At 41.7% G+C, this 57,671-nt stretch carries 44 protein-coding genes and 1 pseudogene (2 of these 45 running past the window's edge); 28 read left to right on the top strand and 17 right to left on the bottom strand.

The window, feature by feature from the left end:
* A protein-coding gene (locus C2869_RS22305; protein WP_108605270.1) for a mannitol dehydrogenase family protein crosses the window boundary here: on the top strand, positions 1 to 11 show its end. The gene continues 1,462 nt to the left of window position 1, outside the view; only the last 11 of its 1,473 coding nucleotides appear in the window; its start codon lies off the left edge, out of view; its stop codon occupies positions 9 to 11.
* Between the two features lie 250 nt (positions 12 to 261).
* Here C2869_RS22305 and ltrA (C2869_RS22300) read toward each other — a convergent pair whose 3' ends face one another.
* Positions 262 to 1,497, bottom strand: a complete 1,236-nt coding sequence (gene ltrA / locus C2869_RS22300) for a group II intron reverse transcriptase/maturase (protein ID WP_108601131.1) — start codon at positions 1,495 to 1,497, stop codon at positions 262 to 264.
* An 844-nt stretch (positions 1,498 to 2,341) separates the two neighbouring features.
* Here ltrA (C2869_RS22300) and C2869_RS22295 point away from each other — a divergent pair.
* Both C2869_RS22295 and C2869_RS22290 read left to right on the top strand, forming a co-directional pair.
* Positions 2,342 to 3,343: a hypothetical protein gene (locus C2869_RS22295; RefSeq protein WP_108605269.1), complete on the top strand. Its 1,002-nt coding sequence runs from the start codon at positions 2,342 to 2,344 to the stop codon at positions 3,341 to 3,343.
* An 11-nt stretch (positions 3,344 to 3,354) separates the two neighbouring features.
* Entirely contained in the window at positions 3,355 to 3,879 is a 525-nt protein-coding gene (locus C2869_RS22290) for a hypothetical protein (protein WP_108605268.1), read from the top strand.
* A gap of 492 nt (positions 3,880 to 4,371) precedes the next feature.
* Here the strand turns inward: C2869_RS22290 and C2869_RS22285 are convergent, their stop codons facing one another.
* A complete protein-coding gene (locus C2869_RS22285) occupies positions 4,372 to 5,466 on the bottom strand; it encodes a transposase (protein ID WP_159084290.1) in 1,095 nt (364 codons plus the stop codon).
* 250 nt (positions 5,467 to 5,716) lie between these two features.
* On the bottom strand, positions 5,717 to 6,979 hold the full coding sequence (locus tag C2869_RS22280; protein ID WP_108601012.1) for a hypothetical protein: 1,263 nt from the start codon (positions 6,977 to 6,979) through the stop codon (positions 5,717 to 5,719).
* 401 nt (positions 6,980 to 7,380) lie between these two features.
* Between C2869_RS22280 and C2869_RS22275 the strand changes: the two genes are divergently transcribed.
* Positions 7,381 to 7,599 carry a hypothetical protein gene (locus C2869_RS22275; protein WP_108605266.1) on the top strand — a complete coding sequence of 73 codons (219 nt, stop codon included), beginning with the start codon at positions 7,381 to 7,383 and terminating at the stop codon, positions 7,597 to 7,599.
* Positions 7,589 to 7,930 carry a type II toxin-antitoxin system RelE/ParE family toxin gene (locus tag C2869_RS22270; protein WP_108605293.1) on the top strand — a complete coding sequence of 114 codons (342 nt, stop codon included), beginning with the start codon at positions 7,589 to 7,591 and terminating at the stop codon, positions 7,928 to 7,930. Before C2869_RS22275 ends, C2869_RS22270 begins: the two co-directional genes overlap by 11 nt.
* A gap of 194 nt (positions 7,931 to 8,124) precedes the next feature.
* On the opposite strand, the pseudogene C2869_RS22265 reads toward C2869_RS22270, so the two are convergent.
* Positions 8,125 to 8,334 (bottom strand): annotated as a pseudogene (locus C2869_RS22265) (hypothetical protein); the annotation flags it as partial.
* A gap of 241 nt (positions 8,335 to 8,575) precedes the next feature.
* On the opposite strand from C2869_RS22265, the gene C2869_RS22255 reads away from it, so the two are divergent.
* From C2869_RS22255 to C2869_RS22245, 4 genes are all read left to right on the top strand, one after another.
* Entirely contained in the window at positions 8,576 to 8,839 is a 264-nt protein-coding gene (locus C2869_RS22255) for a BrnA antitoxin family protein (RefSeq protein WP_108605264.1), read from the top strand.
* 24 nt (positions 8,840 to 8,863) lie between these two features.
* Positions 8,864 to 9,010, top strand: a complete 147-nt coding sequence (locus C2869_RS22540; protein WP_159084289.1) for a hypothetical protein — start codon at positions 8,864 to 8,866, stop codon at positions 9,008 to 9,010.
* Positions 9,011 to 9,432: 422 nt separating this feature from the next.
* On the top strand, positions 9,433 to 12,441 hold the full coding sequence (locus C2869_RS22250) for a TonB-dependent receptor (RefSeq protein WP_108605263.1): 3,009 nt from the start codon (positions 9,433 to 9,435) through the stop codon (positions 12,439 to 12,441).
* Positions 12,442 to 12,599: 158 nt separating this feature from the next.
* Entirely contained in the window at positions 12,600 to 13,598 is a 999-nt protein-coding gene (locus C2869_RS22245; RefSeq protein WP_108605262.1) for a family 43 glycosylhydrolase, read from the top strand.
* Between the two features lie 123 nt (positions 13,599 to 13,721).
* Here C2869_RS22245 and C2869_RS22240 read toward each other — a convergent pair whose 3' ends face one another.
* Together C2869_RS22240 and C2869_RS22235 are read right to left on the bottom strand one after the other, a co-directional pair.
* Complete coding sequence (locus C2869_RS22240) at positions 13,722 to 13,916, bottom strand: DUF4177 domain-containing protein (protein WP_108605261.1); 195 nt, start codon at positions 13,914 to 13,916, stop codon at positions 13,722 to 13,724.
* Between the two features lie 535 nt (positions 13,917 to 14,451).
* Positions 14,452 to 15,351, bottom strand: coding sequence for a hydrogen peroxide-inducible genes activator (locus C2869_RS22235; protein ID WP_108605260.1), 900 nt, complete (start codon positions 15,349 to 15,351; stop codon positions 14,452 to 14,454).
* 190 nt (positions 15,352 to 15,541) lie between these two features.
* Between C2869_RS22235 and ahpC the strand changes: the two genes are divergently transcribed.
* Both ahpC and ahpF read left to right on the top strand, forming a co-directional pair.
* Entirely contained in the window at positions 15,542 to 16,105 is a 564-nt protein-coding gene (ahpC, locus tag C2869_RS22230) for an alkyl hydroperoxide reductase subunit C (RefSeq protein ID WP_408011904.1), read from the top strand.
* Positions 16,106 to 16,329: 224 nt separating this feature from the next.
* On the top strand, positions 16,330 to 17,901 hold the full coding sequence (gene ahpF / locus C2869_RS22225) for an alkyl hydroperoxide reductase subunit F (protein WP_108605258.1): 1,572 nt from the start codon (positions 16,330 to 16,332) through the stop codon (positions 17,899 to 17,901).
* A gap of 304 nt (positions 17,902 to 18,205) precedes the next feature.
* Here ahpF and C2869_RS22220 read toward each other — a convergent pair whose 3' ends face one another.
* Positions 18,206 to 19,240, bottom strand: coding sequence for a LacI family DNA-binding transcriptional regulator (locus C2869_RS22220; RefSeq protein ID WP_108605257.1), 1,035 nt, complete (start codon positions 19,238 to 19,240; stop codon positions 18,206 to 18,208).
* A 245-nt stretch (positions 19,241 to 19,485) separates the two neighbouring features.
* Here C2869_RS22220 and C2869_RS22215 point away from each other — a divergent pair, with 245 nt between their 5' ends.
* The 6 genes from C2869_RS22215 to gnd all read left to right on the top strand — a co-directional run bounded on the left by C2869_RS22215 (position 19,486) and on the right by gnd (position 26,478).
* Entirely contained in the window at positions 19,486 to 21,255 is a 1,770-nt protein-coding gene (locus C2869_RS22215) for a gluconokinase, GntK/IdnK-type (protein ID WP_159084288.1), read from the top strand.
* A 49-nt stretch (positions 21,256 to 21,304) separates the two neighbouring features.
* Positions 21,305 to 22,117: an adenine nucleotide alpha-hydrolase family protein gene (locus C2869_RS22210; protein WP_108605255.1), complete on the top strand. Its 813-nt coding sequence runs from the start codon at positions 21,305 to 21,307 to the stop codon at positions 22,115 to 22,117.
* Positions 22,104 to 22,778 (top strand): nickel pincer cofactor biosynthesis protein LarB, encoded by a 675-nt coding sequence (gene larB / locus C2869_RS22205; protein ID WP_108605254.1) that lies wholly within the window; start codon positions 22,104 to 22,106, stop codon positions 22,776 to 22,778. The genes C2869_RS22210 and larB overlap by 14 nt, the downstream gene beginning before the upstream one ends.
* Before the next feature lie 14 nt (positions 22,779 to 22,792).
* Positions 22,793 to 23,476 (top strand): urease accessory protein UreH domain-containing protein, encoded by a 684-nt coding sequence (locus tag C2869_RS22200; protein WP_108605253.1) that lies wholly within the window; start codon positions 22,793 to 22,795, stop codon positions 23,474 to 23,476.
* Positions 23,477 to 23,542: 66 nt separating this feature from the next.
* Positions 23,543 to 24,790 carry a tagaturonate epimerase family protein gene (locus tag C2869_RS22195; RefSeq protein ID WP_108605252.1) on the top strand — a complete coding sequence of 416 codons (1,248 nt, stop codon included), beginning with the start codon at positions 23,543 to 23,545 and terminating at the stop codon, positions 24,788 to 24,790.
* 218 nt (positions 24,791 to 25,008) lie between these two features.
* Entirely contained in the window at positions 25,009 to 26,478 is a 1,470-nt protein-coding gene (gene gnd, locus C2869_RS22190; protein ID WP_108605251.1) for a decarboxylating NADP(+)-dependent phosphogluconate dehydrogenase, read from the top strand.
* Positions 26,479 to 26,781: 303 nt separating this feature from the next.
* On the opposite strand, the gene C2869_RS22185 is transcribed toward gnd, so the two are convergent.
* Entirely contained in the window at positions 26,782 to 27,030 is a 249-nt protein-coding gene (locus tag C2869_RS22185; protein WP_108605250.1) for a helix-turn-helix domain-containing protein, read from the bottom strand.
* Between the two features lie 109 nt (positions 27,031 to 27,139).
* Positions 27,140 to 27,991 carry a type 2 periplasmic-binding domain-containing protein gene (locus C2869_RS22180; protein WP_108605249.1) on the bottom strand — a complete coding sequence of 284 codons (852 nt, stop codon included), beginning with the start codon at positions 27,989 to 27,991 and terminating at the stop codon, positions 27,140 to 27,142.
* A gap of 237 nt (positions 27,992 to 28,228) precedes the next feature.
* On the opposite strand from C2869_RS22180, the gene uxaC reads away from it, so the two are divergent.
* Together uxaC and C2869_RS22170 are read left to right on the top strand one after the other, a co-directional pair.
* Positions 28,229 to 29,659 (top strand): glucuronate isomerase, encoded by a 1,431-nt coding sequence (gene uxaC / locus C2869_RS22175; protein ID WP_108605248.1) that lies wholly within the window; start codon positions 28,229 to 28,231, stop codon positions 29,657 to 29,659.
* A 250-nt stretch (positions 29,660 to 29,909) separates the two neighbouring features.
* On the top strand, positions 29,910 to 31,421 hold the full coding sequence (locus C2869_RS22170; RefSeq protein ID WP_108605247.1) for a Fic family protein: 1,512 nt from the start codon (positions 29,910 to 29,912) through the stop codon (positions 31,419 to 31,421).
* A 1-nt stretch (position 31,422) separates the two neighbouring features.
* Here C2869_RS22170 and C2869_RS22165 read toward each other — a convergent pair whose 3' ends face one another.
* The 3 genes from C2869_RS22165 to C2869_RS22155 all read right to left on the bottom strand — a co-directional run bounded on the left by C2869_RS22165 (position 31,423) and on the right by C2869_RS22155 (position 36,956).
* The gene (locus C2869_RS22165) at positions 31,423 to 31,974 is read right to left on the bottom strand and encodes a YgjV family protein (RefSeq protein WP_108605246.1); all 552 of its coding nucleotides are present in this window, start codon (positions 31,972 to 31,974) and stop codon (positions 31,423 to 31,425) included.
* A 594-nt stretch (positions 31,975 to 32,568) separates the two neighbouring features.
* On the bottom strand, positions 32,569 to 33,804 hold the full coding sequence (gene ltrA / locus C2869_RS22160; protein ID WP_108605245.1) for a group II intron reverse transcriptase/maturase: 1,236 nt from the start codon (positions 33,802 to 33,804) through the stop codon (positions 32,569 to 32,571).
* 827 nt (positions 33,805 to 34,631) lie between these two features.
* A complete protein-coding gene (locus C2869_RS22155) occupies positions 34,632 to 36,956 on the bottom strand; it encodes a glycoside hydrolase family 88 protein (RefSeq protein WP_228710855.1) in 2,325 nt (774 codons plus the stop codon).
* A 549-nt stretch (positions 36,957 to 37,505) separates the two neighbouring features.
* Here C2869_RS22155 and kduD point away from each other — a divergent pair.
* From kduD to C2869_RS22720, 9 genes are all read left to right on the top strand, one after another.
* Positions 37,506 to 38,270 (top strand): 2-dehydro-3-deoxy-D-gluconate 5-dehydrogenase KduD, encoded by a 765-nt coding sequence (gene kduD, locus C2869_RS22145; RefSeq protein WP_108605243.1) that lies wholly within the window; start codon positions 37,506 to 37,508, stop codon positions 38,268 to 38,270.
* Between the two features lie 25 nt (positions 38,271 to 38,295).
* Positions 38,296 to 39,138, top strand: coding sequence for a 5-dehydro-4-deoxy-D-glucuronate isomerase (gene kduI, locus C2869_RS22140; RefSeq protein ID WP_108605242.1), 843 nt, complete (start codon positions 38,296 to 38,298; stop codon positions 39,136 to 39,138).
* A 52-nt stretch (positions 39,139 to 39,190) separates the two neighbouring features.
* Complete coding sequence (locus C2869_RS22135) at positions 39,191 to 40,174, top strand: TRAP transporter substrate-binding protein (protein WP_199915707.1); 984 nt, start codon at positions 39,191 to 39,193, stop codon at positions 40,172 to 40,174.
* A 2-nt stretch (positions 40,175 to 40,176) separates the two neighbouring features.
* Positions 40,177 to 40,665 (top strand): TRAP transporter small permease, encoded by a 489-nt coding sequence (locus C2869_RS22130; protein WP_108605240.1) that lies wholly within the window; start codon positions 40,177 to 40,179, stop codon positions 40,663 to 40,665.
* An 8-nt stretch (positions 40,666 to 40,673) separates the two neighbouring features.
* On the top strand, positions 40,674 to 41,972 hold the full coding sequence (locus C2869_RS22125; protein ID WP_108605239.1) for a TRAP transporter large permease: 1,299 nt from the start codon (positions 40,674 to 40,676) through the stop codon (positions 41,970 to 41,972).
* Positions 41,973 to 42,041: 69 nt separating this feature from the next.
* A complete protein-coding gene (locus tag C2869_RS22120) occupies positions 42,042 to 43,472 on the top strand; it encodes a glycoside hydrolase family 28 protein (RefSeq protein ID WP_108605238.1) in 1,431 nt (476 codons plus the stop codon).
* Positions 43,473 to 43,820: 348 nt separating this feature from the next.
* Complete coding sequence (locus C2869_RS22115; RefSeq protein WP_159084287.1) at positions 43,821 to 46,274, top strand: pectinesterase family protein; 2,454 nt, start codon at positions 43,821 to 43,823, stop codon at positions 46,272 to 46,274.
* Between the two features lie 103 nt (positions 46,275 to 46,377).
* Entirely contained in the window at positions 46,378 to 47,286 is a 909-nt protein-coding gene (locus C2869_RS22110; protein ID WP_159084286.1) for a type 2 periplasmic-binding domain-containing protein, read from the top strand.
* 239 nt (positions 47,287 to 47,525) lie between these two features.
* Entirely contained in the window at positions 47,526 to 50,402 is a 2,877-nt protein-coding gene (locus C2869_RS22720; protein ID WP_199915706.1) for a CBM35 domain-containing protein, read from the top strand.
* 589 nt (positions 50,403 to 50,991) lie between these two features.
* Here the strand turns inward: C2869_RS22720 and C2869_RS22100 are convergent.
* The 5 genes from C2869_RS22100 to C2869_RS22080 form a co-directional block, all read right to left on the bottom strand.
* A complete protein-coding gene (locus C2869_RS22100; RefSeq protein ID WP_108605234.1) occupies positions 50,992 to 52,308 on the bottom strand; it encodes a type II toxin-antitoxin system HipA family toxin in 1,317 nt (438 codons plus the stop codon).
* Positions 52,302 to 52,550 carry a type II toxin-antitoxin system antitoxin HipB gene (gene hipB / locus C2869_RS22095; protein WP_108605233.1) on the bottom strand — a complete coding sequence of 83 codons (249 nt, stop codon included), beginning with the start codon at positions 52,548 to 52,550 and terminating at the stop codon, positions 52,302 to 52,304. The genes C2869_RS22100 and hipB overlap by 7 nt, the downstream gene beginning before the upstream one ends.
* Positions 52,551 to 52,969: 419 nt before the next feature.
* The gene (locus C2869_RS22090; RefSeq protein ID WP_108605232.1) at positions 52,970 to 53,983 is read right to left on the bottom strand and encodes an extracellular solute-binding protein; all 1,014 of its coding nucleotides are present in this window, start codon (positions 53,981 to 53,983) and stop codon (positions 52,970 to 52,972) included.
* Between the two features lie 12 nt (positions 53,984 to 53,995).
* Positions 53,996 to 56,260, bottom strand: coding sequence for a carbohydrate binding family 9 domain-containing protein (locus tag C2869_RS22085; protein WP_108605231.1), 2,265 nt, complete (start codon positions 56,258 to 56,260; stop codon positions 53,996 to 53,998).
* Between the two features lie 195 nt (positions 56,261 to 56,455).
* Positions 56,456 to 57,671: the 3' portion of a glycoside hydrolase family 88/105 protein gene (locus tag C2869_RS22080; RefSeq protein ID WP_108605230.1), read on the bottom strand. It continues 26 nt past the right edge of the window; 1,216 of the gene's 1,242 nt are visible here — the last part of the coding sequence; its start codon lies beyond the right edge, outside the window; its stop codon occupies positions 56,456 to 56,458.

Raw genomic sequence — 57,671 nt, 5'->3', positions numbered from 1 at the left:
CCCTTATTTAACCGTTAGTTTTACGGTATCCATTTCGCGTAGTTAATTTTACAAGCCTTTGTTTTATTAACTACGCTCGCTACTGCTGCGTTTACATGCCTGTCTCTTGTACACAAGTTTTATCAGTATTGTTTCATATCTTTGCAGAAGGTAATGAATCTACCGGTTTTTGGTCGAGTAGGCCGAGGGAGCTTCCCCCTCAGCCTCTCACAGATCCGTACGTGAACCTCTCAATTCATACGGCTCCTCTCGTTTCACCATTTACGGCCTGCAACCAAATTGCCAATGAGAAAATAGATACGGTTGTGTATTACACACCCTTTGCATCCATTTTCTTGCTCTTTGGTAACTGAATTTCAGCCGTTTGTATTTCTTCTTCGCCCATTTCAACAATTTAAGGTTTATCCAAGACATAAGTGGCCTTAATGCTGTTTTCCAAAACCGACTGAAGTAATTTATCCACCCGCTTATCATCGGATTAAGCTTATACGCCAACTCTTGTATCGTTAACCCCGTTTGCTTATGTAGCTTGAGCGCTTTAACTTTCTCTCTAATTTTCTGTTTCGCTTTAGGGCTAATAGCAGGTGTAAAGCCAACAAACATGCGACCCCACCGATTCCTTACTAACCTTGGCCTGAAACAGTAACTAAGAAAATCAAAGCTAATGACTTCATGTGCTTCTTGTCTACCTTCATCAAAGCAGTAAACCAGTTTAGTTTTCTCTGGATGACATTCTAGACAACAATCTAACATGCGTTGCTCAATAGCTTGCTTTAACGCCTTTGCTTCTTGCTCACTACGACAGTGAACCACTGCATCATCCGCATAGCGTGCAAATTGAACATGTGGATGTTCTCTTCGCAACCATTTGTCGAATGCGTAGTGTAAAAACAAATTGGCTAGCAATGGGCTTATCACGCCTCCTTGTGGTGTTCCTTTCGTTCGCTCTATTATCTGACCATCCGAGGTTTCCATTGGCGCTTTAAGCCAACGTTCGATATAGAGTAATACCCATGGGTTATTGGTATGTTTGCGTAACGCTTTGCCCAATAACACCCAGTCCAAGTTATCAAAGAAGCCTTTGATATCTAAATCAATCACCCAGTCGTATCGCCAACACCGCTGGCGCGTTATCGCTAATGCATCATGTGCACTGCGATTAGGTCTGTAACCATAAGAATCATTATCGAATACCGATTCTAATTCAGGCTCCAACTCCATCTTGACGACCATCTGTGCAACTCGGTCTGATACCGTGGGTATGCCTAGTACTCGAACGCCCTTATCCTTAGGGATTTCGACACGCTTCACCGTCGGTGGAAAATAGCTGCCCGATGACATTCGATTCCATATCTTGTACAGGTTCTTCTTCAAGTCCTGTTCAAAATCACTCATCGATTGCTCATCAATTCCTGCCGCTCCACCGTTGGCTCTTACACGTAACCAGGCTTCATAAACTGTCCATTTCGAAATACTAAATGGTTTTGCTGAATTCAATCATTCCTCCTGCTGCAGCAGTTGATGAAAGTTTCATTTAAAACGAGGCAATCCCTTCGCTAGATAACCATTACAGCTATCATCATCACTACTACGAATTGCTCCGCCCCAGTGCTTTGCATTCAGACTTGGCTCTCATGGGGTTTCCATTCGAGGATATCTGTTAACATCAAAACGACTGGTTCTTACGTTCCATATAAAACCCCGAGTTAAATTCACGTCAGCTCTTTGCCGGCTCCCGCTTAGTTGGTAATCAGGTTGCCTCTAAGCTCTTCCCAAACTCCACCCAGTAGCTTGGTTTCGGGATGCAACGGTTAAATATTTCGACACCTACGCTGTTCGTCTCTTTAACTCACACCTGACAAATCATTGTGTTTGCCTTTCCCTTATCGCTCACGACAGTGACTCTTAACCAATGCCGCATAAGGTGGTTTCCACCTGCACCTGAATGCCGATGGGATGGGCCAAACCATCATGTTTTATATAGTTGCGTTACCTTCCAGCCTTCCTTGTACTGTTGGTAACTCGTAACACACTGGGTGAGCATTTATGCTTGCAAACCATTCTGTCCAAAAGAGCAATGTTACAGAATTTTATTCCTGATATAGGGGCTTAGGTCTCGTCTGGATGTAAAACGGAACTGTGCTGAATATATGGCTGAATTCAAGAAACTTATAAAGTGGGTGTCTGGTTAATCTTTTATTTGATGATGACAAATATCTATTTAGTGAATAATATTTAGGCTAAAGATAGCGATCTACGATTAAAAAAATAGGATTACGATGCATCTGCAAACTATTGCACTGCGTTTGGCAATGCGTTGGGGAACTCTATCGTAGGCGAAATGTCGAAGGCGCCGACAAAAGAAACGGCAAATTCGGCTAAGAATTCACAAGCTGCGAAATCAGAACAAAAGTCCGCTAATCCTAGTTCCTTGAATGGCAAACCTTTATACGACAAAGATTTGATGGATGAGGTTGACACCTGGCTATTAGATAATGGTGTCTCTGCCGCAGAATTGAAAGATAGCAATGGGCGTGTTGCTCGCTACCATACATTCGCTAATGCAACCGCAAGTACTGGACTAGGAAATCTTGCTGGTGGTATGACTACAAGTGAGAAAGAACTTAGTTCTTTATACTCTTCAGTTGGTATTGATACAGCTGAAGAAAGAAGTTTTTGGGATACTATCCCACACGAAGACCCTTTAGAAGCTGTTGAACTAGAAATTAGCATAGGGATTAGCTTTGAGCTTCCTAAAATCTTTGGTAAAGAAATCGGTAGGTTTGATTTTGGATATGCGGCGTCAATTGCGTTTGACAACAGAGGAGAAGTATCATTTGCTCCTTCCGCTTTAGAATTCGGTACTGGGATGAGTAAGCCTGATTGGTCTGTTGACACGGCATTTAGTGTTTTGGAAGCTCCTGGGTTATCTGCAGAAGGTATTGCTTACGGTGAAGTTATAACTGGTGGGCCAAGTTTTGATTTATGGGAGCTAGGTCGTATTAAGATAGGGGAGAAGAAACCATCTGTTTACTTGACATTAGATTATGAGTTAGGTGCCGCGCTTACTGATGACGGAGCTAGACCTGTAAGAGGTTTTGAATTTGGTGGCGAAATTTCTCAAGGTGGTGGAAGAATAGATCTCCTAAATATCACCTATCAAAATAGTCAAAACCTTTATGGGGATAATACCCCTATAACTTCAAATTGGGGAATGCCGGGGCAAGTTTTATGGGCTTGGTATAGTGGTGTAGCGAAATCTGCAAACAAAGTTCTATATTCTGGAATGGATAATGCTCCTCAATATTTAACTGATTTGAATAAGCGGCTGAATGCTAAATAATTTATTATAAAATGACGATATTTGAATTTTCTCCTTTAGTTGAAAAGCTTTATGTATATCTGCTGCTATTAGTTTTAATAGGGGTTATATGCGCAAACCTGTGGATTATTATTGACAAATTACGTGGAAAATACCGAAAATTTGCAGCATTACCACTAATAGCTTTTATTGTATTGGCATTTGGTATACATGGTAAAATTTCTAGAATTGAAGCGCTACAAGAGAAGGTAGAGCAAGGGAGCTTATTAGAAGTTCATAGTCGGCTGGTTTCTATTAATTCAGAGCGTGTTAAAGGGTTGTTCCGCGACCCTCATAACTTAACTCCATTGTTTTTGGAAACTATACATTTTGATAACAAGACCCTTCTAAGGCCGAGTCCAAAGATCTACGCTGGAAACTATGGATGTTTAAAAGGGATATTGAAAAGCAAGTTAGAGCAACATGTAGGTAAGCAAGTGAAGATTCGGTATCTTGAAAATGATTTTGCGCGGCTCAAAATACCGTCGTTATGTATTGTATCTGTTGAAGTTCTATAGGTAATCAAATGCATATCAGCGTCAGCTGATATGCATTTAATCTGATTCGATAACCTAACTAATTCATCCTTCAAAACCATTCAATATCAACATAACTGACTTATGGTTAGTTATGTTGATTTAGTGCCACACCCTATGGACACGCATCCGCGTGTCTCAAAATAGCCTTAAACCCACGTTGTTAAAGGGCTGTGGGGTATGTGTCTTGTCTAAATTACGACACATAACAAAACCCTTAAAAAAAATTAACAACATAAAAAAAAATTAACAAGACACCCATAATAAAAATTAAACCAACGACCTGTATTGGATAGCTAACACATCGCCATTCAGCCAGCTTGCTTCATTTTTGTTTGATAATGGTTTTGAATAATCGCCCTAGTTTAGGGTTAGTTGTGGAATTTGCTTAAACCTGCACAAGTAAAAGTGCCACGAATAAACGCGTGATGGAATGGTGGGATTAGTTTTACGCTTCTTGGTATTCGGCGTTGTTTAAGGTGAGGTCAATGCCGCGGGAATGGCGTAATAGCGCTTGGCTTTACTCACACCTCGCTGGCGTTTTTTATGTAATGAACGTCCAAAACTGTGTAAGCGCGATTCAGCACCAATGGCTTGGCTAAAGTCTTGTTCTATTTGGTTGGAAAAGGCGAGCCAATTGTCTTCTGTGATATTGAGCGTGGTTAATATACTGGGATGTTCTGATGCTACTTTGCCGCGTTTATTGGGGTGTATTTGCCGACTCGTCCAATCAACCAATGCTAAGTAATTAATCAGTTCATGTTGAATGGCTTGTTTGTCGTTATCGATATGATTGTGACCGGCAAAGCGCTGCAAGGGGGCTAATGGGACTGATGCTAGCCTATCCTCTGGTAAAGTTTGAACTTTGTCGTTTTGCTGATTGTCGTTTAGGTCATTTTCGCTTGCTGTTGTTGGGTTGGTTTGTGGTTCAGGTTGTAAGCCCATGCGTTCTTGAATAGAAGTGTAATCAGAGGTTTCCAACGAATTGGTGATATTAGCGCGAATGGGGTTTAAATCCACGTAAGCCATACACGCCAGTAATGCTGTTTCATCTAACAAGGCTTGTGATTTAAACCGCCCTTCCCAAAATCGGCCTGTGCAGTTGTCTTCTTCATTGGCTAACCTTGCAACATATTCATTTAAAAAGCGCATAAACCAACTGATATCCATTAATCGTTGGCGATATTCTGTCACACATTGTTGAATAATCAGGTTATCAGACTGGCTAATGATAGTGCCTGATAGCCAGCGCTCTACAAAGGGTTTGGGTTTACACAGTAATGTCCATTGTTTTAATACGGTTTGGTCATCCCATGCTAAGGCTTTATCCCGGTTAACATGCAGTACTACATGGTAGTGGTTACTCATAACGGCATAGGCGGCAATATCAATGGCAAAGATATTGGCAAGTTGTTTGATGCGCTTGACTATCCAACCTTTACGATGGTCAAAGTTTTTAGTGGTGAATTTGTCATTACCACATAAAAACGCGCGGCGCACACAGCGTGATATGCAGTGGTAATATTGGGTTTCCTCTAAACAAATTTGCGAGCGTCGTGCGGTTGCCATTCTCTACCTGCTAAATCAACCAAATAACTGATGTTATATACAGTTAAATTTAATTGATTTTTGGGGTTTGTCAATAAGGGGACTTTATTTACAGCAATTATTGGTGAAGCTGTATATGCAAGCACTGATGGCCTTTTTACTGTTATTTTGCCAAGTTAAGCCATCTTAGATTGGTGGGACCCATTTAATCTCTATGCTTCGCGCAGGGGTGAACCTATGCTTCAGCATCCTTTATTCACAATTTCTCTACTTAAGGTCGATAATAAGCTTCCTCTGTAATTTCATGGTCTGTGAGTAGATGAGTCATTAAATCTGCCCATGAATCAAACAAAACATACCGGATTGTGACTCTGAAGTTTTCCCATAAAAAACGCTTTGAACCGTACTCTTGCCGACACTGTTGGTACGCTCCATCTGTCAATTCAAAGATTTGATGGTAGAAAAAGGCAAGCAAGGTCAGTAGGTACATGTTGTAACTTAAATTCTCGTGGCCATGACCGTAGTTATGTTCAACTTCATACCCTTGGTTTTTAAGGCTGTTGAAGCATTCGTTTTCTATTTTCCATCGACAGCGCCCTGCTTTCGCCAACGCAATCACATTGTCTTTATTTATCTCAATGTCACTGACCCAGCTACCAAGATATGTCTGTTTACCCTTTTTGATTTGCCGATATTCTAGATAATTGACATGGATACTCTTTTCGCCACCATGAAGTGGCACATCATTTTGCCAACTAAATTGGTGAGTCACGTCTTTTTCATCTGTGTATGACTGACTAGATAGTGACTCATAAGCCGCTAACCAGTCATACAGGTACTTATGGTCATCTTTCTTTGCCATAAATAGAAAGCTAAACCCTTCTGCCAATGTCGATTCGATTAAGGGTTGTTTCGACATTAAACCGTCACCGCAAATAATAAAGGATTGACGAGGGTGAGCTTTTTTCAGCCTTTTTACAAAGCGCTTAGCCGCATTCATTTCACAGTCTTGTTTTTTCGCACCGTCTGTATTTTTTATGGCTTCAGGCATAACCGGAATAACCTGTCGCTGACTTGGATGCATAATGGCACCTTGTAATACCGCATGGTTATAGGTGATTTCGCCATTACGATGTTGCTTCGTTAGGCAGCCGTCACAGTGGACACTTTTGGAGCTGTGGTATTGAGTTCCATCAATGGCACAAAGGAGTTTACCAGGTAGCACTTCAAAGCTTTGTAAGTGATGATGACGTCTAAGTCGTTCAAAGTAATCTTTAAAAACCGGTGCAAAGCATTCACTGTCTATGGTATCCAGAATGTCTTTCATCTGGTTGTCTTTGGGCGTCTCTTTGATACGAAATAGGGTATTTAAATTACTTCGTTGATACTTTCTCTCTAGTCTTTTTTGGAATTGAACCAGCGAAGGGTCTTGAAAATACATACAAGCAAACGCACTCATGACTGTATCGTGAAGGGTGTACGTGCACTTGCCTTGTTGACGAGGATCATCAAAACTTTCAATATGCGATGACATGGCTTTTCGCAACGCATCGAAACTAAGGTGCTTTTTACTTTTCGTTAAAGAATTCAAAATTATGCAAGCCAATTAATTATGGTATTAGCATGCAACACTTAAATCATTTTGTCTGTGATCTTTTTCCACACTTGTTGTGATCGATTGACCTATCTCGACAAATTTAGCGCGAAAACTTTATTTTTTAGTCCCTTGTAAACCTTGAATTCCTTGGCGTTGTGTATTTACCAATAATTGCTGCTTTATTTAAATAATGGGTGTCTGGTTAAACTTCTACCTTACTAGAACAGTTAGAGCAAGAGAGTTTGGAAGAATCTAAAAAACTACATTAGAGGAAGATGATAAAACAAGATAGAATGCATATGATTAAAGCGAGTACGGTTATCAAACTGAGGTGAAGCATGGCTATGACATCAAATGATTACGCCCAAGCATTACATAAAGAAATCGATCAAACCCCAACTGAGCATTTAGCAGCCCTGTTGAGTATCGTTCATACGTTTAGAGAAAGCGTAAGTTTAAAATCACCGATAGATAGTGTAGAAAAGGGGCTGCAAGAAGCCTTATCAGGTGAAACAGAAGACATCAGTACCTTATGGGATGGCATTGATGTCGACTAAGGTTAAACTGGAATATGCGCCGGAGTTTAAACGAAATGTACGGCAGTTGGCGAAAAAGTATCGCAGTATCCAAAAAGACCTCACGCCATTACTGACTACGTTAGAACAAGGTGAAACACCAGGTGATCAGATCCAAGGCGTTGGTGCTTCAATGTTCAAAGTTAGAGTTAAAAACAGCGATAGCAATAAAGGAAAACGCGGTGGTTATCGTGTTATCTACTACGTAAAGCAAGGAACGAAAACGCTATTGCTGTCGGTTTATAGCAAAAATGACCAAGCCGATGTTGCTACCAACGAACTGCGCCAGCTAGTTGAAAAATATAAACTCTAATCCAGCCTCCTGATAGAAACATCGTGTAAACCTGATGGCAAAAAAGATAAGGCAGCTTGCCCGCCTTAAAGTGAGTCACAGTCCTTGCAAAAGAGCCAGAGCGAAAGGCCTGCGCCTTTCACTTAAAGGTGTTCTGCGCATTGGTCATTTATCAAACCCCAAACAAATTAACATGACACCCATCTAAAATTTTGGTTACTCATAACGGCATAAGCCGCAATATCAATGGCAAAGATACTGGCAAGTTGTTTGATGCGCTTGACTATCCAGCCTTTACGATGGTCAAAGTTTTTGGTGGTGAATTTGTCGTTACCACATAAAAACGCTCGGCGCACACAGCGTGATATGCAGTGATAATATTGGGTTTCCTCTAAACAAATTTGCGAGCGTCGTGCGGTTGCCATTCTCTACCTGCTAAATCAACCAAATAACTGATGTTATATACAGTTAAATTTAATTGATTTTTGGGGTTTGTCAATAAGGGGACTTTATTTAAATAATGGGTGTCTGGTTAAACTGGTTTTATTTAAATAATGGGTGTCTGGTTAAACTGGTTAAACTCTATAGTGGTTTACACAGAAAGAGATGGCGATATCATTAGAATAATTTCTGCGAGAAAGGCTACTAAACAAGAGGTGAAACGATATGAGCAAAGCTTCAAAAACTGATTGGAAAAGACTATCTGATATGCCTGATAGTGATATCGACATGAGTGACATCGATGAATTAGGTGACGATTTCTTTAATCATGCTGAGTTACGTATGCCTGCTAAAAAATCAGTCACGTTAAGATTAGATGAAGACGTTTTAACGTTTTTAAAATCTGAGGGCCAAGGCTATCAAACCCGCATTAATAAATTGCTACGTAATTACATGGATGTTCAACTACATCGTGCTAATCATAAGTAATGTTTATCCAGCAGGTTAGTTCAGATGACGAAACAAGGCAAAATTATTAATGGCCAAGCCGAACCCCTTCGCGTGTTCTTAATTGAATCCGGAAAAATCCAACAGCTAACCAATTTAGAGAAAGAATCACAAGGTAAAACAAATAACGAGAAAGATTTACCTTTGCCCTAGCTAATAATTCAGTTTTTAACGATAATTATTAGTGTATTTATGCTGGTTACTCCTATTTCCTTCTATAAACATCTACTATCACTCGATTAGTTACATTTTTTTAACTATTTCTATTTCACTCGTTTAGTAAGACTTATTCTATATATTAAGCCTGTTTTATTTGAGTTATCGTAATAATTTCACGTTATAGTAGTACTATTTAGGTGTTTTGTGTTAAGTTTGTTAATGCAATTTAAATAAAATAGATTATTTTGGATATTAAATGTTGAATAAAAAACTGAAACTAGCTATTCTAAATGTGCCACCGGTAGACAATAATAATTAATAAATGCCACCGGTAGCAGGATTGGTGCAGATGGCCTACGTTGTCTATACCAAATATAAGTAGGAATGAGACGAAAATTAAGTCGAGTGAATTACACATGAAAAACAACAATCAACTTTTCAAATACAGCAAATTATTCTCCTGCATGGTACTTGGCGGGGGCTTTTTAGTTGGCAACACATCACTAGCAGCAGAAGACGCAGTAGAAGATACTGAAGTTATTCAAGTATCAGGTTTCCGTAGTAGCTTAAATGCATCGTTAATGACTAAACGTGATGCTGCGGGTTCTAAAGATGTTATTTTGGCCGAAGATATTGGTAAGTTTCCTGATTTAAACGTAGCGGATTCATTAAGCCGTGTGCCTGGTATTTCAGTAGAAGAAGACGGCGGTGAAGGCCGTCAAATTACTATTCGTGGTTTAGGTTCACGTTTTGTTAAAACAACCATTAATGGTATGGAATCGGCATCTGCGGGTGCGGGTACGGATGCAGGTGGCGGTTCTAACACGTCTCGTGCTTTTGACTTTAACACGTTTGCCTCAGAACTATTCACCATGGTTGAAGTTGATAAATCAACCTCTGCTGCGTTAGAAGATGGCGGCATAGGTGGTAATGTTAACTTGCAGTCTGCGCGTCCATTCCAATATGAAGGCACTAAACTAGCGTACAATGTTAACGCACGTTACAACGATATTGCGGGTGATGTCACGCCGCGCTTGTCGTTTATGGCTAGCCATAACTGGGACAACGAGTTTGGTATTTTAGCGTCAGTTGCTTACAACGAAGGTGTTGTACAATCTGAAGGTGCGACTACAGTACGTTGGACAGTATTAAACCCAAATTTCGACGACAAACCTTTGTTAACTAAAGATCCTGTTACTTGGGTAACACCTAAGGGATCGTATACCAATGATCAGCTTGATGGTTTGTATATTCCGCGTATTCCTCGTTATTCAATTTTTGAGTCAAACCAAGAGCGCTTAGGTATTACTACCGCATTACAATGGGCGCCAACGGATGATTTAACGTTAAGCTTAGATGTGTTACATGCGTCGTTATCAACCACAATGAACGAGTACCAGTACTCTGTGTTATTCCGAGATAACAAGCAAAAAAGCCCATTAAACTATGCTGAAGCTATTGTTAAAGACGCTAACGGTATGGTAACTGCCGGTGCGTTCTCAGATGTATTTATTCGTTCAGAAGCGCGTCAAGACAAATCAGAATCTGATTTTACGCAAATTTCATTTAATGCCGATTGGTACTTAACTGACAAATTAAAAGCTGAGTTGTTAGTGGGTGTCGGCCAATCTGAATTATCTGTTCCGCATCAACGCACATTTGCTTTAGATTCACGTGCGTCAGCGGCAGCTTATAGTTTTGATAGCAGCGTTAATCCTCTTGATTTATTAAATAACCCAGCGGCGCTTAAAGACGGTGGCAAGATAGATCAAGACATGATGTCTTGGGCGTTTTTACCGGCAGCTGGCGAAAACTTTAATGGCGGTAACTATACACAAGATCAGCTAGCGACAGCCATGACACAAGGTAGCGATTATACCGTTGGTTTAGTGCGTAACCGTAAAGAAGGCATCGAAAGTGATAACTCATCTATTAAATTAGATTTCTCTTACGAATTATCTGACGAGTTAACATTAAAATTTGGTGTTAACCAACGTACCTTTGAAACTAAGTACATGCCTTATCGTAACGACTGGAAAAAAGGCTTACCGGGTGAAGGTACAGGTTGTAAAGGTGAGGTTTGTGTAGTTGAAGACGACACAGTTTCATTAGCCGGTCAAGATTACGCAACTACCTTGTCTGCGTTAGGTGTTGATTTTGGTAATGCAGCAGATGTACCGGCAAATTCGAGCTTAACTGCGGGTAGTTGGTTAACGCCGGATTACGACAAAATGATGGCGGCGTTTAGTGGTAAGTCTTACTTTGAATCTCGCTTACGTGCAGATAAAGCTTACGACATTAAAGAAGACGTTTTCGCGTTATACACCCAATTGGATTTCCGTTTAGATTGGATTGTACCGGTACGTGGTAACATTGGTGTACGTTATTTAGATAACGAAAACCAATCAAGCACAATTTTAGGTTCTTCACGCGACAACACTACGCGTTTACCTAAAAATGGTGAATACCAATGGGGTACAGTTTCAAGCTCAGGTGACGACTTCTTACCATCATTAAACTTAGCGTTTGATTTAACCGATGACTTAGTTGCACGCTTTAATGCGGGTAAAGCGATTACGCGTCCTAAGATCTCTGATTTAAGCAGTGCAATCAGTGTATCTCTGCCTAAAAAATCACAAGACAACAGTGATGATACTGGCGGTACGATTAAAGCTGGTGGTGGTCCATCTATTCAACCTTATGAGTCAACTCAGTTCGATTTAGGCTTAGAATGGTACTTCACTGAAGAAGCCCTACTTGGTGCAACCGTATTCTGGAAAGACATTACTGATTTACGTAAGCAAACCGTTAACAATGTTCAAGTATCAGATGCTGAATTACGCGCTTTAGGTGTGTCGCAAAACGATATTGATCAACTTCACAATGATTTTCCTAACTATGGATGGTCTGTTGATCAGTTAGTGAATACTGAGCCGACTAAAATGTGGGGTGCGGAATTTGTTTACCAACAACCGTTTAGCTTCTTACCAGAGCCATTTAACAATTTAGGTGTGCAATCTAACTACACTTATATTGATTACACGTTTGACGATGAAGATCCGTTTTATGGTACTAACCGTGAATTAGTGGCTTTGGAAACGTCTGAAAATACGTTTAATGCAACCGTGTACTACGAAGTAGACAACTGGAGCGCGCGTGTATCATACGGTTTCCGTGAAGGGTATAACAAAGAGTTAAGAAACGAATATAAAGATGAGGGTACTTATGGTCGTGGTTACGATGATAAGTCAACTTGGAAGTTCTCAGCAAAATATGACCTAACTGATAATATGGCAGTGTCGTTTGAAGCGATTAACTTATCAAATGAGCCGAAAAAACAATGGCAAAACTTTGATAACCACCAGCCAGTTGAATATTTAGTTCATGGTCGCCAGTTCTTGGTTGGTTTACGCGGTTCATTGTAAACCAGATTCAAGTGTGTGTGCGTGTAAAGCCGGTGCTATTTAGCCCGGCTTTTTTTGTTTGTATCGGGACTTGCGGCGTGCGGTTAAGGATGCGGTGATCACAACTTAACCAATCAAGCAGGCATTTCTTATTTTATATTCTCAGTTTAAACACCAAAATGAAATCAATTAAATTATGCTATTGGTTGTTAAGTACCTTAGTGCTTGGCGCTTTTAGCTTTACTGCTATTGCTAAAAACCCATTGCCTTTGGGTGAAAATTTAAGAACGGCCGATCCGTCTGCTCATGTTTGGCCAGATGGAAAGTTATATATTTACACCTCGCATGATATTGAATGTCAGGCCGATTTTTTTATGAAAGATTGGTATGCGTTTTCAACTCAAGACCTACAAAACTGGACTAACCATGGTCCTGTGATGTCGGTAGATGATTTAAGTTGGGCAAACAATTATGCTTGGGCACCGGATGCGGCATTTAAAAATGATAAATATTATTTAGTTTTTCCTGCAGGTACAGGGGTTAAAGATCGGCAAAACCCGAAAAATAGCACCAAATGGATGGGAATAGGCATAGGTGAAAGTGATTCTCCTACCGGCCCATTTAAAGACATGATAGGCGCGCCACTTTGGACTAGTCCATATGCTAATGATCCTAGCTTATTTATCGACGATGATGGCAAAGCTTATCTATATTTTCACGGCAAAAATTTTGATTATTACGTGGTCAAAATGGCTGAGGATATGCGTAGTATCAAAGGTGACTTCATCAAAATGGATATGGGTGGGTATGAGCCGAAAATGGAAGGCCCTTGGGTTTTTAAACGGCATGATTTGTATTATTTTACAATGCCAGAAAATAATCGCGAGCTAGCGTATTACACTGCAAAAAGCCCACTTGGCCCTTGGCAATACAAAGGGGTGTTTATGCAGCAAGAGCATCAGAGTAACAACCATCACTCCATTGTAAAATATCAAAATAAATGGATATTGTTTTATCACAGATGGCTAGAAACACCTAAGGCAGGTTGTCAGTTACGTAAACGCCAACGTCATGTTGCCGCTGAGTTTATGTCGTTTAAAGCGAATGGTGATATTGAACCCGTTATGCGCACAAGTTTGGGTTTGTCTGCATTGCAAGATAAACCTGTTACAGACTAAAGAGTTTAAAAACAAAGCCGAGTTTTTTGCTCGGCTTTACGGGGTGTTTGTTTGTGCGCTCTTAGCATCTAATACGTAGCATCTAATTCGTAGCATCTAATTCGTAGCATTTAAGACTAGCAATTAACCTTGTCTTTTCATTACGCCTGCGAATTCTAAACCCCCTTCTAGTTCTCGAAAATCGACATTGACAAGTTCCCACCCTTCGGCACCTAAAGCGTTGAGATAGGCTTCTATATCTTCACGTTGGCGGCCTTTAAATAAACCAGCCGATTCAACATCGCGAGTATCAATGATTTTATATTCAAATTGTTGCATGAGGCTTCCTTTAGCTATTGTTAAAATTGTATGTTTTTCATCCTATTCTTGGTGTTTTCATTGTAGATTGTTGTCATGTATTTGGCTATTTTTTTGCGATATTCATTAAAGAGCAGGAAGAGCAGCACAGGAAAGTTCGAGAAAAGGAAAAGGGCTGAGACAGAATATACTGGCTCAAAATGACACTAGGGTTAGTAGTGATTGATGATAATTATGCAGCTAGCCTGAGCAGCCAAATTAGACAGTGATTTAAAAAACCACGGCCTAGTTGGGCTAAACCGTGGTCATAGGGTTAGTTTGTTTTTTTGGCTGATTGGCGTGAACAAACTTGGTCGCCGTAGTAATTGTTAGTGTAATTACATTCCTTGTGCGCTGAGCGCGATTGAGCTGGGCGGCTTAACCAAGATTGCAGTTTGTTTAGTAGGTTCATAGTGCTTACCTCATATGGTTATTAATTACGCGTTTTTTGATTGCGTAAACTCAATATAGGTTAGGCACTTACTTTTATAAAATGGAATCAATTAATCATCACATTCTAATTTTTTGAACGTAAAGCCAACGTAAATAACTCGATTAGTGCTTCAATGTCTGCTGTTTTTACGTAATTAGGCCGAATGATAAAAGCAATTGAACGATGTGGGCCAGGTTCGTTTAAGTGAATGGCACTTAGCTCAGATCCGTCATGCAACAATTGTTGTAAGGCCATTTCTGGTACTAAGGTGGTGCCGAGTTTACCGGCGACCATTTGAATAATGGTATGCAAGCTAGTTGAGTCAAATTCCGACTGTTGCTTTTGGCTTTTCAGTTGGCAGGCGGCAAGTGCGTGGTCTTTTAAGCAATGACCTTCTTTAAGCAACATTAATTTGTCTAGTTGTAGCTCATCACTTTTTATTTCGGTGATCTGCGCGGGACATTCTTCTTTATGACTAACCCAGTAAAAATCTTCTTGCCAAAAGGTAAGGCTGATCAAACCGTTAGTTGGGTAGGGTAAGGCGAGGATCGCACAATCCAGATCGCCGTTTCTTACCCGATCAACTAGCTCATGCGACTGGGCTTCTTGGATCTGCAATTGAAAATTAGGGTGCTGGGACCTCACTTGCGGTAAGACTTTAGGCAGCAAATAAGGACCTATGGTTGGGATCACCCCCATGGTCATAGGGGTACTCAATGGTGACTTATTCAAATCCGATAACTGCATTAACTCATCCAGTTGTAACTTTATTAATTGCGCTTTGGCTAGAACTTGTTTGCCGGTTTCGGTAATCAAAACGTGTTTGTTATTGCGTTCAAATACCGCTAAACCTAATTGATTTTCCATCTCGGTGATCGCGGTACTCAGTGCGGACTGCGAAACATTACAGAGTTCAGCGGCTTTTTTAAAATGTAAGGTTTTTGCTACGGCTAATGCATAGTTAATTTGTTTAATGGAGATCATAGCTGAGGTTGAATAGTGATAAGAAGCTTTGATTTTAGTTTAGTTGAATGCTCAAGTACGTTCAGTTTTTTCAATCATAATAATAGATTCTTTAAAATATACTGAAAATTAAATTGCCCTTAATCTTTACCTCGTTCAAGCAATAACGCTTTTTAACAAATATTTTTAATAGTCCTAGAGGGTAAATATCATGGCACAAATCGGTAAAGTTATTCCAGAATTCAAAGCACAAGCTTTTCATAACGGTGAGTTTGTTGAAGTGACATCAGAATCAGTAAAAGGTAAGTGGGGGATCTTCTTATTCTACCCAGCAGATTTCACGTTTGTCTGCCCAACCGAACTTGAAGATATGGCGAATCATTATGCAGAGCTACAACAGCTTGATGTTGAAGTGTATGCGGTTTCTACCGATACCCATTTTTCACACAAAGCATGGCATGATTCGTCAGACGCTATCGGTAAAATTAAATTCCCTATGCTAGGTGATCAAACCGGCGCTATTACACGCGGTTTTGACGTAATGATTGAAGAAGATCACATGGCTCACCGTGGCACGTTTTTGGTTGATCCAGATGGTGTCATTCAAGTGGCTCATATTCATGCCGGCGGTATCGGCCGTGCAGCGAAAGACATGGTGCGCAATGTAAAAGCAGCGCAATATGTGCGCGCTAACGACGGCGAAGTATGCCCAGCTGCTTGGGAACAAGGCCAAGCAACATTAACCCCAAGTTTAGATTTGGTTGGCAAAATCTAATTCTCCAAATCTAAACTCTTTATCTGACTCTCCTTGGCTCGCGAGGTTAAAGCCTCGCGAGCGCTGTACTTATATAGTCAAAGCGATCGGGTTTTAGGGGAAGCCGTCAAGCTTCGAGACCCCATGAGCATATGCTCTACTATGTGATTGGGGTGAGTAAGCGCTGACAATGAACCATAAAACCTGAGCGAGAAGACTATAGTTAAAGCTATCAGGATCCACTTATGTTAAACAATGATATTTTACAAGCACTTAAAACATATACAGCAAACATGACAAAAGCTGTGACTCTGGTTGTGCAAACGGGAGAGCACGCCAAAAAACAAGAATTAACAGAGTTTTTAAGCCAGATTTGCTCTGTATCAGACAAGTTGAGTTGGCAAGAGCGAAATATTAATTTACGCAGCCCAATTAGTTTTGCCCTTGAAGTAGAGCAGGACAACACGCAACAGAATACCGGAATTGTGTTTTCTGGGATCCCTGCGGGTCATGAGTTTAACTCTTTGGTGTTGGCAATACTCCAATCTTCGGGAACCGCGATTAAGCTTGATAATACCTTGGTCAATTTAGTCGCGAATATAAACGAACCATTGCACTTTGAGGTGTTTGTGTCGTTAAGTTGCCACAATTGTCCCGATGTTGTGCAGTCGCTTAATCAATTTGCGTTACTTAACCCCAATATTTCCAGTGAAATGATTGACGGCGGCTTATTTCAAGAGGTCGTCGAACAACGCAATATACAAGGTGTACCGAGTGTTTATGTTAATGGTGAATTATTTGCTAATGGTAAAATTGATACCGCGCAACTGGTTGATAAATTGATAGCCCGTTATCCCGATTTTGTAGGGTCGTTCAACGTTGAACAATTGCCCGAGCAAGATATTACCGTAATAGGTGGCGGCCCCGCTGGTGTTGCCGCTGCCATTTATGCCGCACGCAAAGGGTTAAAAGTGACTATGGTTGCTGATCGTATTGGTGGGCAGGTAAAAGATACAGTCGGCATTGAAAACTTAATATCAGTACCGAAAACCACGGGTACGCAGTTAACCTCAAATATGCTGGCACACATGAATGATTATGACATTACCAAAAAAGAACATGTCAGGATCACAGACATTGCGGCACCACCAACTGGCGCTAAAACGTTAACTTTGTCTTCTGGTGAAGTAATTAATAGTAAAGCCATTATTGTGGCCACTGGCGCTAAGTGGCGTGAGCTAGGCGTACCAGGCGAAAAAGAAAACATTGGCTCTGGGGTGGCTTATTGTCCGCATTGCGATGGCCCTTTCTTTAAAGGTAAAGATGTGGCCGTGATCGGTGGCGGTAACTCAGGCGTTGAAGCCGCATTGGATTTAGCCGGTATGGTGCAGCACGTCACCTTGTTTGAATTTTTACCCGAGCTTAAAGCGGATAAAGTTTTAGTAGAAAAGGCACAAGCTAATGACAAGATTAGTATAGTTACCAATGCCGCCACCAAACAGATTATTGCTGACAATGGTAAAGTGGTGGCTATTGAGTACATTGATCGCATGACTGAACAAGTGTTGCGGAAAAACTTATCTGGCGTATTTGTGCAAATCGGTTTAGTGCCTAACAGTGAATTTTTGCAAGGGGTTGTCGAGCGTACACCATATGGCGAAGTGGTTATTGATGAAAAATGCCAAACTTCTCAGGTGGGTATATTTGCTGCTGGAGACGTGACAACCGTACCTTACAAACAAATAGTCATTGCCATGGGAGAAGGAGCCAAAGCCTCGTTATCTGCTTTTGATTATTTGCTTCGCAGTGCGGATTAATTGGAGTTCAGACAGAAAAGTTATGATATGTAGGGTCGAATTTATTTCGGCTAGCACAAGGTTTGTCGATGTTAAATCGCCCTACAATTTAGCAAATGGTTACGCCTGTAGGGCAGGATTTATTCCTGCAAGTGCATAGTCAGTAAGAGAACTTATGTTAGCGGGTGTAAAACCCGCCCACAAGGGAGTTTTTTTGTTTAAAATAGTTTGCAGGTTCTGCAAGCATGAATGCTCGCCAACAAGGTGAGGCAACGACTCGATTTACACTAACGATCCTGAGCCTTTGCCAAAGTACTCTGGTTTGTTACGTTTTAGGTGATAGCGCAGCGGTCGATTCGCGGATCACAACTTTAGGTGCGACGACGACTTCTTCCACTATCACACTTGGATTACCATTCTCTATTTTGGCAATTAGCTTTTTAGCGGCGGCTTTGGCCATTTGCCTAACGGGACGGCGGGCTGTTGTTAGTTGCGGCATAATACGTGAAGCTAACAAGTTATCATCGAAGCCACAAATGGATAATTCTTCTGGTACTTTGATGCCTTTTGCTACGGCAACTTTCAATGCACCGGCGGCCATTTCATCATTGTTGGCGATGATAGCAGAAGGGCGCTCTGGCAAATCCAGTAGCACATTCGCGCATTCTATGCCGCTAATATATTGGTTAGTACCTTCAACTACATAGTTTTGTGGGAGATTTAACTTGGCTTTTTCTGTTGCCACTTTATAGCCACTGAAACGTTCTTTAGATGAACGATAATTCATTGGCCCTGTGATCATGGCTATTTTTTCGTGGTTGAGTGTAATGAGGAAGTCAACTAACTCAAAGACGGCTTGACCGTCGTTAGACACCACAAAGTTTTCGGCATTTTCGGAACGGCCAGACACAATGCGAATGTAAGGAATGTTATTGTCATCTAAGGTTGCGCCTAACTCGTCTATTTCAGAGGCTGGCGGTAATATGACAATACCATCTAATTTAGAGCGTTTCACAAAAGATAAGACATTAGCGATCAAATCTTCACTTTTATAACTACAAGGGTGAACAACTAATTCATACCCCCCATTACTGCAATAGTCTAAAACCCCGCGCTGCACTTCGTCTATATACAAAGCATCTGGGTTATCGTAAACCAAACCTAATAAATATGAGCGGCTAGAAGCAAGGCCTCTGGCTTGTTTGTCTGGTACAAAACCGGTTTCTGCGATAATTTTATCGATTAACTCTTTGGTTTTTTTACCGACTTTATCCGAATTATTGATAACACGAGAAACCGTACGTTTTGAAACGCCAGCCATTCGGGCAATGTCATTAATTGTGACTTTTACGTCGCTCATAAACTTAACTCAAGCTGCTATTTAATTGTCATTTTAACACTATTTACGCTACCGCTAGCATACATGACCAGGCTATAAAAAGTAACTTTATTATTACGTTTTGATTACTTCAAGTGGCCATTTTTTCTCATGCTAGTATGAAAAATAGATTTTCCTCTTGAAATGTTTAAATTATGTTGACAAATGCCACCGGTGGCATTTAGACTGAGTTTAACTTAAAAAATGATGCAATTAAGGGTCGTTTCGTGATTTATATTGTGATGGGTGTAAGTGGTTGTGGTAAGTCGTCAATCGGTAATCGATTAGCGCAGGCGCTCAATGTTAACTTTTATGATGGTGATGATTTTCATCCACAAGCCAATATAGACAAAATGAGCCAAGGTATAGCACTGCAAGATGAAGACCGCTGGCCATGGTTGAAACGCTTAGCAGACAAAATGGTGTTGTGGAATGCACAAGGCGGTGCAGTTTTAGCCTGTTCTGCATTAAAGCAAAGTTATCGTGATGTTTTAGCGTCGACCTTAACCAAGCAAGTGACATTTGTGTATTTGAAAGGCAGTCAGGCACTTATTGCGAGTCGTATGGCAAAACGTAAAAATCATTTTATGCCAACTGAGTTACTTAATAGCCAGTTTGCGGCATTGCAAGAGCCAAATAATGCCATTGTTGCTGATATTAGCCAATCACCAGAGGTGATTGTTCAATCGATTTTAGAGAGCATGAAAATGACTTATCCCATTCATGTTGTTGACACACAACAGACAATTAATGATCAAGCCTTAGTTGCTATTTTGGATCAATTTATTCAACAAAAAGCGGCTAACGCTAAGCGTATTTTAATTTTACCGCCCGACATTACGCGTTTTTACTCAAAAGCGGGTTTTATTTCTGCTTATTTATACGAAAAATTAAAAGATCAAGCTGACATCTATTTTTTGCCAGCCTTAGGCACTCACGAGCCAATGGCCGAGCAAGAGATAGACGCCATGTTTGGCACTGATATTCCCAAAGAGCGTTTTTTACCGCATTTGTGGCGCCAAGATGTGCAAAAAGTGGGGGAGATCAGTAGCGAGCGCATGCTGCAATTGTCAGAAGGCAAGCTCGACTACAGCATGGATGTGGCAGCTAATAAATTATTATTAGACGGAAACTGGGATCTAATAGTGTCGGTTGGCCAAGTGGTACCTCACGAAGTCATTGGTATGGCGAATTACACCAAAAATATATTAGTTGGCACAGGCGGAGCCGATACCATTCACAAATCTCATTTTTTAGGTGCGGTTTATGGCATGGAAAGGATCATGGGGCGCGTCGATACGCCGGTTAGAAAAGCGTTAAACGAAGGTTATGATGAATTTTTACGTCACTTGCCAATTGAGTTTATTTTAACCGTATTGGGCAACAAAAATGACAAACTTGCATTACAAGGCGTATTTTGTGGTGCAAACCAAGATACTTACGAAGCGGCAGCTAAGCTCAGTCAGCAGCTCAATCTTAATTTGTTAGATAAGCCGATTAATAAAGCGATTGTTTATTTAGAACCATCAGAATTCAAAACAACTTGGTTAGGTAACAAAGCGATTTACCGTACGCGTATGGCCATGGCTGATGCCGGCGAGTTAATTATCTTGGCGCCAGCATTACATCGCTTTGGAGAAGATTTAGAGATCGACAGGCTCATTCGTAAATACGGTTATAAGACCACAGATGAAACACTAGCCGCAGTAAAAGCCAACCCTGAACTGGCGACGAATTTGTCGGCGGCCGCACATTTAATTCATGGCACGGCGGATAAACGGTTTAATGTGACTTATTGTCCAGGCGATGGCGTTAGTCAGCAAGAAATTGAAAGTGTTGATTACCAGTATTGCCATTACGATGAAATGACAAAGCGCTACCCGATAGAAAATTTAAAAGACGGTTGGAATACTCTGCCAGACGGTGAAGAAATATTCTATGTCAGTAATCCTGCGCTGGGTTTATGGTCGACCAAAGCGCGATTTGAAAATGAATAAAACGGTTTGTCGTTAGGTTGATTGGGTTGTTTGTGGTGAGAGTAACGTTATGAATACAAGTGATAAAATAGAGCGGTTAGTCGCGCATTTAGGCACGTTTCCTAAAATGACCATAGCGGTTAGCGGGGGAATAGACAGTATGGTGTTAAGCTTTATTGCGCATCTGTATTACCCTAAAAGTACGACTGCTTGTCATGCGCATTCACCCGCGGTACCGCAACAAGCAATGAAGCGAATTTTTGATTATACCGGACGTTACGAGTGGAACCTAAAGTTGGTTGATGCGGGGGAATTTGCGGATAATAACTACTTAAAAAACCCAATTAATCGTTGCTATTACTGTAAATCTAATTTGTATAAGCGTTTGTCTGTTGCTAATTCAGGCGTTGTTATGTCGGGTACCAATACCGATGATCTCAGCGACTTTCGTCCCGGTTTACAGGCTGCTGAACAACAAAAAGTGGTTCATCCTTATGTTGATGTGGGCATTAGCAAGCAGGATATATACGCCATCGCTAAACACTTGGGCTTGTTTGATTTACAAACGTTACCGAGTCAGCCTTGTTTAGCCAGTCGAGTGGAAACGGGTATTGGTATACTGCCTGCTGATTTGAAGTTTATTGATAAAGTAGAGTCTGCGGTTAACGCCATTCTTGAAAGCCGTCATGATGTGCGTTGCCGAATGACTTACCAAGGCGTTATTTTAGAAATGGCACCGTTACCCGAAGGGGCAATTATGGCCGATATTCAAGCGGTCACTAAAGCCTTGTGCCAACGCAGTGGTAACTTATTTAGTGGTATTCGCTTGTATCAACGTGGCTCAGCTTTTGTTGGAAAAGAGGCTTATCGTGAAGCCGTTTGAATGGGATTCACAGCGAGCAGAGCGTACCGGTATTGCTGAAGCCGTGTTTTGCGCAGGTAAAGCGACGGCGGATCTTGATGCGATTATTGCCCATAACATAAGCGTTAATAACTGTATATTTTTGACACGCTTAAGTGCCCAGCAATTTGCAACCTTGAGTCATGCACACCAAGCAAAATTAGATTTTGATCCAAGCTCAAATACGGCAATTTTGCTGACGGACGCTGTAAGTAGAAATGAACAAGACAACAATTTAAAACCTGGCGTTTGTATTGTGGCTGCGGGGACATCCGATATTTCGGTAGCACGTGAAGCCGCGCGAACTTTGCAATTTAATGGCTACGCTGCTCCTTTAATTTGCGATGTGGGTGTAGCAGGATTATGGCGTTTAACTGAAAAGTTACCCGAGATCCAAAAGCATAAAATTATTATCGCAGTAGCCGGAATGGAAGGGGCGTTATTTAGCGTGCTAGCAGGTTTGATCCATGCCCCGATTATTGCGGTACCAAGCCCAGTGGGTTATGGCGTATCTGCAGGTGGTAAAGCCGCTTTAGAAAGCGCACTTGCATCTTGTGCACCAGGAATTGTGACCGTTAACATTGGTAACGGGTTTGGTGCTGCTGTAGCGGCTATTAAAACCTTAAACATGTTTGAAAACTAAGTGTGAGATAAATCATGTCAATGCTTGAATCTTTTGCCATTTTAACCGCGGGAGCCTTAATGGGCTTGCTCCATGCATTTGATGCTGATCATGTGATGGCGGTATCTACGCTGAGTCAGTCTAAGCGCAAAGTCGCAACCATGATCAAGTTCGCCGCGCAGTGGGGATGTGGTCATGGGTTGATCTTGCTGGGTTTAGCGATTGGTTTGACTGTATTTAATCTGCATCTACCCGCCGCTATCACCCAAATGGCTGAGCTTATGGTTGGCGGCGTGCTTATCGTTTTAGGCTTAGGTTTGATTTGGCAAATTAATAAAGGCAATTTGCATTTAAAACGCCATCAGCATGGTCAAAGATTTCATCGACACTGGGTTACACAACAATCTAGGTTAGAAAAACAAATACAAACAAGCCGTCATGATCACAAACCTATACTGGTTGGTGGGTTGCATGGTATGGCAGGTAGCGCGCCAGCACTGGCATTGATCCCAGTAGCGATGCAAGGCCAAGTTGTAGGCGCCATTATTTATATGCTGATGTTTTCACTAGGTTGTTTACTTGGCATGACAGTATTTGGTTTAGGCTTTGGCCAGCTAAATCGTATGCTTTACAAGTATAGCCAGAAGGCTCATCAGTGGTTTAGTCAAGCACTGGGTTTATGTGCAGCGACATTAGGATTGGTTTGGATTTTACAGTGATAACCTGAGTTTACCGGAAATGCCACCGGTGGCTAAATGGTTGTGTCATAACAACGAGAGGCGAAAATGAAAAAAATTGCAAAGTACACAATGGGTGTTGGTGATCGATTTGGCCATCAAGCAGAGGCTCAATTACAAGCTATGATAGATGCCAAAGAAAAATTTGGCTTAGAAGTATTTCCGGTTTGGAATAAATCGAATCGTGAGCATCAAATTATAGGTACTGTGCCGCAAAGTTTACGCGACGAAGCGGATGCAGCGGTAAAGGTGAAAGGCTGGCAATTACCCTATTATGTTGATGCTGATCACATTCAATTGACGACTGTGGATAGCTTTATTGATTGCAGTGACTTTTTTACCTTGGATGTGGCTGAACAAATTGGTTTAGCTGCGCCACAAGCAGATATCGATGCTTTTGTTGCTGCCCAAGAAAAATATTTAGGTGAATTAACGATTCCAGGTATTGATGAAGCGTTTAGCGTGACAGCAGAAACAGTCGAGTCAATTGCTAAAGAGTTTTTAGGCGCGGTTAAATTAGCTGGACAAATTTATCGCAAAATTGCTGATGAAAAAGTCGGAGAATTTGTCACCGAAGTATCAATGGACGAATGTGAAGATCCGCAAACGCCATTACAGTTATTCTTCATTTTAAGTGCTATTGCGGCTGAGGGTATTCCAGCACAAACTATCGCGCCTAAATTCACGGGTCGCTTTAATAAAGGGGTCGATTATGTGGGTGATGTTGTGCAATTTGAAAAAGAGTTTGACCAAGATTTAGCGGTTATCGACTTTGCAATTAAAGAATTTGGTTTGCCTGAAACACTAAAATTAAGCGTGCACTCAGGCTCAGATAAATTCTCTATTTATCCTGCGATTGGTCGTTGTTTAAAGAAACACAATGCCGGTATTCACTTAAAAACCGCGGGCACAACTTGGTTAGAAGAGCTGATCGGCTTAGCTGAAGCGGGTGGCGAAGGCTTAGAAATTGCCAAAGCGGTTTACGCTAAATCAATGGATAAGTTTGATGAGTTATGTGCTCCTTACGCAACAGTCATTGATATTGATCCTGCTGGATTGCCAGCAGTAGCTGACGTTCAAAACTGGACAGGGCAGCAATACGCGAATGCTTTACGTCATGATTTAGCGCACCCTGAGTACAATCCAAATTTACGCCAGTTGCTACACGTTGGTTACAAAGTGGCTGCGCAAATGGGTGATAAATACTTAAATGCGTTAAAAGAGAACAAGGCGATTATCGATAAGAACGTAACAGAAAATATTTTAGATCGTCACTTAACCCGAATTTTTGGTTAATTGTGCAAAATCTTTAGTCTGAGCGAGAAGACACTATTTTGTGAGGTGCAGCGTAATTCGTGTGGTCTCCCTGGCTGCACCTCGTTTTTTGAAAACAAAGTTAATTTACTTATATGACAGGGTCACTGATCTCCCCCTAATACAATACCAGTGACCACCATTGATCAATTCAACACGCCCTGAGTGCGAGCAAAATATAAGTGCGGAGCAAAATATAAATGAAAGATAAGTCAGATATTGGCCTTGTAGGCCTAGCCGTAATGGGTGAAAACCTAGTACTCAATATGGCCAGTAAAGGATTTACGGTGACTGCGTATAACCGTAGTTATGAAAAGGTCGAAAAGTTTTTATCGGGTCGTGCGGCAGGTAAAACGATACGCGGAGCAAAAGATATTCAAGAGCTAGTTGCGTCATTGGCGACACCTCGTAAAGTGATGTTGATGGTGAAAGCTGGGCAACCGGTTGATGATTTTATTGAGTTGCTTATCCCGCATTTAGACGCGGGCGACATTATTATTGATGGTGGTAACACCCATTATCCAGACTCAAATCGTCGTACCGAGTATTTAGCTAGCAAAGGTTTACATTATATTGGTGCTGGGGTTTCAGGCGGCGAAGAGGGCGCTTTGAAGGGGCCTTCAATTATGCCCGGCGGAGCCATTGCTGCTTGGCCACATGTTAAAGATATTTTTCAAAGTATTTCGGCCAAAGTGGCTAATGAGCAAGGCGAGTTAGTCGTGCCCTGTTGTGATTGGGTTGGTGATGCCGGTGCCGGTCATTTTGTGAAAATGGTCCACAATGGTATCGAATATGGCGACATGCAGCTGATTTGTGAAGCTTACCAATTAATGAAAGAAGTACTGGGCTTATCGGCTGATGAATTGCATCAAGTGTTTGCGGATTGGAACCAAACTGAGCTTGATAGCTATTTAGTTGAGATCACGCGCGATATTTTTGCTTATAAACAAGCTGATGGTAGCCCGCTAGTTGAAGATATTTTAGATACTGCTGGGCAAAAAGGTACAGGTAAGTGGACAGGGGTAACTGCATTGGATTTAGGCGTGCCGTTAACCTTAATTGGTGAAGCGGTATTTGCGCGTTGTATATCGGCACAAAAAGCTGAACGTGTTACCGCGGCAAAACTGATCCAAGGTCCTGCGAAACAATTTACAGGCGATAAAGCCGCGTTTATTGAAGATATTCGCAAAGCGCTGTTGGCATCTAAAATTGTTTCTTATGCCCAAGGCTATGTTTTATTTAAAGAAGCCGCGAAAGAGTTTGGATGGAGCCTAAATTATGGCGCGATTGCATTAATGTGGCGCGGTGGTTGTATTATTCGTTCTGCGTTCTTAGGCAAGATAAAAGAAGCCTTTGACCAACAGCCAGATTTAGCCAATTTATTACTCGATCCGTATTTTATGGACACGGTTTCGTCTGCCCAAAGTAGTTGGCGTAATGTCATTAGCACCGCAGTGGCGAATGGGGTACCTGTACCTTGTTTAAGTTCAGCTCTAACCTATTTCGATGGTTATCGTACCGAACGTTTACCGGCCAACCTATTGCAGGCGCAGCGTGACTACTTTGGTGCGCATACCTATGAAAGAGTCGATAAACCACGCGGTGAGTTTTTCCATACGAATTGGACCGGACGCGGTGGTGATACCGCGTCAACTACCTACAACGTTTAAACTTTGTGTGTGCGAGCAACCTAGTTGCTCAGTTCGGCCTCACTGTGTGTCCCTATGCAGTGGGGCTTTTTTATTTGGCTGAGTAAAAAGTGTTGTATCTACTTGTCTAAAATAATCGTTTGAAAGTATCAAGTTTCTGTGGGCCTGCATCTCTGCAGGCACCAAAAGTAGGGGCTCTGACGCTAAGTATCGCGCCTATAATAAGGCTTATTATAAATAATTAGAAGCCCGTAGCTTAAGTCGCTAATTAGTGACAATCTGACAGTGATTTTATCTGATAGGGTAAATTTAATTTCTCCACAGTTATTCGTCTCCAAATAACTCATCAAGTTCATCAAAACTTGGAGGCGAATGTTCAATCGTTTTTATTGATAATTCAAACCCAAGTAAATTACAGTAGTTTTCAAATGTTGCTAGGCTGCCAGTGTATTTACCATTTTCAATGCGCGAAATAACCGCCGCATCCAGTTGCAACGGTAAGCCAGATTCGCTTTGAGATAACTTTCGTTTCTTTCTTTCTTTTCGTAACTCTAGCCCAATAATATCTCTCATATCACCAATTTAATTTGATTATATAGTCAAATTTAAAGCCGTGTTTATAATGAGTTTAAGGGACTGCTCACTGAAAAAGTGATATAAAAATGCTGCAGCCCCTGCAGACTTATTCAAACGGATCATACCAAAGGTGTTTTTGAGTTAACGGTGTTTGGGCTGTGAGGTTAGGGTTGGTTAATTCAATGACGGTTCTTTTTTCGAGTCCGGCATTGGCGAGTGCGGTGGCGACATCGTGATCAGCAAAAAACAAAGCTTGGTATTGACCCGTTGCATATAACTCATTTAATGATTGGGTGATGAACTGAGCTAATGCTTGATTATCTTTAGCAACAAAAAAGTAAAAAGGAGCTGTGTATTTTATTAATAGGTGGGGTTCTACAATCAGGTTGTATTGCTGCCATTTTTCTATTTCTCGCCAAGGCTCATGCAAGCCTCGTGGAAAATAATCAAAGCGTTGCCCTTCTAGCATAGGGAATAAATTGGGGTATTTCTGCTCTTTAACGACAGGTAAACCATTGTGTTCCAAAATACGCGTATCAGACCACAGAGTGCCAGAGCCAGCTGTAAATTTTTGCAGTTGGCTTAACGAACTGACTTGTTGAAGTAAATCTCGCTTGTATTTGGGTACAATGCCAATTCTAAAACCGATTAAGCCCCGATAAATAGGGATATAAATCGCTTGAAAGTCTTGTTCAAACTTGGCGTTTGATTGACTCCAATGCACATCTAGTTGACCATTTTTAACATCACTTAATATTCTGGATTTTGTAATTTCACCTTGTTGATCATACGGAAAAACGAGTTGGAATTGGTCGCTAGTTTGCGCCATGGTTTTAAGTAAGGTAACAGGTAGTGAACTAGCCTGTTTATTTCCTGGAACACGGATGTCATTTTTAGCTTGTATTGATACGCTCACAAGTAATAGCAAGGGGAATAACTTGGTTATTGTTAACCACATATGAACCTTCTTTTTTATTTAGAAAATTATATTTTTAACATTTTACTAACTTTAAAGTGTTTAGATTAACATTGGTTGCCACCGGTGGCAATTTAGTTTATATTACGCTTAAACGTCGACGGATAATTTTGAGATCGTTTATCTTTTTATAGCCTAGTCAACATTGTGTCGATGGTTGCAGGTTGCCAATGAAATTATCCACCTATTAACACTGAACTATTTAGAGGAATAAATGTTGTGGACGTAAATCACAAACCATTAGTGCTAGATAATGACCGGCTATTTAAGGCTGATCCTAGCGAGTTAGCCATTAGTCGTGAATTATATGCTGAGGTTGCCAATTTACCCATTATTAGTCCGCATGGTCACACTGATCCAAGTTGGTTCGCGGGTAATGAATGTTTTCAGAACGCCACAGAGCTATTGATAATTCCTGACCATTATGTTTTTAGAATGCTTTATAGCCAAGGCGTTGCGCTAGAAAGCCTTGGCATTCCACGTGTTGATGGTGGCGAAGTAGAAACTGATTACCGTAAAATTTGGCACATTTTCGCTGACCATTACTACTTATTCCATGGCACACCTTCACGCATTTGGATGGACTTTGTTTTTAGCGAAGTGTTTGGCTTTGAAGTTGAGTTTAGCCCACAAACGGCTGACTTTTACTACGACACGATTAATGCAAAATTAGTGACAGATGCGTTCCGTCCTCGTGCTTTATTAGAACGCTTCAATATTGAGTTGCTAGCCACAACTGAGGGTGCAACCGACGACTTGCAGCACCATGCTAAGCTGCAAGGAACGGGTTATGAAAAAACGGTTATCACCACGTTCCGCCCTGATGATGTAACTGATCCTGATCGTTGGAACTTTGCGAAAAATATCGATCTTTTAGCAAGCCAAACTGGTGAAGACGTTACCCAGTGGCACGGTTATTTAAATGCCTTACGTGCACGTCGTGAATTCTTTAGAGCGCATGGTGCAACTGCCACAGATCATGGTCATCCAACGGCATTAACCGCTGATTTGTCGGCGATCGAATGTCAAAAACTATTAACGGAAGTTTTATCTGGAAATGCCACCGGTAGCCAAAGGGAGTTATTCCGTGCGCAAATGCTGACTGAAATGGCCGGTATGAGTTTAGAAGACGGCATGGTGATGCAGATCCACCCTGGATCACGTCGTAATCACAATCAAAAAGTCTTTGAAAAGTTTGGATTAGACAAAGGTTGTGATATTCCTGGACGCACTAACTTTGTTGAAGATTTACAGCCGTTATTAGCGAAATTTGGTGCGGAATCTCAGTTGAAAATTATTCTATTTACCTTAGATGAGTCGGCGTATGCGCGTGAGCTTGCTCCATTAGCAGGTCATTACCCATGCTTAAAGCTGGGGCCGGCTTGGTGGTTCCATGATAGCCCTGAAGGTATGTTACGCTATCGTCATAATGTGACAGAAACCGCTGGATTTTATAATACGGTTGGTTTTAATGATGACACTCGTGCATTTTTATCTATTCCGTCTCGTCACGATGTTGCGCGTCGTATTGATTGTCGTTTCTTAGCCCAATTAGTGGCAGAAAAACGTCTTTCTTTAGATGTTGCCCATCAATTGGCTTACGACCTTTCATATCGATTAGCCAAAGAGGCTTATCAGCTCGCTAAATAAGCTTTATTCGCTCGCGCTTGCTGGTTAAATATAGCTAGCGCGAGTTTTTCTTTTTACATTGCTCCTCGGCTTCTAACTACGTAGTAAATTGTAGATTTTTATAGCCAATCGATACCCACCATTGTGCAGCTAAAAATTCGCCTTCTTCCCTTGTTTACATTAAAAGCTAATTTGCAATAACACTAAAAGCTAATTTACAATAACACTAAAAGCTAATTTTTAATAACACTAAAAGCTAACGAAGGTAAGCATGACTTCAATATCAGAAAAGCTTGCTCATTCCCTTGAGCAATTAAAGCAATTGCAAGATAACGGTGCTGTAGCATTACAGTCAAAAGTGCTAGAACGTGCTGATAGAGAGCGTTTAGTTAAACATGGCTTTATTAAAGAGGTGATGCGTGGCTGGTATATTCCATCCAGTCCTGATGAGCAACTTGGCGATAGTACCTCGTGGTATACCTCATTTTGGGATTTTTGTGCTGCTTATTTAGATGAGCGGCTGGAGCAAAACTGGTGTTTATCACCAGAGCAGTCTATTCAAATACATATAGGTGATAAAACTGTACCAGCTCAATTGTTGGTACGCTCCCCCAAAGGACGTAACAAACCCACTACTTTATTGCATAATACCTCTGTGTTTGACGTGCGAGCAGCCCTTCCTAGCGGGGATCAACTTGCTATTGTTGATGGTTTAAGAGTTTATAGTGTTGCGGCTTGTTTAGTATTTTGCTCGAAATCGTTTTTTGCGCAAAAACCGACACAAATGAGAACCTTACTTTCAATGCTAACCGATGCATCAGAGCTACTAGCTATCTTACTTTCTGGTGGCCATGTTACAAGTGCAGGTCGTTTAGCGGGAGCTTTGCGTAATATAGGTAGGAATACTATTGCTGATAATATTATTAAAGGAATGGATGCAGCTGATTACAAAGTAAAAGCAGTCGATCCCTTTGAAGATGATACGCAAATAACATTTGACCGCAGAGATACCTCGCCTTATTCAAACCGTTTACGATTAATGTGGAACAATATGCGCGAGAATGTTATTGAATATTTTCCTCAAGTCCCGCATTCAACTATCAATATTCAAGCGTATTTGACTGAGTTAGAAGACAAGTTTGTTACTGATGCTTATCATTCTTTATCTATTGAAGGTTATCGTGTAACACATGATCTCATTGAACATGTTCGTTCTGGTAACTGGGATCCTGAACGTTCAGATGAAAGCAAAAAGCATTTAGATGCGATGGCAGCAAAAGGCTATTGGGATGCATTTCAACAAGTAAAAGCGGCTGTTGAACGGGTATTAAAGGGCGAAAATGCAGGACAAGTGCTAGAAGATTCGCATACAGATTGGTACTTAAAGCTTTTTTCTCCCAGTGTAGCGGCGGGTATAGTCAAGCAGGCTGATTTGGCAGGTTATCGAACTGGGCCTGTTTTTATACGTCAATCTAGGCATACTCCACCGAGTCGATCTGCGCTGAGGGATATGATGCCAACCCTTTTTGATTTACTCATCGAAGAACAAAATATTGCTGTTCGTGTTGTTTTAGGACATTTTATGTTTGTTTACATACATCCGTATTTTGATGGCAATGGACGTATGGGGCGCTTTATTATGAATTTAATGATGGCATCTGGTGGCATAGCGTGGACAGTTGTACCTGTAGAGCGCCGAGAGGAATATATGGCAGCGCTTGAAATAGCGAGTGTTGATAATGACATTATCCCATTTACAAAATTCATCGCTTCGTTACTTTAAATTAGGTTGATTTCATATTCAGTTGTTGGATTGACTTTGTAGTTTGAACCTCAGATTGCTCAGAGCTGGACATACGCCATATGGTATTAATGTTAACTACAATGGCTAGGGTTTCTAGCATGATCCCACCAATAGAATTAACAATGATGTTGTTAATTAACCAGCACGTTGAACCCAGCAAAAAAAACAGGCGCATTTTTACGCCAGTCAAACAAAACATGGCATAGGTACCCAATACAGAGCCAGCTACACTAAACCAGTCGAACCAATTTTCGACAATAAAAATGGCGTTAATACCTACCACTAGCAAGATAAAAAAATAGGCCAGTTGTTTAGAGTTGGTTTTGATAGAGGAGTAGGTTCTAGCGATAGCGATAGCTGTGCATACAGCTGAGGTTAGCGCATCTAACAATACATAGTGCAGGGTATGAACGACATTAAGCGCTAACATAAAGTACTTAAACTTTAGATCATCTTTTTGCATGTAACACAAGGTTGCAATAACAAAGCTAACCAAACCAAAAAATTGCGCGATAGGATCGGCAAACCACATACCAAGGCTCCAAATTAAGTTAAAGAACAACTATCAAGCAGATTGCTTAAAAACCAACGTTGATAAACGCCATTATGCCACCGGTGGCATAATGGCGCAATAACTCTTCAAATTTAATTAGTCTTTATTACATTTACAGGTAGTTGATAGTGCTTTTTTAATTTGACTATAGTCTTCTCGCTCTGGCTTTATGGTTCATTGTCAGCGCTTACTCTCGACTTTGGCTCCTGCGTCGTCCTACTACCTAAATCCCTTTAGGCAACCCCAATCACATAATAGAGCATATGCTCATGGGGGTTCGAAGCTTGCCTGCATGGATGCAGGTAAGGGGCGAGAGCAGGACGCGGTAGCTTTGACGACTTTGCTTACATGGATGTAAGTACTTAGCGTGAGCAGGATGCGGAAGCTGCCCCTAAAACCTGATCGCTTTGACTATATCATTATTCGGCTTATAGAAATTGATAAGCCATAGATTGTTTAATAGCGTCGGGTAAGGTTATTAATGGTCGAGTAGGCCGAGGGAGCTTCCCCCTCAGCCTCTCACAGATCCGTACGTGAACCTCTCAATTCATACGGCTCCTCTCGTTTCACCATTTACGGCCTGCAACCAAATTGCCAATGAGAAAATAGATACGGTTGTGTATTACACACCCTTTGCATCCATTTTCTTGCTCTTTGGTAACTGAATTTCAGCCGTTTGTATTTCTTCTTCGCCCATTTCAACAATTTAAGGTTTATCCAAGACATAAGTGGCCTTAATGCTGTTTTCCAAAACCGACTGAAGTAATTTATCCACCCGCTTATCATCGGATTAAGCTTATACGCCAACTCTTGTATCGTTAACCCCGTTTGCTTATGTAGCTTGAGCGCTTTAACTTTCTCTCTAATTTTCTGTTTCGCTTTAGGGCTAATAGCAGGTGTAAAGCCAACAAACATGCGACCCCACCGATTCCTTACTAACCTTGGCCTGAAACAGTAACTAAGAAAATCAAAGCTAATGACTTCATGTGCTTCTTGTCTACCTTCATCAAAGCAGTAAACCAGTTTAGTTTTCTCTGGATGACATTCTAGACAACAATCTAACATGCGTTGCTCAATAGCTTGCTTTAACGCCTTTGCTTCTTGCTCACTACGACAGTGAACCACTGCATCATCCGCATAGCGTGCAAATTGAACATGTGGATGTTCTCTTCGCAACCATTTGTCGAATGCGTAGTGTAAAAACAAATTGGCTAGCAATGGGCTTATCACGCCTCCTTGTGGTGTTCCTTTCGTTCGCTCTATTATCTGACCATCCGAGGTTTCCATTGGCGCTTTAAGCCAACGTTCGATATAGAGTAATACCCATGGGTTATTGGTATGTTTGCGTAACGCTTTGCCCAATAACACCCAGTCCAAGTTATCAAAGAAGCCTTTGATATCTAAATCAATCACCCAGTCGTATCGCCAACACCGCTGGCACGTTATCGCTAATGCATCATGTGCACTGCGATTAGGTCTGTAACCATAAGAATCATTATCGAATACCGATTCTAATTCAGGCTCCAACTCCATCTTGACGACCATCTGTGCAACTCGGTCTGATACCGTGGGTATGCCTAGTACTCGAACGCCCTTATCCTTAGGGATTTCGACACGCTTCACCGTCGGTGGAAAATAGCTGCCCGATGACATTCGATTCCATATCTTGTACAGGTTCTTCTTCAAGTCCTGTTCAAAATCACTCATCGATTGCTCATCAATTCCTGCCGCTCCACCGTTGGCTCTTACACGTAACCAGGCTTCATAAACTGTCCATTTCGAAATACTAAATGGTTTTGCTGAATTCAATCATTCCTCCTGCTGCAGCAGTTGATGAAAGTTTCATTTAAAACGAGGCAATCCCTTCGCTAGATAACCATTACAGCTATCATCATCACTACTACGAATTGCTCCGCCCCAGTGCTTTGCATTCAGACTTGGCTCTCATGGGGTTTCCATTCGAGGATATCTGTTAACATCAAAACGACTGGTTCTTACGTTCCATATAAAACCCCGAGTTAAATTCACGTCAGCTCTTTGCCGGCTCCCGCTTAGTTGGTAATCAGGTTGCCTCTAAGCTCTTCCCAAACTCCACCCAGTAGCTTGGTTTCGGGATGCAACGGTTAAATATTTCGACACCTACGCTGTTCGTCTCTTTAACTCACACCTGACAAATCATTGTGTTTGCCTTTCCCTTATCGCTCACGACAGTGACTCTTAACCAATGCCGCATAAGGTGGTTTCCACCTGCACCTGAATGCCGATGGGATGGGCCAAACCATCATGTTTTATATAGTTGCGTTACCTTCCAGCCTTCCTTGTACTGTTGGTAACTCGTAACACACTGGGCGAGCATTTATGCTTGCAGAGACTGCAAATCATAGGCAATTTTGCAGTCGTAAACCAAGATCGCAGCTCTGCTGCTATTGTCGAAATAAATTTCGACCTACATGGATGTAGGGAATGCCGTAAAGCGTCAACTGGCAAGCTTAGAAATATTAATGCTTGTTCACAAAGCAATAAATTTATTAATAGTGGTCTGCGATGAACAAGACTAAAACAAGACCGGAAATAGAGCAGAAGTATTTACAGAAAACGCCATTAATCCTAAGTTAATGGCGTCATAATAGAATGGGTTAATTTAACAGTTTGGCGATTTGTGCACTGGCCATAATAAAAGGCCCAGTGCCTTTCGGGTCATCCGCTAAGACAGGTTCAGACATATAATAGCCGTAAGAGCCATCGCGACCGAAACCTAAACCTGCTACAAAGCACATGTTGGTTAAACTGACACTGCCGTCAGGGTGTGATTCAATAAATTCATTGACCACGCCTTGGTAGGCTTTAAGCGCTATGTCTTGGTATTGCTTATCGATATAGCCTTTATTGAGTGCCTTGGCATAAAAATAAGTAAACATGCTAGATGCCGAAGATTCTAAATAGTTACCTGGGGCATTAGGTTTGTTGGGGATCTGATACCAGGTGCCACTTTCGTGTTGAAACTTAGCGAGATCGCGCGCTAGTTCATTAATAGTTTTAAGCATTTTTTCGCGCAGATCTGGGCGTGCTTGGGGAATAAAGTCCATAATATCGACCGATGCCATGGCTAACCATCCCATACCGCGTGACCAAAACTCTTGTGATAGGCCTGTTTGTTTGTTGGCCCATTCAATTGATTTTGATTCATCCCAGCCATGAAAATACAGGCCAGTGTTGGGATCACGCAAGTACTGTTTTGACACTTCAAATTCGTGAACCGCATCTTCAATATGTTCACCGCCTTCAAACAACAATGAGTACTCAGCTAAGAATGGCATCCCCATGTATACGCCATCTAACCAAAGTTGATGTGGGTATTTTTTCTTATGCCAATAAGCACCATTACTGGTTTTAGGATGATTTTTCAGTTGTTGGCGTAAATGCCCCGCAGCAGTTTTGTATTTTTCTTGGCCTGTGTAATCGTACATGCGCAAGATAAATTTACCTGAGTTGATTTTATCTATGTTGTAGTCAGATTCTTTATAGGTGGCGATACTACCGTCTTCGTTAATAAATGAACTGATCATGGCATAGCTTGCATCCCAGTATCTTTGTTCTCCTGTCACTTGGCGTAAATCATCTAACGATTGGGCTAGCAATCCAGTGGTATAGGTATACTTAGATGGACGAAAGCGCATTTTGTCATAACCGCCATTGACATAATCGTAAACTTTACGACGGATCTCTGAATCTGCTAGGCGTTTAGCCCAGTTAAGTGCGTAATTTGCCGTTAATGGTTTATTTTTATCAGCAATATCTAACGCGGTTTGTTTACGTACACGTATAGTACGGGTGAGTTTTTCACTAGTTTGCTCTAGGTATTGTTTAAATTCACCTAAACTACTAATCCCATTTTCTTCAGCTTGCCAAGCGGCAGCGAAGTAATATTCTAATAATGTGCTATTGCTTTTAGTGACAATGACATAGTTGTTTTTATCTTGGGTGATCTGTTTGACATTGTTTTTACGAATAAATAGTCCCATGCCCAAGTTATCCTTGTTCAGTGACTGCTGTCCGAATGAGCCAATATAAACCCAAGCCGTGCCCTGCACATTAATATCGTCAACGATCAGCTCAGTGCCTTTGTGCTTAACTAAACCAATCGCAATATTGTCCACTTTATGATCAGTCGCTAAATTCACTTTGACCAAGCGGCTACCAGCAGTCATAGCCAGTTGAGCTTTTAAATTGGTTTTTAATTCAGGCGTGACTTGCCAACCCTGATAAGTATTTTCAAACGCCGAGTAAATTGGACCATTTTCGACAATTTTTGAACGCCAGCTATCAACGTTTGATACACGCTCAACTTCTTGACCGTTCCAGTAGCCATAACCACCCATGCCGACTGATTTTCCGACTTTGAGAATGTCCATGCCCCAATCAGCCATATAGTGATACGACTTGTAGCCGTCTTGACCAATCTTATGCAGCGCCAGTTGATCTTGCGTTTTACCAAAAATATCAAACCCATTGCGCCAATCTAAATAAACTCGGTAACCCACTTTGTCTGATTCAATTCCGGTGCCTTCATAACGTATATACTCGCCATGGTCGGTATAGTGTTTTGGCGGCACTAATTCAGAGACGTTTTCAAATGTTCCGCCTATGTATTTAGAACCTTGCCATTGGCCGCCGACTTTGCGTGAAATTTCTGCTTGGGTGCGCTTAGTAAAGCTGGGCTTATTTTTTACTTGATGTTTAATTTCTAGCGCTAACGTTTGTTGCGCTTGATATTGCGCGAGAATGGCTAGCTTGTCGTGTACGCCGTCATTATCAGTGTCTACTGTCTGACTTGGGATAGGGGTTTGGTCTTGATAGACCACTAAATGTTTTGCTTTAGGGTTAACAGGATTAAGGCCTAGCTGCTCAAATGAGAAATAACTAATTTCGTCTTTTCTAGCAAACGTAGAAGGGTTGGTCATTGTTAACTGTACAAGCGAGGATGCTTCTGTTGGTTTGCTATAAATCGTTAATTCATTTTTTTCTGGGGCCGCTTGATTGATCACACATCCTGATATGGCCAAAGGAAAAAATAAGCTACCTAGCATCATTTTTTTATTGTTAAAAGAAATTGCCCTTTTTTTAAATTGCCCTTGCATACTTAACCTCATTTGAAACCGAACCGTGCTCAAAGTATCGTTACAATGTTAAAAAAGTGTAGCATCACTTATTTCAACATCATTATTATTCGCCAATAGACAGTTTCATACTAGCCTATTATTTTCATTAATGCTACCGGTAGCATTAATTTTAAAATATCATTGTTTTGCTAAATTAAAAAGGTTAACATCAACTCAACATTTGTAATGAGTTTGCATTTAAATTTAATCGGCGAGTCAATAAAAATTGAGTTTGGTGGGGATTTTACAACCCCCAATCTGCCACCGGTAGCAGTTGATTTAATGTTGGGTTGATGAAGCTGGTGGTAGATCAGATTATCGTCCCAATGCAAGTTGAATAAGGTAAACATAATGAATAACAATCTTTTTTCATTAAATAATAAGGTGGCTCTAGTCACTGGAGCTAGCAGAGGGTTAGGGCAGGCCATTGCTATTGGTTTAGCGCAAGCCGGTGCACAAGTTATTTGCAGCAGTTCTAAACCCAATGGTTGTGATCAAACCTTAGCAAAGATTACCGCGATCGGCGGTCAAGCGACTCAAATAGCCGCTAATCTTGATAATGAAGCATCAGTAACTGAATTAGCGCAAAAGGCCATTGCTTGGCAAGGCAAGGTTGATGTATTAGTCAATAACGGCGGTACTATTGCTCGTTATCCTGCGGTTGATTTTCCGCAAGATGAATGGCTAAAAGTGATCAACGTAAATTTAAATTCAGCGTTTTTATTAAGCCGCTTAATGGGTAAGCAAATGATTGAAGCAGGGGCGGGAAAAATCATCAACATCGCCTCTATGCTGTCTTACTCTGGTGGCATTACCGTACCCGCTTATACCGCAAGTAAACACGGTATTGCCGGTGTCACTAAAGCACTAGCCAATGAGTGGGCGATCAATAATATTCAAGTTAATGCCATCGCACCGGGTTACTTTAGAACCGATAATACTCAAGCATTACAAGACAACCCTGAGCGCAACCAAGATATAGAAAAACGTATTCCGGCAGGGCAATGGGGTGAGCCAGAACAGCTAGTTGGCGCTGCAGTCTTTTTAGCGTCTAGCGCTAGTGATTATGTCAATGGTCATATATTGGCGGTTGATGGTGGCTGGTTAGCCAGATAATACTTTTTTTGCCTCGGAGATTAAAATGACGACACAAATGTCTACCCGCTATGCTATTGGTCAGCAAGAAGTTAAAACATTTACAACTCAAGCACTACGCGATGCGTTTTTATGCGCAGATATTATGTGCGCGGATCAAATTAACCTCGTTTATACCCATTATGATCGTTTTATTGTCGGCGGTGCCGTACCAATAAAACAGCCGTTAACGTTGGAAAATCTTGATGCGTTAAAAGCGGACTTTTTCTTGCAACGTAGAGAGTTAGGCGTGATTAATGTTGGTGGCGCAGGCAAAGTGATAGTGGATGGCGTCGAGTATGAACTGGCGTTTAAAGAAGCCTTGTATGTTGGGCAAGGCCAACAGCAGGTTGAGTTTGCCAGCCTTGATGCCGAGCAACCCGCTCGTTTTTACATTAATTCAGCACCGGCTCACACCGCTTACCCAACCAAAAAAGTCGGGTTGTTTGACGGCAATGTATTAGAAATTGGCAGTCAGCAAACCTCGAATGAGCGCAAGGTTCATCAATTATTGGTAAATGGCGTTGTCGAAACCTGTCAATTGCAAATGGGCGTTACCTGCTTACAACCTGGTAGTGTCTGGAACACCATGCCAGCGCATCAGCACGATAGACGTATGGAATGTTATTTTTATTTTGAAGTACCAGCTGATCAAGCCGTGTGTCATTTTATGGGTGAGCCGCAAGAAACGCGACATATTTGGGTAGCCAATGAGCAAGCTGTGGTGTCACCACCTTGGTCAATTCATTCTGGCTCTGGTACGGCAAATTACTCTTTTGTTTGGGGCATGGCCGGTGAAAACCTAGCTTACGATGATATGGATTTTCATCAACCGAATGAGTTGCGCTAAAACGCGTAAAAATGGCTATTAATGGTCAAAGTGAAATTTAATTGAGGCAATTATGAAAATATTTAAACTGCCGTTGTTAATCACCTTGTTACTAAGCATGCTGACCGCCTGCGGTGACAGTGAAGAAAAAACGGTATTACGTATGGGGCATACGTTAGATACCGAGCATAGCGTGCATAAAGCGATGGAATTTATGGCGCAAAAATTAGCTGAATACTCAAATGGCACGATGGAGATCCGCATTTATCCTAGTGCTCAACTGGGTACAGAGCGCGAAATGGTTGAGTTGTTGCAAATTGGCAGTTTAGCCATGACAAAGGTATCGGCTGCAGCTATTGAAGGCTTTGTGCCTGAAATGAAGGTTTACAGTATTCCTTATATTTTTCGTGATCGCGATCACCGCTGGGCAGTACTCCAAAGTGACATAGGTAAAGCCTTGTTAAAAGAGACAGAAGCCGCGCACTTAGTTGGCTTAGGTTATTACGATTCAGGCAGCCGCAGCTTTTATATGACAGACACTGAAGTGAATACGCCCGTTGACTTGATCAGTAAAAAAATTCGAGTGATGGAAAGTCAAACCGCAGTAAAAATGATTGATTCATTTGGCGGCGCGGCAACACCCATTTCCTTTGGTGAGTTATATGCCGCTTTACAGCAAGGCGTTGTCGATGGTGCAGAGAACAATCCGCCGTCGTTTTACTTGTCTCGTCATTATGAAATTTGCCAATACTATATTTTGAATGAACATACCTCTGTACCGGATATGATTTTAGCCAGTAAACATATTATGGATAATTTAAACGAGCAGCAGCAAGCCTGGCTGAATCGTGCTGTGGCTGATTCGGTGGAGTTACAAAAGCAGCTTTGGTTAGAAGGTGAGCTAGAAGCGTTAGCGGCAGTAAAGGAAGCCGGTGTGAAAGTTATAGTGCCAGATAAAGCGCCTTTTGTTAGAGCTGTGTCTAATTTTCACAGTAGTTTTAAAGGCACCAAAGTTGGCCTTTACCTAGAACAAATTGTTGAAAAAGATCAGGGGTAATTATGCAGCAGTTAGTCAATGTCATTGAAAGTGGCTTAAAGAAACTCCTGATCACCCTATGTGCGTTAATTGTACTGGGTGTGACTTGGCAGGTGTTCTCGCGTTATGTTTTGCAATCGCCGAGTTCGACAACGGAAGAACTCGCGCGCTTCTTATTGATTTGGATTGGGTTATTTGGTGCGGCGTACGCTTACAAAATGGATTCACATTTGGGGCTGGATGTCGTGGTGAATAAATTTAATCAACAAGTGAGACCTTGGGCTAATGTATTTGCCCATGTTGTGGTTTTGTTTTTTGCCGTGGCTGTCATGATTATTGGTGGTTTTTCATTGGTTAACTTAACTATGGATCCCACCCAAATATCAGCCGCACTGCAAGTTAAAATGGGCTTTATTTATAGTGCTGTGCCGATCTCAGGCATCATTATTAGTATTTTTAGTTTACAAAAAATTGCTAATCAAATCTCAGCAATAGTTAGCACTGGCGAATAGGAGGATTTGTGGAATATTCAGGTTTAGTGTTGGTCGGTGTGTTCTTTTTTTTACTGCTTTTGAATGTACCGATTTCATTTAGTATTGGCGTAGCCACCATTGCTACTATGTTATATAGCATAGATTTTATGCCAGCAATGACAACAGTTGCACAGCGATTGGCTGGCGGGATCAACAGTTTTGCTTTACTTGCCATCCCATTTTTTGTGTTATCAGGTTTAATCATGGGACAAGGCGGTATCGCCAAACGGTTAATTGAATGTGCCATGGCGTTAATTGGTATGTTACCTGGTGGTTTAGCCTTAGTTAACGTTTTATCTTGTACCTTGTTTGGTGCTATTTCTGGGTCGGCGGTAGCGGCAACTAGTGCTATCGGCAGCTTTATGATCCCGCAAATGGAGAAAAACGGTTACGATAAAAACTTCGCGACCGCGGTGACGGGCGCAGCGGCCACGACAGGTATGTTGATCCCACCGAGTAATATTTTAATTATTTATGCCATCGCCAGTGGCGGCGTATCTATAGCTGCTTTGTTTGTCGCTGGATACTTACCCGGCATGTTAGTGGCGACAGCATTAATGATAGTGTGTGCTGGTTACTCAAAGTTAAAAGGCTATCCCACTGGTGCGCGCTTACCACTTAAAGTCGTATTAGAAAAAGTGCTGGCGGCTATTCCTAGTTTGCTACTGATATTTATTGTGATTGGCGGCATTATTGGTGGCGTATTTACTGCGACTGAGGCAGGAGCAATTGCCGTTTTATATTCTTTAGCGCTGTCAGTTGGCTTTTATAAAGAAGTAAAAATAAAACAATTACCAGAAATCTTACTTAAAGCCGGTGAGACAACCGCCATTGTTATGTTGTTAATTGGTGCGTCGTCGGCTATGTCGTGGATATTGTCTTATGAAAATATTCCACAAACCATTAGCGACTTTTTACTGACCTTAAGTGAAAACCCGCTATTAATTTTGCTCTTGATTAATTTGGCGTTAATTATTGTTGGTGCCTTTATGGACATGACACCGGCCGTTCTTATTTTTACGCCTATCTTTTTGCCCGTTGCAACAGAGTTAGGCATGTCGCCTTTACACTTCGGTATCATGATAGTGCTTAACTTATCCATTGGTTTGTGTTCACCACCGGTTGGCTCTGTGCTGTTTGTCGGATGTGCGGTGGCAAAAACAACTATCGAGAAAATTATTCGTCCTTTGCTACCTTTATATTTAGCCATGTTCGTTGTGTTGATGTTGGTGACATATATTCCAGGTATTAGCGAGTTTTTACCTAAGTTCTTTGGCTTGTACTAAGCAAGTCAAAGTCGTTTTTAAATTTAATGCCACCGTTAGCAGGTGCTTCAGACAGTTTAAGGTGAAAAAATGATAAACAACATGCGTCGTTCAGTGTTAAAAGGCTTAGGGTTAGGTGCCAGTGTAGTCGGTGCCGGTGGATTATCAGCTTGCGTTAGCACTAAAAGTGAACCTTCAGTAAAATCAGATTGGGACAAGCAAGTTGACGCTATTCGTCAACAGGTTGTTGAACCGACATTTCCAAACAAAGATTATTTAATTACCCAATATGGGGCTAAAGGCGATGGCCAATTCGACAATACGTTAGCGATTAAACAAGCCATTCAAGCTTGTGCCGCTAATGGTGGTGGTCGTGTCGTTGTACCAGCCGGTCACTTTTTAACAGGGCCTGTTCATTTAGAGTCAAATATCAACTTGCATATTAGTCAGGGTGCAACGTTGGCGTTTATTCCTGAACCAGAACGTTATTTGCCTGCGGTATTCACGCGCTGGGAAGGGGTAGAGCTAATGGGCTATTCACCGCTGATTTACGCCTTTAAAAAGAAAAATGTCGCGGTGACAGGACAAGGTACGTTAGAAGGTGGCGGCAGCAATGATATTTGGTGGCCGTGGAAAGGTAAGTGGAAAAAAGCCGACTGGCCAATCAGTGACACTGAAAATCAAAAACATACACGTGATGCTTTATTTCAAATGGCCGAGGACGGTGTGCCGGTTGAGCAGCGAGTGTTTGATAAAAACTATTTACGTCCACCTTTTATTCAGCCCTACCATTGTGAAAATGTGTTGATTGAAGGCGTTACAATTAAAAACTCGCCGTTTTGGCTAGTTAACCCTGTGTTGTGTCAAAGTGTAACGGTGCGCGGTGTGCATTGTATTAGCTATGGACCAAACTCAGATGGCTGTGATCCGGAATCCTGTAAAAATGTCCTAATTGAAGATTGTATTTTTGATACAGGCGATGATTGCATTGCGATTAAATCCGGACGTAACGCTGATGGTCGTCGTGTTGCAGTGCCTTGTGAAAACCTCATTGTTGATAATTGTAAAATGAAAGAGGGCCACGGTGGTGTGGTGATCGGCAGTGAAATTTCCGGCGGTGTGCGTAATTTATATGCGCAAAACTGCGAGATGAGTAGCCCACATTTAAAACGCGGTATTCGTATTAAGACTAACTCTATTCGCGGCGGCGTGCTGGAAAACCTTAATTATCGCAATATAGAAATAGGTCAAGTGAGTGATGCCATCGTGGTTAATTTCTTGTATGAAGAAGGCGATGCAGGGCCGTTTAAACCGACGGTACGCAACGTTAATATATCAAATCTGATCGTGAAAAATGCTAAACGCGCCTTTGTATTGCGTGGCTTCTCACATACGCCGATTTCGGGTGTGAGTCTTGAGAATGTCAGTTTTATCAAGGTTGAAAAAGACAGCATTGTTGAGCACGTTAAGCAAATAGACATGAAAAATGTTAAAGCGAATGGCAAGCCTTTTACCTTGTAAAGTTTGCTAATGCCAAAAAATGGCCAAGTACTTTTTCCATTTAATTTTTGATTAGTTGAAAACATTGGTTATCAATTTCACACTGAGCGCGAAGCAGTCGAAGTGTCGGTAAGCTAGAAAGTAATAAGACTTCGACGAGCTCAGCCTGAAGTTGTTTAATTAATCTAAATGAGGTTTAAAACATCTCTAGTGTTATTAATTATGTGAGTGATTTCAACGGAACATTTATTTCTGGAAAGGGTACTAGTTGACAGGCCGTGCGCTTGTTTACTTTATCCTGCATGAAGCATGTCTACTTGAGTGATAGTGGGTTTGTTTAACTAGAATATACAAAGGTGGGTGATGAAAATGAATATAGCTATAATCAGTCGCTTGTTTTTGGTTGGCAGCTGGTTTTGTATTAGCTTGCTATCTTCGTCGGTTTTGGCAAAAGATCTTGGTGAAGGCGCTTCTGTTGAGTATCACGCTTATGTCAGTCACAACCAACATCACGCGCCAAATAATATTCCCACTTTTACCACAATCGCCGCCGCCCTTGAGGCTGCTCCGACTAATGCCGCAATACAACCCCCAACCCGACATATCATTTTTATCAGCGCGGGGGACTATTATGAAAAGCTGACGGTCAGCAAACCTAACATTGCGTTAGTGGGGGCGGGTAAGGCCAAAACGCGTATCCATTACGATGTTTATGCAGGGCTTAAACGGCCAAACGCTGATAAAAAATGGGGCACTTTTGATTCTGCTACGCTTAAGGTGGATCATTTAAACTTTTATGCAGAAAATCTAACAATTGAAAATAGTTATGACTATCCTGCCAATGATAAATTAGCCAAAACGGATCCGCTTAAACAGCGTCACTCGCAAGCGGTAGCGCTGACTTTAGGGGCGGGTGCTCACCGTGCTGTATTCAATAACGTGGCTATTAAAGGTTACCAAGATACAGTGTTTGTAGACGGCGGTATTAACTATTTTTATCAATCGGATATTTATGGCCATGTTGATTTTATTTTTGGCCGTGGCAATGCGTTATTCGAGCAATCTAACATTATTAACCGCCGCCGGTTTGCGCCTCAGCAACTTAAATATACCGGTTATGTCACGGCGCCAAGTACCTATATTAAACAAGAATTTGGCTTTACTTTTAAAAACTGTCGCTTTGAACGCGAAGCCGGTGTGCCTGATTATTCCGTACCTTTAGGGCGGCCTTGGCACCCAACCACCACCTTTAAAGATGGCCGCTATGCTGACCCTCGCGCTATCGGTAAAACGGTTGTGTTGAATAGCTATTTAGATAAACACATTAGTTTAGACGGTTGGAGCTCGATGAAAGGCACTAGTCGGATCAAAGGCCAAAAGGATGTGTTTATGCCAGAATCTGCACGATTCTTTGAATACAACAATACAGGGCCGGGCGCTAACATTACCGACAAACGTCGCCAGTTAAGTGCTGAACAAGCCAAACTGTATAGCAATAAAAATATACTCAGTGGTTGGCAACCTAAGCTTAGTGCACTACAAATAGGCCAAACCTTAGCGCCGCAGTTTAGCCTTTTACCCTCTCATGTTTCGCAAGCCATCGCTTCTCAAATATCAGCGTCGCAAAATTCTATATCACAACATGATAAGCCAATTAATTTGGTTAAAGTGACTAACTTACAAGCCGATGGTTCAGGTTCACTGCGCGCCGCTTTACAACAGAAAGGGCCAAAACACATTGTATTTGAAGTGGCAGGCGTGATTGATTTGGCCGGTCAGTCTCTGGTTATTGATCAACCCTATACGTATGTCTATGGGCAAACCGCCCCCTATCCTGGAGTGACTATTATTAAAGGTGGCATTGGTATTCAAAGTCACGATATTGTTTTACAGCACTTAAAAATTAGACCCGGTGATAAATTACAGGCCAAACGCTCAGGTTGGGCGCCTGATGCTGTTGGGATTAGCCGAGAGCGCGCGTTTAATATTTGGCTCGATCATTTATCATTAACTTGGGCGGTTGACGAAAATATTGGCATCACTAGTGGGCGTATTAATGGTTATGCTGGTGCCAGTCATGACATTTGGGTAACAAACTCGATTATTGCCGAAGCGCTAGATTATGCGACTCATAAAAAAGGTAAGCACTCCAAAGGCGTGTTAGTACACGATTACGTACACGACGTGCACTTTTACGGCAATTTATTTGCGCATAACGACAGGCGTAATCCTTATTTTAAAACCGCCGCGACAGGCAGCTTAATCGGTAATGTAATTTATAACCCAGGCTCCGCAGCCATTCATATGGGGTATATAGCAGAGGAATTTGCCAGTTATCGAGCGGCATTAAGGCCAGCGCAATTGTTAGTCAAAAACAATTTACTCTTGTACGGCCGCGATACCTATTCAGATTTGGCTCTGGTTTCTGGTTTTGGGCAAGCCTTGTTAGGTGATAATAAGGTTAGCAATTTAGATGCGGCAGACATGCCTATTAGTACCACAATGATCCAATTGGCTGATCTGCAACTTGGATCTGAAAATGGACAATTATCGCTTGCACAACGCCAAACCACCTTTCCACCAGTGCCACAATCTAATGTTGATTTGAATGCGTTACTTTCCAAGGTGGGCGCTATACCGTGGCAGCGTGACGAAATAGACCAGCGCATCGTGCAAAGTGTCACAACAGCCCGTGGCCGCGTGATAGATTCGCAACAAGATGTCGGCGGCTACCCTAGTTACCCAGCTGTGTATCGAGCAATCGATCCGCCGCGTACGCAAAATGCATTTAATCTTTGGCTAAATAACAACTATGCTTTATAGATTAGCTATCTATTTGTGAATGTTAATGAAAAGCTTAGAGTCAGGACGTTGCGCTATTAACAGGATTAGCTTGTATGGCTTGTTGCTTGTTGTGAGCATTTTAATGGCCGTTAATTCAGGATATGCATGCGAAAAAGCACAGGGCGAATCAGTTAACTCCGTATATTTTCCACCAAAGTTTGATTCAATTGATCCTGAAAATGATTATGTATTTCAGTTGCTTGAGTTGGTACTGGAAAAATCACAAGACAAATTTGGCAAATGCCAAGCACGTTTACTTGATTATAAACTGCCGTTAAAACGTGTTGAGCTTTACCTAGAAAAAAACGCGGCAATTCAGGTTGCGGCTTTTACCGTGAGTGTTAAGCGTGATGAACGTTTTTTACCCGTGCCAGTGCCTATTTCCAAAGGCTTAATGGGTTATCGTTTGTTAATGATTAAACAAGGTGATGCAGAACATTTCGCAAATATTCAAACGTTAAATGATTTAAGTGCCTATACCGCAGGTCAAGGCATAGGCTGGGCTGATGCCGATATTTTAAAACGCAATGGTTTGCCAGTCATCACTGCTGGCAGCATTAAAACATTGATTGATATGCTAGCGCACAGTCGATTTGACTACTTTCCGCGTGGTGCATTACAAATTATCACTGAGCTGGAAACTTATAGAGAAAAGCCTGTGCAAATTGAACAATCATTGGCGTTGAGTTACCCCAGCATGACAGCGTTTTATGTTAACGCCAACAATACCGCATTAGCAGAGCGTTTAGAATATGGCCTAAATCAAGCTGTAAGCGATGGCAGCTTTGATCGATTTTTTTATCAACACCCTTCGTCAATTGATGCATTAAAAAATATTAATTTGGCGCAACGCAAAATTTTAAAAATTTGTAACCCCATACTACCCACTTGGGTGCCAATAGAAAAACACGAATACTGGTTAGAACCTTGGCCTCAACGCTGTTTAGACCAAGCCGAGTTAAAGCGAAAACGGTCTAAAGAGTTGCGCTGATTTATGAATTGAAGTGGCTGAACCTTAATAGTTGCTTTAAATCAATGTTCGTATCGGATCTATATAAAACCCTTGCCTAGTGTTATTAACTTTCATTCTAAGTAAATAGTTAATATTTATCGGCTTTTGTTATTTTTATTTGTTAAATTGCTACCGGTGGCATTTTGGGTGGTATTATTATAAATGATGCCGCTCTTGAACCACCTATAAACAACAATTCAAATATAGGCACAACTAACATGCAGAATAACAAAAATAACGTAAGAGCGAACAAGGTAACAAGGGCAAGCTTGCTCATGGCGGCATTAACGACATCGTCGTTGGCTATGGCAGAAAACCTAGCATTAGTGGCTGGCTCTGATGGTTCAAGTAAAGGTAGCGGAACCAGTTATAGCGCGGTGCGCGATGGTAATTTATCTAGCTATTGGTCTCCGTCTTCAACCAGTGGTGAGCGGATCTCGGTTAAATGGGGCTCAGCGCAAACAATTAACCAAGTCGTGATCCGTGAGCTAAATGGTGCGACGACGAGTTGGCGTTTGGTCGATCATAGCAATGGGGCTGAGCTTGCCTCGGGCACGACATTGAGCAATGAACATGTGATAACAATCGAGCCAACCAGTTTAAAAAAGCTCAATTTAATGCTGGATAGTGCAAACGGTTTACCACAAATTGCTGAATTTGAAGCCTACGCTAATACTTCTTTGCCAGAGCCAGAGCCAGAGCCAGAGCCAGAGCCAGAGCCAGAGCCAGAGCCAGAGCCAGAGCCAGAGCCAGAGCCAGAGCCAGAGCCGGTTTCTATGACTGTTGCAAGCAGCGTAAATGGCGATGACGTGACGCTGAGCTGGAACTACCACAACTATACCGCTAATTATCAAGAGGTATATCGAGATACGGATAGTGATCCGAGTGGCCGTGTACGGATTGCCGCCAGTGTTACGGGTAATCAATTTACGGATACCGATCTGGCAGAGGGCACTTATTATTATTGGATAAAGGCTCGCGATGCTGACAATTTAATGATTAATTCCAGTGCGACTCAAGCTGTGGTAACGGCACCAGAGCCAGAACCGGAGCCCGCCAGTGTGTTACTTAGCAGTTATGCGGTTGATGATGCTGTGACTTTGAATTGGCAGTACGATAATTTTAATGCTGCTTATCAAGAGGTATATCGAGATACAGATAGTGATCCAGCAGGTCGTGTGCGCATAGCATCAGGTGTGCAAGGCACAAGCTACTCTGATTTGTCATTACCTAATGGTACATACTACTACTGGCTTAAGGCTGAAAATAGTGATGGCGTCGAGTTAAATTCGAATGGCAGCTCAGTGACTGTGGCGGTACAACAACCTGAACCAACCCCAGAAGTCACACTCATCATTGAAGAAAATAGCGCGGGTTATTGCGGAGTCGACAACAATGGCGTTATTGAAAATTCCCATTCTGGCTTTAACGGCGCTGGCTATGTTAATACCGAAAATGCCAATGGTGAGGGCATTGATTGGGTATTCAATCAAGATAGCGCTGGCGATACTCAATTTGTTTGGCGCTATGCCAATGGCAGTACCGCCCGTGGTGCCGACGTTTATGTTAATGGTGTTTATGCAGCGAGTTTAGACTTTGCAGGTTCCGGTGCTTGGAATAACTATATTGATTCACAAACCGTGACGCTTAATTTAAATGCCGGCGATAACACCATTCGCCTGCAAGCGACTACTTCATCTGGTCTAGCTAATATAGATAACGTAAAAGCGATAGGAACAGGTTTAAGTTCGGGCAGTTGTAATAGTCAGCCAACTCAACCTGAACCCTTAGTTGCTTTTCCGGGGGCTGTCGGGTTTGGTGCACACACAACCGGTGGTCGAGGTGGCAGTGTTTATCATGTCACTAATTTAAATGATGCAGGCAGTGGTTCGCTACGTGATGCGATCAGCAATAGTCATCGTACTATCGTGTTTGATGTTGCCGGTACAATTATGCTGGAGTCGCCACTTAATATCAGCAAAAACAACCTGACGTTAGCGGGACAAACCGCACCAGGTGAGGGTATTACGGTCGCCGGTTATCCAACTAATATAGATGCTGAGCACGTGATTGTGCGTTATATGCGTTTTCGTACCGGAGACTTTAATGCCCAAGCGGGCAATGGTAAACCATCAAAAGGCAAGGGCAACCTTAAAGCCAATTCTGCTGGTGCTTTAGATGTTGGCAATAGCAAATTTGTAGTGATTGATCACGTGTCCACCTCTTGGGCGATGGATGAAGTCTTATCTGTCACTAACTCGAATAATGTGACTGTACAGTATTCTATTATTGCCGAAGCCTTAAATGACTCATACCATGAAAAAGGCGCGCATGGTTATGGTTCTTTGATCCGTGCAGCAACAAGTGGTGAGGGTTATACCTTCTACCGTAACCTGTATGCGCATAACTATGGGCGTAATCCGGGAGCGGGCTCTAACCAAACATCTGGTAACTATGAAACCTTGTATTTTGATTTTGTGAATAATGTTATCTATGGCTGGGGCAATCGCTCAGGCGAGGTTATCGACGGTTCGCAAGGTGGTTTTGTACATATGAACTATGTTGGCAACTATGCGATAGCTAACCATGATTCTCGCAATTCAAACTCATTGTGGGATGAAGCAAAAACCGCTGGTATTTTAACCTACCAAGCGGATAACAAGTTAGACAATGATTTTGACAGTAACTTAGATGGCAGTAATACGGGATGGAATTTGTTCCCTAACTTTTCGAGTAGCCAAAAACGCACTAGCCGTTGGGACTTCCCACAAGTACCGACGTTAAGTGCAGATCAAGCCTATCAAGAAGTATTAGACAAGGCTGGCGCTTCGAAGGTACGTGATGCTGTTGATAGTCGTATTGTTAGTCAGGTTAGAAATAATAGCGGTAGTATTATCGACAGTCAGGATGACGTGGGCGGCTTACCTAATCTCAGTTCGGGTTCGGTACTAACGGATAGCGATCAAGACGGCATGCCAGATCAATGGGAAACAGCGAATGGTTTAAATCCGCAAAATGCTAATGATCGCAACAGTACTAGCTTAAACGGGTTATATACTAACCTAGAAGTGTATTTGGATAGTTTAACTAGGTAATAGGTTTATACTATTTCCAAAAATTAGTATTGCTAATTACCTCGTCTTTTCCACGTCTAAAGGACATAAGATATGGGTACTGAGGTTTCGTCTGGAACAAGAAACCTGCGCATGCGGTAATCTAGCGACTTTGCAAGTAAACGCGAGCTAAGTTTACTTTAACAAAGTCGCTGGCCCCCCGCATGCACGAGGATGACGGGGGTATTTTCCTAAGCCTCGGTGATAAAATTTCACCCTATTGACCTAAAAAGAGTGCTTCTGAAATTTGTGATCAAGCGACAGGGATGCAGGCACTTCACGTTAGTATGGATGCGGTAGCTGTGAATACTCAGGTAAGACGGTAATTTTTTATATAGTCTTCTCGCTCAGGTCTTATGGTTCATTGTCAGCGCTTACTCACCCCAATCACATAGTAGAGCATATGCTCATGGGGTCTCGAAGCTTGACGGCTTCCCCTAAAACCTGATCGCTTTGACTATACTTGTGGTAAAAATTATCTTCTATTTACAAACACGCTGCGTCGTTCCAGCCATTTTTCCAACGTCTGCCATCATTTTTTTTAATTAATTATTGGGGAATAAACTGAAACTTAAACCGCCAGTCTTGAATTCGCTAATTTGACAAAGTTGTCGATGATTGGACGTGTTATTCTTTCTGGAAAGTCAGTTGGAAGAGCAGCTTCAACTTGCTCTAAAACGCACACATAATTCTGTGCTATCTCATCAATAACTTCATTCATTTCTTCGGTATTGAAACCCACATGTTTTGCGGTTGTTATGAAGTGCTGCTTGTGTATTGTAAATATATCGTATTTTTTACCATTTTTTCCTTTTAAGGCCATGGCTAACTTTAATTTCCTTTTGTTTAGACCACATCCACCACAGGCGGGGTAAGCTGACAATACGTCATAGATAGGAGTGAGTTTGTAAGCATTATTTGGCATCAAGTACACAGAAAAGTTTTTCGCATGACCGTCTGTAGCGCCCAACAACCAGAATAACACTTGTGTTTTCATGAAATCTCGACGGTCTTTCTTAGATTCTGCTGAACTAAGTAAAAATGCCATAATTTCTTTTATTCCGGGCCCACCATCACTCTCATATTTTTTGGACGGTGAAACAGCGTTTACTTGGCAAAAGTCTTCTTGTGGCAAGCGCATAATCCAAGTTTTATCTGATGATCTTTTTCTGTCAAAGCGTTCAACAACAAGCGCTTTCACACCTTTGTGCTCAAATATTTCGCATTCAGGTACTTCAATACCAAACCCAGCCATTATTTTTAAGCATAAGTATTCATTTTCTACACTGTCACTTAAATCAATTGTGTGAGAATGGCTTTGAATAGCTCCAATAGGTAGTTTAAAAATATGAGTTGTTGGAGTCGTACCTTCAGGTCGAGCCCACTGTTGATTATCTAATCTGAGTAATGCTGTTTTCTCTTGTGCCCCCGCAATTGATATTCTGAAATCATTTTCTGGATCTAGCATGCCCAGTGGTATATTACTTTGATATCCAGTCAGTATTGCTGATACTTCTTCATTCGTCAGAGACTTGTATTTGATGACTTTGTGATCGAAGTTACTGTTTCCATTTGGCATTAGCTGCAAAGCACCTACACAGTCCCGACCAATCACACTCAATAAGTCAAAAACTTGTGTTGATTCGGCATTGTAACGAGTAACGATCCTCTCTCGTATATCTCTTAAATCTGGGAGTAGGTTATCGAAATAATTATAAACAATGTCCCCCATATACGGTGCTTTACGTAGTGGCATAGAAAGCGAGATAGGGCGACTACCTCTGGTATCTAACCAATCTTGACTGTAGGTAAAACTATGCCCACCATCGCGGCTCTTTTTAAGCTCACCGACTAAAAAACCATTCATGAAAACATTTAAAATCACCATTCCTCAGACCACTCTTGGGTAGATTTATCTGTGTTTTTGGGAGAAACATTAAGCTCGAGCTCTAAGGATGACAACAGTTTGAACAGCGTCTTAACGGTACAATCATCCGGATTGTTCTCAAAGTTTGAAACGGTGTTTTGCTTTATACCGACCTGTTTCGCGACTTCTTGTTGAGTTAACGATTGTCCTTTTCTTTCATCACGCAAATAAGCACTTAATTGTTTGGCAGAATATATGATCATTTTTACCCCCTTTAGCGGATATTGGTAATAATATCCCTTTAAGAGGATATGGTCAATAATATCCCTTATGGGGGATAGGGATTCTTTATCCCTTTGAGGGGGTTAGTTAGGTGCTGCAATTCAGTGGTATTTGTCGCACGTGTAAAACACCAAGCGTATAGAAAAAAACAGAGCCATTGTATAGTCAAAGCGATCAGGTTTTAGGGGAAGCCGTCAAGCTTCGAGGCCCCATGAGCATATGCTCTATTATGTGATTGGGGCGAGTAAGCGCCGACAATGAACCATAAGACCTGAGCGAGAAGACTATAGGGCCGAATTTATTTCGGCTAACACAAGATGTGTCGACGTAAAATCAACCCTACAATGTTGCAAGTGGTTATCAATTCAACCATTCAAAGCTTTGGAATTAAGGTGTTAATCTATAAATCGAATTGCACTTCATCGACTAATTTCAAGGCTTGCTTTTGATACTCAGCTAGTTTCGCTAGCGGGATGCTTTCTGCTTTGAATGCACCCCATGAAGCCACTAGAGGCGAGAGGGCAACGCCTGGTTTAACTGGGTACTCCATGTTTAATGTAGCGTAGTATTCTTGTGCTTGGCTTGAGGTTAAATATTCAACCAATTGCAACGCATTGCTCTTATTCGGGGCATGTTTTGTGATAGCAATACCACTGATATTGATATGAGCACCGCGATCAGCTTGGTTGGGGAAATTGATGTTAACCGCTTGCGCCCATGTTTGTTGCTGCGGATCTTTCATCATCATGCCAAAGTAGTAGCTGTTGCCTAATGAAATATCACAAAGCCCTTCTTTTATCGCTTTGACTTGAGCTCTTTCGTTACCTTGTGGCCGCCTTGCCAGATTTTGTTTGACGCCACTGAGCCAGCTTCGTGTGTTTTCGATCCCTGAATGGGCGATCATAGACGCGATTAACCCTAAGTTATAGGCGTGCTTACCACTAATGGTGCACACTTTGCCTTGGTATTTTGCATCGGCTAGATCTTCATATCTGATAGCGCTACGACTCACTCGATTTTTGGCCGTGTAGATACTGCGCACGCGCTTTGTTAAGGCGATCCAGTGTTCCTGCGGATCGCGATATAGCTGAGGAATATTTTGTTGGACAATTTCACTGCTTATCGCTTGAGTTAAGGCTTGGTCTTTAAGCTGAAGTAAGGTGGCAAAGTTAGACGTTAACACAATATCGGCTTGTGTATACTTTCCTTCACGTTGTAAGCGTTCGATTAAGCCTTTTTTAGCAAATACGATATTCGTTGTAATCCCCGTTTGTTGGGTAAATTTATCCAGAATGGGTTGGATTAAAAAAGGTTGCCGATACGAGTAAATATTAAGATGTTGTTCTGAATTTGCCCAGCAAGGGTTAAGCCAAGCTAGGGTTGCAAGTAACATAAATTTATAGATAGTTTTCATGTTTAGACTCTTTTATATTTGGAAAGCGTAGCTAAATTTAGCGAAAAGATTGCGTTTGTTTTGCTGTAAGCCAGACATCTCTTGCTGTTGAAATGCATTGTTTGAATAACCAATGTAAAACAGTGTTTGTGGATTGACTTTGTAGGTATATACCAGCTGCGACGAGAACGACCGGTAATTGGCGTCGACACTGGATTTATCTATTAGGTAATTGTCTGGATTGCGGTTTATTTGGGTATATTGTAAAACCAGCTTAGCTAGACTTCTGATACTAAATTTATAGGTGAATCGCATATCGGTTAAATTAGCGGAATACAATTCGCCTAAATCACTACTCAATTGGCTAAAGTTATGGGCTAACTTAAGATTAAGGTGCTCATCCATGTCCCAATCAATAGCCGGTTCAACTTGGGTGATTTTGCCTAATTGCACATTGGTAAAGTCAACCTGACTGCCATATTTAGCATTTAAGGATAACTCTATACCTGATGCCGAGATATACTCAGCGTTAGTACTGAGTTGTAACTCTTTAAAGTTTTGGTTTTGATAAATACGTTCTTGGCCTAGTAGTGTCGATTCTACTTTAAACTGCTTGTTGCCATGCAACCAACCGGTTAGCTCAATGTCTTGGGTTAACAGCTTGCCCTGTCGATCGAGTGACTGACTGGCTCCTGTGTCAAATCCCCATTCTTTGAAAATATCGTTCTCGTGGCCAAACCATCGTTTATTACCGCCAGCAAATATTTTGCGATAACCCACTTGGCGATGAAACCCCATATCGGCTCTAAACTCGTTACCGACATCGGCATATCCCAAGCGTAAGCTGTAGTCTCTTAACTTGCGGGTGTATTGTATTTTTAGCGCATGACCTTGCTGAGTTTTTGCTAAATTGTAATCGGCTTCACCGTTAAGGATATCTGGGTTATAAAGGACTTTGGGGTTGTCTGTGTCGGAATGGCCAGCTTGGTAGCTAATACTATCCACTTTTGTCAACCAGTGGCTACCGTCTACCGACAGCATAGTATTGCGGTAGCTCTCGGCTTGTCTGTGAGTGATTAACGCACCTATAGTACTTCTGTTGCCAATATCTTGTTTGTAGCGAGCAATAAAATTATCAGATGGCGTATTAAGACTAACAATTTTAGAACTCTGGGTATCTGGGATAACAAAGTTGGTGGTGTTGTCGTTAGTTAGCATAACACCAAAGCTATGCTTACCAGTTTTACCTGTCAATTTGAGTCCATAGTCTGGCGAGTCTATATTTTTGGTATGAACAAACTTAAAACGTTCAGCAAAAAAATATGCCGCGCCGTCGAGGAAAAATGGCCGTTTTTCTTTAATAAAAAGGGAAAAGGTATTGTTGATATCCAGTTGACTTGCATCGGCCTCGACTTGAGAAAAGTCAGGGTTAATTGTCGCATTGAATACAATATCTTGGGTGACTCCCCAACGAATATCTAATCCCGCATCAGTTTTTAAGTCACCTGCTTGCCATTGATCATTAGGTTGGGGTCTTGAGTCACCGCGTGAAAGGGTTAAGGTTGGGGTTAGCTGTAATGCATTGTCGACTTTAATCTGTTCAAAACCGCTTAATTGATCGTATTGGCACAAAGTGCAGTCGATATTTCTGTTTTTTTGGAAGCTGGCTAGCTCGTACTTTTTATCTCGGGGGTAATGTCTTAGGCCGGCTATATTCCAATTTAATTTACCATTAGTTGCTGGAAACCTGAGAGAGTGATAAGGAATGCTCATTTCAACCACGTAACCAAATTGCGTAATCTGCCCAGCGCTTTGCCAAATGGCGTCCCAGCTATCGTCTTCATCCCAAGCATCTACATCTTTAACTCGGTAGTCGGCTTGAGCCCCTAACGGGTTCGCTAAAAATTGATAGCCACTGCGCTTATCATCGAACGTATCTATGACTATACCAACCCAGTCGTCGTTACCAAGTGCATCTCTGTCTCGTAATGAAGCTCGTATATTTTGTGGCTGTGGATCGTGAGCAATAAATGCCACATTCATGTGGGTTTGATTTTCATATATATAGACTTCGGTCGTGACAGGGGCTGGGCTGCCTTCCGCTGGACTATTTTCATAGTTCAGTTTTAGCTTAGTGGCATTTGACCAAGCGGGTTCGTTCATTACGCCATCGACATTAATTTGATTATTGGCAAAGGCTAAATGATATTGGTGATTTTTGGCTAAAGTGGTTGTTGCGTACATGGTTAAAGAAAGCGCTAGTGTGATCAGCACTTTCGTTCGAGGTAAGGCAAACATAAGTTCCAGTTTATTATTATTGGCGTTAAGCCAGTTTGTAGTGGATTTGAACTCATCTGAGCATATTGTCTTGAATTAGCTGACTTCGAGACGCTCAGTTATTAGATATTAACGGTTTTGTTCAATGAATCTGCATTTTAAAGCACCTAAGGTACGAAACCTTAGGTGTTTTTTTGTAGTTTCAGGTTTAAGGGGTTATCTTCCTAGTTCAACACTAGCAAGAATGAATGCGCCCACACCGTGAGGATCATTGGTTCTTACTGCTTCTTGAACATAATACTCAAACGAACCTGAGCGGTACGGTGAGTTACCTAGCCCCGTGCCACCAACGGTATGCGTTAAATGTAATTCATGGTTGAGGTCATCTATTTGCACATAGCCGTTAATGATGCCGTCGTAGGCTTTTTGCGCGACTTTGTCATATTTCTTCGGCAAGTAGCCTAATCTGACGCCTTTCGCCATCGCATAACTAAACATGGCTGTACCGGATGTTTCTAAATAATTGCCAAAGCGCTCGGCTTTATCCGTGACTTGATACCACAAACCACTTTCATGCTGATATTTGACAAGAGCTTGACAAAGGCGCTCAAGCATTGCGACGAGTTCTGCCCTGTCTTTATGGTTTTCAGGAAAAACTTCCAAGGTATCAACCAACGCCATGGCATACCAGCCTAACGCACGTGACCAAACATGTGGTGATTTACCCGAATCATCGGCCCATTTTTGAATACCACTTTCATCCCAAGCATGAGCTAGCAAGCCGGTTTCGGGTAGATAGGTTTTTTCTTCCACCAGTTTAAACTGGTGGGCTATGTCGTCGTAAGACGCTTGTGGCTCACTAAAGTGTTTGGCGTATATAGCCCAAAATGTACTGCCCATATACAGACCATCTAACCACATTTGATATGGGTAGATTTTCTTATGCCAGAATCCACCTGATTTAGTTCTAGGCTGCCACTCAATTTGCGAACGTAATTTTTTTAACGCTTTTAAGTAACGTTCGTCACGGTATTTTTCATAAAGGGTAAATAGCAGCTTACCACCATTTAGCATATCTAAGCTGAACTTATCGCCTTTAACATTTTTTATATTGCCTTCAGCGTCGACTAAGGTGTCTACATATTCTTTACCGTATTCTAAATAGGTTTCGTCGCCGGTTTTTTGGTAAATGTGTTGAAAAGACATCAAAACTAACCCATAGGTGTAATCCCATTTCGGTGACGAAAGTAGTTTGTAATGCATCATTTTCCAAGCTTCTGGACTTTGTTGCATAACGGTAAGCGCCATGCGCTCGCCCCAAGTTTTATCTGTGGGTATTTGTGTGACTCGCGGCTCATTATTGTCTAACGCGTGGCTTTCTATCGCTACTAGAGGTAGGCATAAACTGGCAGCAACAAGGGTACGCTGCACG

Origin of the sequence: Saccharobesus litoralis, from assembly GCF_003063625.1 — a bacterium.
GTDB lineage: Bacteria > Pseudomonadota > Gammaproteobacteria > Enterobacterales > Alteromonadaceae > Saccharobesus > Saccharobesus litoralis.
The sequence above is the reverse complement of the archived record's forward strand: the minus strand, read 5'-3'. Positions and strand labels throughout refer to the sequence as shown.

Bases quoted from the DNA above. Each gene is read 5' to 3' on its own strand.
- C2869_RS22295 (WP_108605269.1), top strand. From the start codon at position 2,342: ATGTCGAAGGCGCCGACAAAAGAAACGGCAAATTCGGCTAAGAATTCA.
- C2869_RS22290 (WP_108605268.1), top strand. From the start codon at position 3,355: ATGACGATATTTGAATTTTCTCCTTTAGTTGAAAAGCTTTATGTATAT.
- C2869_RS22285 (WP_159084290.1), bottom strand. From the start codon at position 5,466: ATGGCAACCGCACGACGCTCGCAAATTTGTTTAGAGGAAACCCAATAT.
- C2869_RS22280 (WP_108601012.1), bottom strand. From the start codon at position 6,979: ATGTCATCGCATATTGAAAGTTTTGATGATCCTCGTCAACAAGGCAAG.
- C2869_RS22275 (WP_108605266.1), top strand. From the start codon at position 7,381: ATGGCTATGACATCAAATGATTACGCCCAAGCATTACATAAAGAAATC.
- C2869_RS22270 (WP_108605293.1), top strand. From the start codon at position 7,589: ATGTCGACTAAGGTTAAACTGGAATATGCGCCGGAGTTTAAACGAAAT.
- C2869_RS22255 (WP_108605264.1), top strand. From the start codon at position 8,576: ATGAGCAAAGCTTCAAAAACTGATTGGAAAAGACTATCTGATATGCCT.
- C2869_RS22540 (WP_159084289.1), top strand. From the start codon at position 8,864: ATGACGAAACAAGGCAAAATTATTAATGGCCAAGCCGAACCCCTTCGC.
- C2869_RS22250 (WP_108605263.1), top strand. From the start codon at position 9,433: ATGAAAAACAACAATCAACTTTTCAAATACAGCAAATTATTCTCCTGC.
- C2869_RS22245 (WP_108605262.1), top strand. From the start codon at position 12,600: ATGAAATCAATTAAATTATGCTATTGGTTGTTAAGTACCTTAGTGCTT.
- C2869_RS22240 (WP_108605261.1), bottom strand. From the start codon at position 13,916: ATGCAACAATTTGAATATAAAATCATTGATACTCGCGATGTTGAATCG.
- C2869_RS22235 (WP_108605260.1), bottom strand. From the start codon at position 15,351: ATGATCTCCATTAAACAAATTAACTATGCATTAGCCGTAGCAAAAACC.
- ahpC (WP_408011904.1), top strand. From the start codon at position 15,542: ATGGCACAAATCGGTAAAGTTATTCCAGAATTCAAAGCACAAGCTTTT.
- ahpF (WP_108605258.1), top strand. From the start codon at position 16,330: ATGTTAAACAATGATATTTTACAAGCACTTAAAACATATACAGCAAAC.
- C2869_RS22220 (WP_108605257.1), bottom strand. From the start codon at position 19,240: ATGAGCGACGTAAAAGTCACAATTAATGACATTGCCCGAATGGCTGGC.
- C2869_RS22210 (WP_108605255.1), top strand. From the start codon at position 21,305: ATGAATACAAGTGATAAAATAGAGCGGTTAGTCGCGCATTTAGGCACG.
- C2869_RS22200 (WP_108605253.1), top strand. From the start codon at position 22,793: ATGTCAATGCTTGAATCTTTTGCCATTTTAACCGCGGGAGCCTTAATG.
- C2869_RS22195 (WP_108605252.1), top strand. From the start codon at position 23,543: ATGAAAAAAATTGCAAAGTACACAATGGGTGTTGGTGATCGATTTGGC.
- gnd (WP_108605251.1), top strand. From the start codon at position 25,009: ATGAAAGATAAGTCAGATATTGGCCTTGTAGGCCTAGCCGTAATGGGT.
- C2869_RS22185 (WP_108605250.1), bottom strand. From the start codon at position 27,030: ATGAGAGATATTATTGGGCTAGAGTTACGAAAAGAAAGAAAGAAACGA.
- C2869_RS22180 (WP_108605249.1), bottom strand. From the start codon at position 27,991: ATGTGGTTAACAATAACCAAGTTATTCCCCTTGCTATTACTTGTGAGC.
- C2869_RS22170 (WP_108605247.1), top strand. From the start codon at position 29,910: ATGACTTCAATATCAGAAAAGCTTGCTCATTCCCTTGAGCAATTAAAG.
- C2869_RS22165 (WP_108605246.1), bottom strand. From the start codon at position 31,974: ATGTGGTTTGCCGATCCTATCGCGCAATTTTTTGGTTTGGTTAGCTTT.
- C2869_RS22155 (WP_228710855.1), bottom strand. From the start codon at position 36,956: ATGACCAACCCTTCTACGTTTGCTAGAAAAGACGAAATTAGTTATTTC.
- kduD (WP_108605243.1), top strand. From the start codon at position 37,506: ATGAATAACAATCTTTTTTCATTAAATAATAAGGTGGCTCTAGTCACT.
- kduI (WP_108605242.1), top strand. From the start codon at position 38,296: ATGACGACACAAATGTCTACCCGCTATGCTATTGGTCAGCAAGAAGTT.
- C2869_RS22135 (WP_199915707.1), top strand. From the start codon at position 39,191: ATGAAAATATTTAAACTGCCGTTGTTAATCACCTTGTTACTAAGCATG.
- C2869_RS22130 (WP_108605240.1), top strand. From the start codon at position 40,177: ATGCAGCAGTTAGTCAATGTCATTGAAAGTGGCTTAAAGAAACTCCTG.
- C2869_RS22120 (WP_108605238.1), top strand. From the start codon at position 42,042: ATGATAAACAACATGCGTCGTTCAGTGTTAAAAGGCTTAGGGTTAGGT.
- C2869_RS22115 (WP_159084287.1), top strand. From the start codon at position 43,821: ATGAATATAGCTATAATCAGTCGCTTGTTTTTGGTTGGCAGCTGGTTT.
- C2869_RS22110 (WP_159084286.1), top strand. From the start codon at position 46,378: ATGGCCGTTAATTCAGGATATGCATGCGAAAAAGCACAGGGCGAATCA.
- C2869_RS22720 (WP_199915706.1), top strand. From the start codon at position 47,526: ATGCAGAATAACAAAAATAACGTAAGAGCGAACAAGGTAACAAGGGCA.
- C2869_RS22100 (WP_108605234.1), bottom strand. From the start codon at position 52,308: ATGGTGATTTTAAATGTTTTCATGAATGGTTTTTTAGTCGGTGAGCTT.
- hipB (WP_108605233.1), bottom strand. From the start codon at position 52,550: ATGATCATATATTCTGCCAAACAATTAAGTGCTTATTTGCGTGATGAA.
- C2869_RS22090 (WP_108605232.1), bottom strand. From the start codon at position 53,983: ATGAAAACTATCTATAAATTTATGTTACTTGCAACCCTAGCTTGGCTT.
- C2869_RS22085 (WP_108605231.1), bottom strand. From the start codon at position 56,260: ATGTTTGCCTTACCTCGAACGAAAGTGCTGATCACACTAGCGCTTTCT.